This is a genomic window from Vibrio sp. 10N.261.52.C11 (assembly GCF_041471405.1).
Lineage (GTDB): Bacteria > Pseudomonadota > Gammaproteobacteria > Enterobacterales > Vibrionaceae > Vibrio > Vibrio crassostreae_C.
The window spans coordinates 57672-115342 of record NZ_JBFROI010000033.1 but is presented as its reverse complement, the minus strand read 5'-3'; the positions used below and the strand labels follow the sequence as shown (position 1 = coordinate 115342).

The window sequence follows — 57671 nt, the reverse complement described above, 5'->3', positions numbered from 1 at the left end:
TTGAAGAAGGAATGTCCGAAAAAATAACCGTTAGTTCTGACAATGAAGAAGTCGACCAATTAGCGCTAGTTATCAAAATGGTTGAAGCAGGTCTAGGATGGGCACTTCTACCAAAAACGTTCGCTCATTCTGAATTTTCGCATTACGACATCGAACCTATACAATCGTCTGAAATGGAACAAGGATTTAAATTTGGCTTTGCACTATGGTGCCCTCATTCTAAACAAATTAGCGAAGTTAAGTCATCAGTATTATCAGTTATCAAAGAAAACGTAGAGCGATTGCTAAAGCGAGATTAATGAACCAATAACACAGTTTACTTGTTCACAGAGGCTCATTTATATGAGCCTTTTTCGTATTTGTCATCTTTAGAATGATTTGATTTTGTAGGGCTAGATCCTCCATATGAGAGTAGGGCAATACCACAGTTTGACCTATTCTAACCTTGTCGATTAAGGACCCCTTTATTGGCAATAAGTGTTTAATTTCTATGTTTATTGCAAGGAAGCAAACTTTCGGCCGGGTTTTATTACCCGGCCTTTTTTATTGAGGCCAATCTTATGAATCGCTGCGGCGGCTTTGCTCTTTTTTCTTACTCTTTGCTTACGATAACACCTTCCTTTGCATCGTTTTATGATCCTGTTGATAATCAATTTGATATGGGACATCACATTGCAGAAAATGCAACGGGGTTTTTACCTATACCTATACTAATTACCGAGCCAGCGGTTGGTTATGGTGGTGGTGTTGCTGGGTTGTTTTTACACGAGGGCGAAGAAGAAAAACGAATCCGTAAAGAAGCAGCGTTAAAGGCTATTGATGGTGGTGCGCAACTTGTCCCATCTGCGATGAGTGTTGTTGGTGCTTTAGGAACAGAAAATGAAACCTGGTTTGTTTTTGGTGGCCACAGACGTTCATGGATGAATGATTCAATTCGTTATACCGGTGGCGGTGGCTTTGGTGTTGCGAATTTGGATTTGTACACATCAATCAACTGGGGCCCCATAGATCATGACCTTAGAATAGGCACGTCAACTTCGGTAGCCGTACTTTCACAAAAGGTGCAGTTCCGGATTGGGCATACGCCTTGGATGTTGGGAATAAAGCAGTTATTAGCTAAGTCTGAGATTGAATTTGATAACATGGTTTTAGACCGAATTTTGGGTAACGAATCGGTTACTTCTGGTTTAGGGTTGGAGGCTGAATATGACACAAGAGATAATTTATTTTATCCAACCAAAGGTTACAAATTGTCTGCAGATTACATGGTGTACGACGATGCGATTGGCAGTGATTACAATTACCGAAATTTGAACATAGATGGCGAAGCCTATATCCCAATTACCAATAAATGGACGTTAGGCTTGGCTGCAAATTATCAAAGCTTCGAACAGCAAGACCTGTTTGTAGCACCCACAGCGAAACCGTACGTGTCGTTACGCGGGGTGTCATCTTATCGGTACCAAGGAGATGAGATTGAAACAATTCAAGGCCAATTGACGTATAGCATCACTCATCGTTGGAAGGTGTCTGGGTTTTACGGTTCAGGGGTTGCAAAGCAAGATAACGGCATAAGCCACGACAGTACCGTCAATGCCGGAGGTGTCGGCTTTCGATACCAAATCGCGAGACGTTACGGTTTGCACCTTGGGATGGATTATGCGCAAAGCCATGAAGAACGCGCTATCTACTTTAACGTAGGCAGTGGTTTCTAGAACAACGGAATAGGTTAAATTTTTCCAAGAAAAAAGGCGCTAATTAGCGCCTTTTCGTTTTCTATCACTTTCTTACAGTAAGATTACTTCTTACGGCAGAACTCAGCGATTACGTACATTGATTGACCGCCGTTTGTTTTACCAGAAACAAGCTTAGGATCGTCACCAACGCTGATGCCACGAATAACAGTACCTTGCTTAATCACTTGGTTAGTACCTTTGATTGGCAGGTCTTTGATTACTGTTACGTCGTCACCTTTCTTAAGTTCAACGCCATTCACATCAAGAGGCTTGTCATCAGCAGACATGCCGATTTGTGCCCAAACTGATGTTTCTTCTTCAAGGTACATCATGTCTAGCGCGTCCTGAGCCCAGCTTTCTGTGTTCAGACGAGTAAGTTGACGCCATGCCGTTACTTGAACTGGCGCTTCCTGGCTCCACATGCTGTCAGTCAGACAACGCCAGTGGTTGATATCTTTAGGATCGTCAATCTCACCAAGACATTTGTCACATACCATGATGCCGTGATCCACTGTTACGTGGCTGTGTGGCGGCACTGCGTATGCAGTAAGAGAAGAATCAGAACCACATAGTTCACATTTAGATTGGCAGCGTTCTAGCATAGTAGCTTCAGAAGACATAATGGACTCACATTTATTAGGTATTAAATTACGGGGTTATTATCCACTTTATTTACAATAAAGAAAGAGGTCGTACGGTATTCTGTCTTGATTAATTTTAGCTGAGATCAACCATTTGTGTTTTAAAGTTTTATGCAAACGGTTAACTAGGGAAATTGTTCGAACGACAGATACAAAAATGCCAGCGGTTAGGCTGGCATTTGGTTTAGTGAAAAGCTTAAGTCTTAGTTATTCCAATAAAGCATCCGGTGCTGCTGCATCAAGGCTATCCGATTCTAAGAAATCAGCTACTTGAGCTCTCATTGATAGGGTATGAGTGGCATCAGAAAGGTCTGCTTGCGGTCCGATGATCGTTGAGTGTTTAGCTATTTCGTTATATTGAACAAACACACGATTCCCAGTTGAAGGGCTAGCTTTTGTTGAGTCAGTCAATCCTAACGTCGAATCTAACCCTTCAGAGCCAACAAATGAAGCCGTATATGATAACGGTGCACCATTATCATCATTGCCATTGTTTGGTACCGTTTCATCATTTTGCGACTGGATCAACAACGTTGGATAGCTAGAGCTAATTGATGACTGGTCCTCAGTGTTTGCTATTGAATGTGGATCGACCGTGTCAATAAGGGTTTGAGCGGCGACTTTAAATGCAACTAATTCAGTTTCAATTGCTGCGGCACTAGTTGGATTTTCCTTAGCAAAAGCGGTATAGCAATCGCCATCTTCAATGTCAGCCGCAGTACAAGCTGAAGCCACTGAATCCCGATACGTTGCATTTAACTGTTTAGCTAGATTGTGTTTAATTTCGGGGCCAAAGGTTTCCGATGCGAAGAGTAATTCAGCAATGTGCCCACCTGAATTAGCATATACCGCCGAGCTAAATTTATGTGTACCAGCAATTTCAGATGTAGCTACTGACGTAAATCCAGTAATACCGCCCAATGAGTGGCCCATAAATTTAACGGTTGTGTCTTTTACATCAACTCCGGCTAATGGTGTACCAGTAAAGTCATTCCCCACTTTTTCAAGTGCCATACGAAGACCTATTACATCAAGTGCACTTTGACGGATGTTGTCACGCGCAACGGGCAAAGCGCTTAGATTCAAGTAGTACAGAGCATTATCGTTAGTTGAAATAGCACCTCCGGCAAGTGAACGAGACCCATGAATAGGGTGGTCAATTGCAATGACAGCAAGACCTTCAGCCGTTAAGTTTGCCGCAAACGCATACGCATTCTCTTTTACAGAGGTAATACCGTGTTGGTAGATTACAACCCCGGTTATTGGGTCAGTCACAGGAGTAAACAAAAGCACATCAACAGCTTCAAGTGATTTAATTTGTGGTATTGGTGAATACTGAGTGACAATGCGATCACTATCTAGAGCTGTTCCACTTGCGTCCTTTGTGAGTGTTTTTCCCATTAAAGTCGTGACATCAGCTGCGCTAAGGTTTGTTGGGTCTAATCCTAATTTAACCAACTCTCCACCAACGAAAGAACTTGTAGAGTTATCCGTTAGTGCGCTTTTTATAACCGCTAAACTGTCCAATGCTGATGCAAATGGCGTTGTAGAGAACTTAGTTGGATCGGTTTCCAAGAAATATGGGAGTTGAACAGTACCTTTAGTCACGTTTACCGACGTAGTGCTGATACCAGCGTTAGAGTAAAGGAGATTTATCCCTCCAATCAAAGTGGCATTTTCTGTTGCATCGTCATCGGCAAGATATTTTTTAAAGTCAGCATCTGCAGCGATTGCTGTAGCAAATGGTGTTGTTGATGAGGAATCTAAACTAAGATTGTAAGCGTTTGTCAGATCGATATTATTTGGGTTTGCGCTGCCATTCCAATAAGTCGAAAGTGGGGCCCCAGCATCAATCATTCCGCCAATCAACGATGCTGTAGAGGCAAGAACATCACCAACAGAAGTTGTAGTAAACCAAGCTGAATACACAATCTTTTCCGCATCAATACCAACAGCGGCAGCTATAGCTTCTTGACCTTTAATTAAAGTTTGCGCACTAGCTAAGTCACCGGTTGAATAAGTTTTAGTGGCTGTTTTGAGAGCCGCATAGCTTTGCGATGTACCTACTGGGTTACCATTTACATCTGTAACGTCATCAGTAACAACAAGCAAATATTCAGACTTCTCATCAAAAGGAGTATTAGGTGTAATTGCTAGGTTTGAGCCTACTTTGTAAACTTTGTATTCAGAGCTAGCAACAGGTGTTGGTACTTGAGCCGCTGTGGATGTGTCTGTTAGCTTTTTAGAAAGCTTCAACAATGTCACTCCGGAAGTAACAACTCCAGGAGTATCACCAAAACCGTCGCCTTCAAACTCGATGTAAATTGGCATGCTGGTCGAAAAACCATCGGCATAATTTAATGCTGCTTTTGGGTTAGAAATGCTATCGTCGCCACCTGTTGGGATCGCTAACGTGCCATCTGTAGAGTCAAATAATAGGTTATTGCTTAAAGGAACTGATGCATTACTACCTTGCAAGAGCATTTTTTGAGTTGTCGCTCTTGCCAAAGACGTTTCTAGATAGGCTTCAAGTTGTTGGTTACTTGTTACCGAACTTTCGGTGTTGTCGCCACAACCTGCTAGCAGGATCGCTGAACATAGTAGAGAGATCTTAAAGTTACGTTTCATGATACGATCCTGATTTAGTTAAAAGTGTAGTTAAGCTGAACTGAAGAAAGGTAAGCGGTACCTTCTGCTTCGAAAGTCCTTTCTTGCTGAGCGCCATTTGTCTCAGTGAACTCACCGTCATCACTTACAACAAGTGCGAATCCTGCATCGACAGTCATATTTTCGCTCCAAACATAAGTGAAGCCAGCGCTATACCACATACGATCACTATCAGGAATGCTTAAAGTTGCTTCACCAGCTTGTTCGTCATAAGCGTAACCAGCTCTTAATGTCCACTTACTGTTTAGTTGGTACGTTGCGCCTAGTGAATATCGATTGTTGTCTTCATATTTTTCAGGTTTGTAGAAGCACTGACCTGCTACACCGTTGTCAGTACAATCTGGACTTGTTGCTTTTAACTCCTTAAAAGTACTCCAATCAGTTTGTTGCCAACCGTAGTGAATTGCCCATTGTTCGTTAAGTTGGTGAAATGCTGAAAGCTCCAGAATAGAAGGAAGCTCGATTTGAAGACGACCATCAACCTTGGGAGATGTTGCTCTACCTGAATCGTAGCTGGTAAATTCACCGTCATCGAAATCAAGATCAACAGAAGAGCGGTAAGCGATACTAAAGCGATTGTTTTCGTTCAGCTCATACATCGCGCCAACATTCCAACCATAGGCAAATGTTTCACCGGTCATGCCTATAAGTTTGTCAGATGGATTTCCACCAACAAAGTTAGCGAGCTCGCCTTTATGGCGAGTAAGTTCAGCTTCCGCGTACACAAGGTTTAAACCTGCACCAACGCTAAATGATTCATTCACGCGATACGCAATATTTGGATTTAGATTTACAGATAAGAGCGACGTATCACCAGCCATATCACCTGCCGAGATGTCATCAGGGTAATCCGTAGCAACACCATAATTGGTGAACATACCGATACCCCAAGCCCATTTTTCGTTGATTGGGCTGATGTAATATGCGGCTGGCACGACTTGTAATGGAGCAACATCTTTTGAATGCTCGTTAGCGTCAACGTCGTAAACGTTAACCTCTGGATCAACGATAGAAACCGCGCCTGAAAATTGGGCTGTATCAAATAGGGTCATTGCGGCGGGGTTTCTCGCTAGTACACTCGCGTTATCGGCTACAGCGCCTTCACCTGAGAATGCGCGACCAAGACCTGAGGCAGAATGCTCAGCAACTTGGAAACCAGCCGCAAGTGAGTTACATGCAAATAGTACTGAAAGTGAAACAAGAGAGCGTTGTATTGTTTTCATCCTTGACCCTCCTAGGGCATCGAATTTCGTTATTATGGTTTGAAAACACACTGAGCATTTTTGGTGTTGAAGCTCTAATGTAAATGGTATGTTAAATTCATGTTTTATATAAAGTCAAAGAAAGAGTTGTTATTTTGTGAGGTTATGTTTTAAAGGGGCGGCACTTTAACATCGATAATATAAGTATAATCAATAATTTATTCGTGGTTGGAGGTGTGACCAGAGTGTTTATGCATCGTTGCGGTATAAATAGTGTTCAATAGCTCAATATGTAACAACTTTGTTTCTGTTTACCACCATTCGCTAAATCGGCATAATATCGACACTCGTTAGAAGTCATTAAATTGGAATTTTAAGTTTGGAATTACTCGCGATAGAGTTTCTTGGAAAACCGCTTCGTTTAGAAGGATCAATGGCAGGGTGGCAACAGTTGTATTGGGATAACACTTTGGTATCTCAATTAGATGCGACCACAGACCAAGAAGACGCCCGAAAACACGAATTTACACTACGCGCTGGCGAAGAAACGTTGCAGTGTCACGTTGAATCGACCGTTCAGTGGCAACCGTTTGAGATGACGTATAAAGCGTCGGTGAATGGGCAAACCATTACCGAAGGCAATCGAAACACCAAAGATATTGAACAACAAACTCCTGTTGTCGCTCCTAAACCAGAGAAGCGTTTTAGCTTAATTGGGTTGGTGTCGCTTGGTATGAAAGCGCTTAAAAGCGCCAAGCTAATCAAGGTCGTACTTGCTTCTGCGAGTTTAGCGGCCTATTCATGGTTGTTTTCAATTCAGTTCGCTTTGGCCTTAATCGCCTGTTTAATGTTCCATGAGTACGGTCATATTAGAGCGATGAAATACTTCGGCATGAAAACCAAAGGGATCTATTTGATACCATTTCTTGGTGGCTTGGCGTTATCCGATGAAAAGATTAATACGCGTTGGCAAGATGTGGTTATCTCAATCATGGGGCCATTGTTCGGCCTGATATTGTCGTTAGTATTTATGGTGCTGTATTGGGCGACTGGCGAAATGTTCTTTGCCGGCCTTGCAGTATTTAATGCTCTATTAAACCTGTTCAATCTATTGCCGATTTTGCCTCTCGATGGCGGACATGTTCTTAAAAGTATCAGTTTCTCGATGAACAGTGTGCTTGGCATTGTACTTTGTGTCGCGGCTGCCGTTGCTGGTGTGGTATTGAGTTATCAGTTGAATTTAACCCTGTTTGGTTTCTTATTGATCATGGGCAGTGTTGAAATACTGTTTGAATGGAAAGGACGTCATCACAGTCACTTGTTACCGTTAGACAAATACGGGCAAGTCGTGTCGTTCGTTTGGTATGTAGGTTTAGTGAGCAGTTTGATTGGTGTTATCTGGTATTTTGCATCTACTGGTGATCAGCTATTAAGCCTACCATTACAAATTCTTGGTACTTAACGAGTGAGTTTCTGTTGTTGGAATTATCCAGCTGCTTAGTGCACTTGAACTGTTAGCAAGCAAGAAACTGAAAATGCCCTAACCAATATGGATAGGGCATTTTTGTATTTACACCAGCTAGGCGATTCTTACTTAGATTACGCTTTGCAATTTGGTCTTGGTGAACCTGATTGAGGAAGCGTTTTTATCGTTGCTTGTAGATCTTTAATACGCGTACTGTGGGAAGGGTGCGTAGAAAGCAACTCTGGCGGTTGATTACCCCCTGATGCTTTCGCCATGTTTTGCCACAAGTTGACACTTTGGTTTGGATCGAAACCTGCTTGAGCCATATACTCTAAACCAACAACATCGGCTTCAGACTCTTGAGTTCGCCCATACGGTAGAATAACGCCATATTGAACGCCTAACCCTAACGCGGCCATCGTCATACCTTGATACTGTTTGTATTCTGATGCACCTAACGCAACGTTAGTAATAGATAAGCCCGTATTAGCGATTTGAGACTGAGAAAGGCGCTCATTACTGTGGTCCGCTAAAACGTGTGCCACTTCGTGACCGATAACCGTCGCGAGTTGGTCTTGATTGACTGCAACCTTGAGTAACCCTGTGTATACACCGATTTTTCCGCCAGGTAGGGCGAATGCGTTCACTTGATCACTATCAAACACAACAACTTCCCATTCACTAAAACCTTGTTTAGGAATATATTGAGTGATGCTGTTCGCTACGCACTGTACATAAGCGTTAGTTTTGGCATCTTTGCTGATGGGTTGTTCTTTTTTCATTTGTTCAAAAGACTGTGCTCCAAGCTGAGACATGTCTTTATCTGAAAAAAGCAGCAATTGGTTTCTGCCTGTCGGAGAAGCGCTACACGCGGTTAGGCCTGTAAGTGTGAGAAGCGAGGCAAACTTCATCCATGACGTCATACAATATCCTCTGTGTATTCGGTTTTTATGCATGTTAACATCAACTTGCGTAATAGCTAAGGGCTGTAAGATAACTAACAGCGGTAATATAGAAAAAAGCTATGCACGCGATAACAAGATCAATAATTAAGGAACCTATATGAGTATTTGGAAAAAGCCCGTTGACCTAGATACCTTCAACGCGACCTCAAAAAATACCTTAATTGAACACCTCAACATTGTTTACACCGAAGTAAATGACAATTCTTTGGTAGCAACCATGCCGGTTTGTCACTTTACGCACCAACCACTGGGTATGCTTCATGGCGGCGCATCGGTTGTGCTAGCAGAAACGCTTGGCTCATTGGCTGCAAACTTCTGCGTACCAGAAGGCTATTATTGCGTTGGGCTCGATATCAATGCGAACCACGTAAGGTCAATGCGTGAAGGGCATGTCATTGGTACTGCTGAGCCTATTCACTTGGGCGTCTCTACTCAAGTATGGCAGATCAATATCACTGATGATCGTCAACGCTTAGTTTGTACCAGCCGTTTAACCATTGCCGTTAAGAAACATAAGCGATAACAGACTAGGCAGTCGTACGCTGGTTTTGTCTTTAGAAGAAGTAATCAGTACTTAGAACAAGCAATCAGTATTTAAAGAAGTAACCCGAGAAGCCCATGGTCATAACGTTTAAAAGTGGAAAAGTCATCGCAACCGCACATGAATTGGTTGTTCGTTTAGATGGGGAGCATAGAGTCACGCTGCAAGCCCAAGTTGATGCAATTCAATTGATCGGAAAAGGGGCAAATGTTATTTCAGCTAACGGTTCTGAGTGTAAATGGTCGATAAAATTAGACGATGAACAGCAGCTCCGTGAAATCGCTAATGAAATTGGCTGCGATGTAATGTAATCCTTTACGGTAAAGGCACTTAACCCTTAAGATTGAATAACATCTTAGGATGTCGTACTCATAATTCACAATAAAATTGTGTCAGTAATATTGATTTTACGCCATAAAATAGGGAAACTGAATTCAATGTCCTTTGAATAAGTTTTCCTCTTTATGAGCAGCCCAAGACTTCGCGTTCAATTTGAAACCCTGTTTGAATACTTCGATGGTAAAGATTCTGATGTTCAACTCGACGACATCACGGATGTGCTTTGTTGTACCCGTCGTAATGCCCGAATGGTACTCAACAAGCTTGAAGAAGAAGGGTGGGTAGAATGGTTACCTGCAGCAGGTCGAGGAAAGTTATCTCAACTTATCTTTAAACAGAATCGTTGTGATGTCAGCGAGAACTTAGCAAGACGCTACTTGCAGGAAGGAAAAATTGGACAGGCGCTGTCAGTGCTTGATCACAATGCTGCCAAACTCACGCAAGTTATTCAAAACTACTTGGGCGTACAGTATCAAGAAGGCGAACAAGTTATTCGTTTGCCTTATTACCGGCCGCTTTCAATGCTTAACCCAACCAAATCGATGCGTCGTTCAGAGCAACATATCGCTTGTCAGGTATTCAGTGGGTTGACTCGTCTAGATGAGAATGACCAACTTCAACCCGATCTTGCTCATTCATGGCAAAAAATCAGCGATTACCAATGGCGATTCTTCTTGAGACCCGGTGTTCGTTTCCATAACGGGGAACCTCTGTTAACCAATCATGTTGTGGATACACTGCTTGCACTCGAACCTCTCAACATGTTTTCGCATATCAAAGATGTCTCTTCACCTGCAAATTGTGTCGTAGATGTTTTTCTCACACGTCCAGACAAGTATTTTCCGCTTGCGCTAACGGAATCGGTCGCTAAAGTTACTTTACCGATCACTTTACGTGGTGAAGATTACGATATTCGACCGATTGGAACGGGACCTTATCGCATTGAAAAGAACGACGAGAAACAACTCGTGTTAACCGCTTTTAATGGGTACTTTGGTTTCAGACCGTTAATTGATCGCGTTGAAGTTTGGGTGGTGGATGAGGCTTATTCTTCAATGGTTTACCCAAGCCTATCTAAGCCTGTTATGGCCGACCGTGGCGATAGCGATGAAGTAGAACTCGATCCTGGCTGCACGTATTTACTGCTCAATAGAAAGAAAGGTATTGCACAAGATCCCGCATGGGCACAGTTTTTATCTAACGCATTGAATGCGGCGGATCTGTTTGTTCATATTCCAAAAGAGACTGTTATCGATTTGGGCGTGTTACACGCTTATGGGATAAAACCCGGTTGGTATGACATAAAGTTGAAGGTGCCAGTTTGTCCACCAGAAAATTCCAAACCAACGATAAGATTGGCGTATCAATGCCAACATCCAATGTTTCCAACGCTTGCCAAGGCGATTGTCACGATGCTGAAGCAATACAACGTCGATGTTGATCTTTACGGTTACGAAACCGATCCTCCACACGCTGATGATGTCGATATTTGGATTAACCCTATGGGTATCGCTAATAACAGAGACGACGCTTTAGCCGGTTGGCTAATGGACTACAGTTTTCTTGATGAATCTAGCCCGGCAGAAGACTTCGACCAATGGTGTCACATGATTGACCGTTGGCGTTCTGGTGAATTCGAGCAATTCCCAGCACGACAGTTAGGTAAACAACTGGTCCAAAGCAATCAATTGATCCCGATGTTCCATTGCTGGTTAGGCGTTAATAAAGATCAATGTGGTACGTTGCAAAACGCGAAATGTAATGCATTAGGTTGGTTCGACTTTAGCCAAGTTTGGGTGAAGCCTGACGTTGATTGAAATCCAAGAAAACTCAATTAGGACCAAATAACTCATTTAGGAAAAACGATGCAAACTCTGATGGTTACATTTATTACGCTGGTGGCATTTGCTGCGAATTCAGTTTTGTGTCGCTGGGCCTTAATGGATCAAACGATCGATCCTTTGAGCTTTTCGATCGTTCGCATCTTATCTGGTGCGCTTACGCTTCTGATTTTATTAACTTTGTCTTCCCAATCTAAAGCTAGACGTGTGTTAACAAACAACACATCGCTATACACAAGGTTAAAATCACAGTTTCAATTCACGTCAATACTGTCACTGCTCGTGTATATGTTTGGTTTCTCGTTTGCTTACTTAGAGCTCGGCGCAGGTCTTGGTGCTCTGGTGTTGTTTGTCGCAGTGCAATTTACGATGATTGCCGCGCACCTGTTTTCTGGAAACAGAATGTCGCTCATTGAGTGGGGCGGGTGTTTGTTATCTGTGGCAGGGCTTGTTTATTTGTTAATGCCAACGGAATCGACTCAAGCACCCGACTTAGTTTCTATTATCTTGATGTCTCTGGCCGGAATTGGGTGGGGCATTTACACATTGGCAGGAAAGAAATCGTCAAACGCACTGCAATCGACCACCGCTAACTTTGGATTCAGCTCGCTAGTTATCCTTGTGGCATTGAGCTTATTAGTTTTAATACCTAATGCATTAACGCAAGTGTCTATCACTGAGCAAGGTTTGATTTACGCGGTTATATCGGGCTCTGTGGCTTCTGGTATCGGTTATAGTTTGTGGTATTACGTAGTGAAAAAACTGAATACCGTGGTTGCGTCTATTGCACAGCTTTCTGTTCCAGTTATCGCGACACTTGGTGGCGTATTACTGTTATCTGAACCTGTCACTATGCAATTTATAGTCTCATCAACCGTTATACTTCTTGGGATAAGCTTGGTTCTTGTCGCACCTAAACTTAAGAAATAAAGAGTTCAATCATTAACTTCTATGGCTAAACCAAACAAGAAACAACCGACCAAGACGGTTCAGATTTTCTGTGCCAAATGCAAAACGCAGCTTTTTAAGTATCGGAAAGGTGGCAAAGGTGCACTCGTGAAATGTTTTAAGGAGCGTATCGTTGAAGATTTCACGACAAAACCATGTGTGTGCCCTGAATGCGGGATTGAATTTGCGCGAGACACTTTGGTTCGAGGTACGCCAGCCTACAAGTTTGTTGGTGGCAAGGTAACGATGAAATAACCCGTCACGATGAAACGACCAATCATTATAAACGAGAAAATAATGTTGAAACTAAAAATGCCACAGCACAGTTTGTGTGTGGCATTTCAACGTTGCTTTTGATACTCAGAGTAAAGAATTGAGCTCAGTAAGCTCTGACACGCCCTTGAAGCTTAAGAAGTAATAGCGAAACAATTGCGCCCGTCGTATCACACAGCATATCTTTCTGTGCATCCCAAATATCGCCTTGTGAACCAAGGAATGCGATACCTTCATCACCACCTGCAATCTCCGCGTACCACCACTCGATGATTTCATAACCTGCAGCAACACTCATGATCGCAAATAACGCAAAGAAACATGCCAGCACCGGTTGAGCCAGTTTTTTACGAATCAAGTACTCAGCGAGTGGGTAAGCATAAAGGCCAATAGAGAAATGCGCGACACGGTCAAAGTTATTCCGTTCTGAACCTATCATGTTATTGAACCAATCAAATGGCACTTCCGCGAAGGTATATTTTGCGCCTATCGTATGCAAAATCAGCCAGATAAACATCAAAACGTAAGCTGTCTTAGTGAAGGTGAGCTTTGTTGATAACCACCAAATACCCACCAATATCGCGAGCGCTGGGACAATTTCGGCAATCCACACCGCTCTTGAAGAGGGAGCGAACGCTGAAAATAGAAACACAGTCAGATACAGCGTCGTCAATGACAGCAATGGTCGATTTTGAGCAAGTGGCGTGATTGTCATATCAAGATCTCTCGTCGAAGTTTTTAATAGTGTTACACAATAATGAACAGTGTTCAATTGGGTCTTAATCACCAGATTTGTTGAAAAGTGGTGTTATCGCCCAGTATCTAGACAAACGGTTGCTAGAGTTTCACAAAAGTTTGATTTACAACAAAGCGATCCTTAAAATCGCTCTATTACTACATAACAAGAAAGAAAGTCATGAAACTGGAAACTGTCGATTACCTTGCTGACGACGCAGCAGAACAATTTGTTCGCTCTCTACGTGAAACTGGTTTTGGTGTTCTTAAGAACCACCCAATCCCGAAAGAGCTTGTTGAGTCAATTTACGAAAACTGGTACCAATTCTTCATCTCTGAAGAGAAAGAGAACTTCCACTTTAATGTTGAAACACAAGATGGATATTTTCCACCTTCAGTGTCTGAAGTTGCTAAAGGCCACACTGTAAAAGACATCAAAGAGTACTTTCACGTATACCCTTGGGGCCAAATCCCTGAACAGCTGAAAGAACAGATTCTAGATTACTACCAACGTGCGAATGCTTTTGCTCAAGAGCTGCTAGGTTGGGTTGAAGCTCATGCTCCTAAAGAAGTACAAGAGAAATTCTCTATTGCGTTATCAGAAATGATCAACGGCAGTGAACAGACTCTGCTTCGTGTTCTTCACTACCCACCAATGCAAGGTGATGAAGAGCCAGGAGCAATCCGCGCTGCAGCACACGAAGACATCAACTTACTGACGGTTCTTCCTGCTGCAAGCGAGCCGGGCCTTCAAGTTAAAGCTCAAAATGACGAGTGGCTAGATGTTCCATGTGACTTCGGTAACATGATCATCAACATCGGTGACATGCTTCAAGAAGCATCTGGTGGTTACTTCCCATCGACAACTCACCGTGTAATCAACCCATCAGGTGAACGCCAAGAGAAGTCTCGTATCTCTTTGCCTCTATTCCTTCACCCGAAACCAGAAGTAGTGCTATCTGAAAAGTACACAGCAAACGAATACCTAATGGAACGTCTAAGAGAGCTTGGCGTTATCTAGTCAGTTCAATGCTTCGTCCCTAAAATTGGGATAGATGTGAAAGGTCAGCTAAGTCGCTGACCTTTTTTGTATCCGTACCAAAGAATTGCGGCTTTATTACTAACGGTTGTATTCAACGAAATGGTACTCAGTTTTGACGATAAAAGGTGCCTTTAAGCCAAACGTTAGAAAGTTGTTTGTCCTTAAGCTCGACAAATCTTAGAAAATCGCTTTCAATTAAAGAAGATACGCAACGGATGCGAAACAGGTTACTTATAGTATCCACAGTTCTAGAAATCCATTAATTCAGAGAAGCTAACTGAGTCAACTATGTCGAATTATCAAGATGTGAGAGCAAACTTTCATTGCCATATGGAAAACCCATTGCTTTGGCCGATAATGGAAGTGCTTAAGCAAAAGCCAAGCGGATGGAAAGTACACACATTGGCAGCTCATCTGAACGATCTTGGGTTTGTGCCAGTGTTGGATGCTGTGCCTGAGAAAGAGTTGTTTAAAAAGAACTTCCTTATCATGAATGCGCTTTATCAGCTTCAAGAAACCTTACACCCAGATGGTTGGCTCCAAGTCCAAGCGATGGACATCGAATTGATGAATGGTCGTTATCACGGAAGCAGTCACAGCATCGATCATCAAGACCCACTTCGAGAATACTACATTAATTGGGTTAACTATGAAGCGGATGAAGGTGAAGTCAAAAGGCTGTTGAACGAATTTTGGACTCGGTATAGAAAGTATGTGGGTGGTGATGAACTCGATATGGATCGAAGTCGAGCATTGAACCTGTTTGAGTTACCTTTAGGCGCGACACACCATGAAATTAGAAAACGTTGGCGACAACTGGCATTGAGATGGCATCCGGACAGAGACGAAGGCAACACCGCAAAATTTCAGACGCTCTGTGAAGCATGGCATGTATTAAGAAGCTCATAATCGAGAGGCATTTCTAGCTGTCTAATTGCTCAGAACCCTAAAACGGAAAGCCCCACATTGTGAGTGATACAAGTGGGGCTTTGTCGTCATTACGTTATGTTTTGGGTAACTACGTTATGTGCTGTAGCGACTTAAGTTATTGGTGTTAGGAGTGATCTTTGCTCTCGCCACTTTTATGTTCAAAGGCATAGTCGAGTACTTTACGGATATAAGGCGCACCGACTTTTGAACCGCCGTTACCGTGTTCAATGACCACAGTTGCGACATATTCAGGGTGTTCATACGGTGCGAAAGCCGTGTAAAGCGCATGGTCAAGCAAGTGTCTAGCGAGTTTCTTCGAGTTGTAGACCTGGTCTTTCGCAAGATCAAAGACTTGTGCAGTTCCTGATTTACCGCCGCTCGTGTATTCAGTTCCCTTAAATGCACGTCTGCCGCTGCCTCGATTACCGTGGTTTACGAGTCGCATCGCATTGATTGGCACATCCCAAATTCTATCCGGTACTTCGGTGATTGAGGGCATTGGCTCCGGTTCGACAAGTTGTTGTGTACTGAAATCTTCACCATGATCTAAGGTGGCTCTTAAGATATGAGGTGGCATCACCTTACCATGATTAACCAATACTGACGTTGCTTTAGCAAGTTGCATAGGTGTCGATGTCCAATAACCTTGGCCAATACCAATCGGAACTGTGTCACCCTGATACCAAGGGGTGCGATAACGCATCATCTTCCATTCTCGAGTCGGCATGTTGGCGGTACTTTCTTCATAGATATCAATGCCTGTCGGTTCACCAAATCCAAATCGGTTCATCCAACTTGAAATTCGGTCAATACCCAAATCGAAAGCGGTTTGATAGAAGAATGAATCTACCGACTCTTCAATGGCTTGAGTGACATCGACAGGTCCGTGACCCCAACGTTTCCAGTCACGCCACGATTTAGAGTTTCGTTTAGAGCCAGGAATTCTCCAAACGCCATGGTCGTTACGGATGGTATCTTCAGAGATGACATGTTCTTGCAGTCCTGCCACAGCCATAAATGGTTTAACGGTTGAGGCAGGAGGATAAACGCCTAGAGTGGTGCGGTTAACCAACGGGTGAGCCGGATCATTCAATAAACGTTGGTAGTTCTTACTCGAAATGCCGTCGACAAATAGGTTAGGGTCGTAACTCGGGCTTGATGCCATCGCCAACACGCTGTTGTCTTTCGGATCGAGAATAACCGCGCTTCCAGTTCGGTGATCAAGTTGCTCAAAGACGTATTTTTGCAGCTCAAGGTCAATATTTAACACGATATCTTTACCAGCTACTGGCGGCACGTACTCAATGGTTCGGACTATTCGCCCACGGCTGTTTACTTCGACTTCTTGATAACCTTTGGTGCCGTGCAGAATATCTTCGTAATAACGTTCAACACCCAGTTTTCCTATGATTGTTGTAGCTTGATAATTCGCTTCTATCCCTTGTTCTTCAAGCTTTCTGAGATCGCTATCATTGATGTGCGCCACGTAACCAAGAACATGGGTAAGCACCTCACCATTCGGGTAAAAACGCTTTAAGCTGGTATCGATAGATAAGCCGGGGAACTGGTACTGGTGCACGGAGAACTTGGCGATCTCTTCCTCCGTTAAGTTCTCTAGAATAGTCACAGATTTAAAACGGCGGGTGTTGTGATAGCGTTTTTTGAAACGAGCGATCTGCTCTGCATCACGGGGGACATATTTGTCTAGCTTGGTGAGCATTGCATCGACATCATCGGTTTGCTCAGGAATCATGGTTAGATCAAAGACAAGCTTGTTCTCTGCAAGCAACACGCCGTTACGGTCGTAAATAAGTCCACGAGTAGGGGCGATAGGTAATACTTTGATTCTGTTGCCATCGGCACGAGTTTGATAGCTTTTAAAATTTTCAACTTGAAGTCGGTATAGATTGCCGACTAAGACAAGAGTGAACATCAAGATCCCACAAAACGCGACGATTACGCGGTTTTTGAATAGGTTCACTTCGATTTTATGGTCACGCATCTTAACGCGTTTATGATTCATTGAAGCCTCAAGGGTCTGTTACATTTGGTTACACTTGTCGAATCGGGACTTTATCTGAATATCACTAGGGTTTTGTAAAAGCTGTGTCATGTTTTGAGGGATCGACAGCATTAGATGGCGGTAAACAGTGCCTTTAATTTTCTCATTACAAAAGATGATAAGTAATTGATGTAAAGATTGGTTTTATGAATTTATAAAGTTCAAGAGTTTTGACGACACTAGAGGTTAGGTCAAAAGAGGTTAGATAAATTTACGGCCCTCAGAATGAGAGCCGTAGAAGGTTAATTTGCTTATTTAGTGGCTTAGAAGCTTTAGTAAATTAGAAGATTAAAACTTCAAAAACCTAGAAGCACAATAAATCCGATATTTAACGAAATCAGTTCGAAGGCTTGAACTGAGATTTACGCATACGGTTCAGAGCAGCCATCACATCTAACGTTCTTGGTTTCGCTAGGTCACCGTAGTTAGGCATGTTAGCGTGCCATTCGTTTTCTAAAATAGCGTTAAACTCTTTAGCAGGGTTGTTTGACCAACCTGGAGTTTGTGCAAATTGGAACCAAGCCCAACCGATCGCATTCACTTCAGACGGTGATTCTAATTGCTCAAGCGCAGAAAGGTCTGCAAACTCTTTACCAAAACGCAGTGACTCTTTGCCTTTAGCATTAACACGGAATTTACCGTCAGTCAGAATGTTCATCAGTGAAGCACGGTTCAATGAACGCGGTACAAACGTTTCTAAAGCAGTTTCACATTCGTTAGTACGCTGAGTAGGGTGCTGAGCAATCACGTCTTTTGCTTTTTCAGTCACATCTACCGCTTGGTAGTCGTGCATTTGAATCACAGTGTTCGCGACATCTAGGTAATCACCAGAGCCACCCATTACAACAATGGTAGAGATATCCATCTCTTCACGAAGCTGACCAATGCGGTCGACAAGTGGTGTGATTGGCTCATCGCCTTTTGACACTAGCGCTTGCATACGCTCGTCACGAATCATGAAGTTAGTCGCTGACGTATCTTCATCGATAAGTAGAGTTTGAACGCCGGCTTCAATCGATTCTTGTAACCAAGCCGCTTGAGACGTAGAACCTGACGCATCTTGTGTGCTGAAGTCAGATGTGTCTTTCTGCATTGGTAAATGGTTGATGTAGTTTGACAGGTTCAAGCTGTGCACACATCGACCATCTTCAGCGCGGATCTTCATCGTATCAATCGCAGTTACAATGCCTTCGCGACCGTCACCAGGAATATGGTTGTAGATAGAACGTTCAACGGCGTTCAACAGTGTCGATTTACCATGGAAACCACCACCAACGATCAGCGTAATGCCTTTTGGAATGCCTAGGCCGGTCACGTCACCTTGGTTTGGAGTATTTAACGTAACACTCAATGATTCTGGAGCCGCGAAAGGTACCGCGTCTTTCATTGGAAGGTCGCAGTTACCCGCGATACGAGGTAACACACTGCCGTTTGCAACGAAAGCGGCTAGGTTGTTTTCATCCAATTGAGCACGCAGCGCTTCTTGGTCTTCAATCGTTTCACAATGTTTGATCATTGCATCGATGTTTAACTCACGCTCAAGCGTCGCGCGACGAATAAACTTCGGTAAGTAGAAAGTGATGATGTTGTTCGCTTTCTTAGCAAGAATGCTACGACCATCAGCTGGTAAATTAATACGGAAACGAATTTCGATGCCGTGGTCTGTGAATACAACAGCTGTGTTGTCTAATACGGTTTGACCCGTCAGCGCGATAGAAACAGTCGACTCTTGTTTCGCGAACTCAGAGAAGCTACGTGCGATAAAGTCACGAGCGGCTACTTGGTATTCGTAAGATTTTTCTTTCAGCCAATCTAACCCGGTCAAAGACCACGCGCGCGTTGCACGAAAACGAGAAGCTGACGCGTATGGGTCACCTTGGATGTGGTCGATGTGTAATTCAAAATCAGCAAAGTCGTATTGACCTTTAATTTGTTGATATGCACGGTAGTTTTGTTTTTCGAGCTTTTTAAGCTTTGCAGTCAACTGATCCATAACGAGGAATGCCTATATAAGGGGAAAGATAAAAACAGAAAGGCGGCGATTATAAAAATCACCACCTTTAGAGTAAAGAGAAAGTAGGCCTAAATCCAAAACTAACTGCTCTTTTTCGCTTTAAGCGTAACGAGTTGTCCCCAAATAGTTTTGATTGATTAAGCTGTGTTCGAATTCTTGGCTCGGCATTGGTCTTCCGTAAAGGTAACCTTGGCCCACATCGCAGCCTTCGTTAATAATAAATTGCTCCTGAACCTCCGTTTCTATGCCTTCAATCGTCACTTTTAAGTCGAGCTTTTTGGCAATTTGGACAATAGAACGAACAATTTCCGAGTCTTCGTGTGAGTTGAGCATTTGGTCGATAAAGCTCTTATCAATCTTAATGGTGTCGAATGGGAACTTCTTCAGATAACTGAAGGAGGCGTAGCCCGTACCGAAGTCATCTAGTGACAATGTAACGCCAATATCGTGCAAAGATCCCAAGGTATTCTTGGCAACCACTTCATCTGCTATCAGTCCACTCTCCGTAACTTCAAGTTCTAAGAAACGAGGCTCTAAATGATAGGTTTCGAGTAGGTGAACCACTTGTTCCGCAAAGTGTACGTTCTTGAGTTGAATTGCAGACACATTCACAGCCATCTTGAAATCTTCAACGTATTCGGACCACTCTTTGGCTTTTTCAATCGCATTGCGTAAAACAAAGCTGCCCACTTCGAAAATCAAACCGTTTTGTTCAGCCATGTGGATCAGGGTTTCGTTAGAGATATCACCCAAAACAGGATGTCGCCAACGAAGCAAAGCTTCAGCACCGACCCAGCGATGCGTCAACGGGCTAACTTTGGGTTGAAAGTAGAGCATAAGGTCATCATTACGAACGGCTTGAAGCAAATAGCCTTCGATCTTATTAATGTGAGTTTGTTCTTCGGTATGGGATTGAGAGTAGTAAGCGAACTTTTGTCCTGAATCTTTGCAGGCTAACATCGCTTCAGAAGATTTCTGCAGAATGCTTTCCGCGTCATCTTCGTCGTTCGTAATTGCAATCCCAATAAACGCGTGCAAATGCACTTTGTCACTTTCGATGTCGAATTCTGAATGACCAACTTTAACGAGCGTCTGGCAAAGTTCTTCAAGGCGATGGTGTAAATCTTTAACGCTAAACGCCAATACGAGGTCAACCGAAGTAGGGCGTGCAGTTAATACATCGATATCAGAAATACAGTCTATGCGTTTTCGGTATTCAACAAGCACTTGGTCTAACGCGTTATAGCCGTAGCGTGCTTGTATGCGTCTACCGTTGGTAAAACCAATATGAACGACTGCAAATGAGCTGTCTGTCAGCCTTCTCTGTGACAGTAGCTTGTGGTTTAAGCGAGATTCAAATGCGTTTCGGTTTAAAAAGCCGGTGCCGAGGTCGTGATTCTTTTGGAAGTTAATCTTCTGTTCAGCCGCTTTTCGTTTATCAATTTCTTGATTCAACGAGTAATTAAGGCTCGCGAGATCTTTAGTGCGATTGTAAACGCGGTTTTTTAGGTCGCGATTCATTTGGGTAAGCTTGGCGTGTTGGAATAGGGTTTTAAGCTGAGATTCAATCGAAGTCCGAAAGCTCTCTAACAGTTTGATATAAGTAGGGGTGTAGTGATTCTCTTTCGAGTCCAAGATACAAATGGTGCCAAACAGTTCACCGTTAGGCCAAAGTAATGGAATACCACAATAGGAGACTAAGCCGAGTTTGATGTCTGGGTTGTTGTCCCACTTAGGATCGGCAAGCGCGTTAGGCACAAGAAGCTGTCGTTGAGTTTCCATCACTGTTTCGCAGTACAGCCCATTCCCCAGCGTTTCAGAATCACCTTTGTTGTATGGGTTGTTCTCGCTACGACTGGTTGAAAAAACTTCAATGTAATTGGCGTGAACACGCATGATTAGTGCTGCGGGCACTTGAGTAATTTGAGCTAAGAGGTCGACAATATTCTGCCAACCGTGCTCCATATCGTCTGGGATATCTAAATCGAGAGTTTTTATTTTCTTCATATGACTCCGAGTCAATTATGCTAAATGCATCAACACATCCTGTGTTAATTATGATGAACCAAAGAAAACTGTGAATCTTACGTTAACTAAGTATAAGAAATGTTGCACAAAAAAACCTCGGCAATTTTGCAGAGGTTTTCAAATGTGAATACGGGTCTCAGTAATGAGATAAATTTCGATTAGGGCTTTAATTTTATAAAGTCTTCGCTATTCAGTTTCTTACTGTAATCTACTGATGGCTGCGCGAACCCGTTGAGCTGCAAGAACTCGTCTTTGAACCCTTGGTAATCACCTAAAGTTTGGAAGTTGTTTTCATCCATCTTTTCTAGTAGTTCAGTTACGTGCGCTTGGGTTTCTGGGTCTAATTCCCAATCATCCATACGGATCAATCGCTCACCATCAAGTGGTACTTTGGATTGACCATAAAGTTTACTGCCAAACAGACGCTGCATTTGTTGGATACAACCTTCGTGGGTCTCTTTCTCTTTCATCACCTTATACAAAGCAAGTAAGTAAGGGCTTAATCCAGGGATGAAAACGCTCGCTTTAGTGACTAGGGCTTTACATACCGCCGCGTAAGCGTTGCCATCAAAGTTAGCTAACTCTAGATTAAGAGCGTGGCTGGTTTGGTGAAGGTCGATCTTAGCGCGTCCCAATGTACCGTCTAAATAGATAGGATGTGTGACTTCTGGACCCACATAAGAAAACGCGATTGTCTTACAACCCGGAGCAATAGATTCTGCGTTGATGAGCTCATCTATCCATTGTTCCCAATCTTCGCCTCCCATCACTTTGAGTGTGCTTTCGGCTTCTTCTTCCGTCGCGGCTTCAAGCGTGTTGGTGACCCAGTTGTCGTGTTCCAGAGAAATGGTTGCGCCAGTTACGCTTTCACCAATAGGTTTGATGGCAGAGCGCCAAAACTCATCGGAATCTGGTTTAGGACGAACGCCTGCAGCTAAGCTATAGATAATCAGATCCACTTCACCTTCGAAGTAGGTTTCAATGGCTTCGACAACTTGTGAGCGTGTTTCTTGCGAAAATGCGTCGCCAACGATGTTGATAGCAGTGCGTTGCTCTCGTTCGGCTTCTTTTTTGAAGTAGATGTTGTTGTACCAACCAGCACTACCTAGGGATTTTTCGTTTGGACCGCGCTCGAATGAGACGCCGATAGTGTCAGCTTTTGCGCCGCCAAAGGTAAGGGCAATACGAGCGGCAAGGCCAAAGCCTGAGGAAGCGCCGATAATCAGTACTCGTTTAGGGCCATCTTTGATTTGCGGCGCACTCTTAACAAACTTGATTTGTTGCTTTACGGCTTCTTGACAGCCAAGAGGGTGAGCGCTTTTGGCTACCACACCCTTGATAACAGGTTCGATCAGCATAAATAACCTTACAGTTAACGGTGATATGCACTCAGGCTAACGTAAAGCTGTGTAAAATTTATTGAGCTAGACCATTAAAACTTAAAGATACTGATATAATTCTTCGGCGACGAATTCAGCAATCCAAGGTTGAGCTTCTGGTTTTGGATGCAGTCCATCGTTCATCATCCACTCAGGTTTGAGGATGATATGCTCTAGGAAAAACGGCAAAAGTGGCACGTTTTGTTGTTCAGCAAGCGCTGCAAAAACGTATTCAAACTGCTGGTTGTAACGCTTTCCGTAATTTGGTGGGATTTTAATCTGCATCATTATAGGTTTGGCGCCCGCAGCTTTTATCTGCTCAATGATCTGCTCAAGATTTGCAGACATCAGCTTAGGTGGGAAACCACGAAGTCCATCATTCGCACCAAGTTCGATAAGAACGGTGTCTGGAGCATGTTCTTCAAGCAATTGTGGTAGGCGGGCTAAACCATTGCCCGTTGTATCACCAGAAATACTCCCGTTAACCACGGTTACCGTTTTGTCATGCTTTGCTAACGCGTCTGGTAACAGGCTTGGCCAACTCTGTTTGATGTCCATGTTGTAACCAGCACTCAGGCTATCACCAAGGACCAGTAACTTAGAATCTAAGCGGGTATCTTGAGCCAAAGAAGCGGTTGAAAATAAAATAAAGAATAAAAAGGAAATTAGTCGAGTCATGCATACATCCATCATTAAAGCAGAAGCTGTTTCGAAGACAGTGTCTACTAATCAAGAACATTTAACAATCCTAGAGCACGTCGATATCGATATTCGTGAAGGCGAAACTGTCGCGATTGTCGGCACGTCTGGCGCGGGTAAATCGACCTTAATGACGCTGCTTGCTGGTCTTGATGTACCAACGAAAGGCGAAATCAGTTTATTAGGACAGCCACTTTCACAGCTTGATGACGAGGCAAGAGCGAAGATCCGCAGTGAATCGGTAGGGTTTGTATTTCAAAGCTTCTTGTTAATTCCAAGTCTTTCAGCGCTACAAAATGTCACGTTACCTTGTTTGTTAAAGGGAGAAGACGAAGACATCGAACGCGCGACTGCTCTGCTTGAATCAGTAGGCTTGAAAGACAGGCTTGATCACTTACCGTCGCAGCTATCTGGTGGTGAACAACAAAGGGTCGCGTTGGCGCGCGCATTTATGATTAAGCCAAAAATTCTTTTTGCCGATGAACCCACAGGCAACCTAGACCAACAAACGGCAGCCAAAATTGTTGAGTTGTTGTTTGAATTGAACTCATCCCACGGCACAACTTTAGTTTTGGTGACACACGATCCTAAGCTTGCACAACGTTGCCAAAGAACACTCAAGATGCATGTCGGTCAGATAGAGGAAGTCTAAATTGAATTCATCAAACGGACTGAATAAACGCCTGTTTTCATGGAGTATCGAAGAGATTCGACACGGCCAGTTGTGGCCAGTTTCAATCGCTTTAACGCTTATTATTGCTTGTGTATTTGCATTGTCGGCGTTGGCCGAACGTATGGAGCAGGTAATTGTTAAACAGGGCAAAGATGCGCTTACTGCTGATAGCGTGTTTATCTCAGCAAACCCAATTCCGCAATCCTTGTTAGACCTCACTCAAGTTGAACAATTAGAAAGATCTCAGTTGACTCGTTTTTCAACCATGGCATTCAGTGATAACTCAATGCAGTTAGTGACGGTAAAAGCAGTTGAAAGTAATTACCCATTACGCGGTGAAATGATCTTAGAGGGCGCTGATAAAGCATCAAGTAACCATGTTGAGCCGGGTGAACTTTGGCTAGACGAGCGTATATTTGCACAGTTAGAGGTTGAAATTGGTGACAATGTCACTATTGGTGATGCCGATTTAGCGATAACTGGACGAATCACTCAAGAACCAGGCTTAAGCTTTAACCCATTCCAACAAATGCCAGCTGTGCTGATTCATACAAGTGATATCGATGCCACGGGAGCGATTCAACCGGGCAGTCGTGTTAGTTTTAGGCTGTTTCTCAACGGTGATGATACAAAACTGCAAGCCGCGCAAGACAGCGTAGAATTAACACCAAGCGATCGCTGGCGTACTCAAGATTCTGCGAGCCGTACTAACGACATGTTCGAAAGCACGACTCAATATCTTTCGTTAACCGTTGCTATTGTTGTGATCATGGCTGCGACCACTTTGGTACTCACTTGCCAACATTATGTTGCGAGTCGCCGTAAAACCATCGCGATGCTTAAGAGTTTGGGTGCAAGCAAGCAGTGGATCGTTAAATGGTTGTCTGTACAGGTATCTTTATTAGTGGTTATCGGTGCAGTACTGGGAATAACTATCGGTATCGGCTTAGAGTTTTTGCTTCGTATACCTCTGGGTGACTTATTACCAACGCCACTTCCTAGCTATGGTATTGAACCTGCAATCTTGGCGATTTTATCAAGCATCTTAATTGGTGTTCCTGCTCTTGGTATCCCGTTAATTGGCTTGGTCAATACCTCGGCAATCAGCGTTATCCAATCAAGTCACCAGTCCAATGAAAGCTACAAGAAATATTTGTTGTTACTGGTACCGATTATTCCAATGATGCTGATGTATGGCGACAATCTATTGGTATGGATAGTTCTAGCGGGTATCGCTTGCCTGTTCTTAGTACTTGCGGTCGTTAGTACGCTTGTTCTGCGTTTGGTTGGCAAGTTACCGACATCTACGTCTATGCGTTTAGCATTGAGCAGAATTAATCGCACACCTTTAGCAACGGGGATTCAATTTGGCTCTTTAGCGCTTTCACTGATGTTGCTGTCTATCATCTGGTTGGTAAGAAGTGATTTACTGTCAGATTGGCAGCAAACCTTACCCGAGAACGCACCAAATGCGTTTGCACTTAACATTGCAAGCTATGAAAAAGACAGTTATCTCGAGACGATTGATGCAAACGAAGTAGAGCGTACTCAAGCGTTTCCAATTATCCGAGGACGACTGACGACGATAAACGGTGTCGAAGCATCGGAATACAGTGATACCTCTGGAGAAACAGACGCACTAAGCCGTGAGATCAACTTCACTTGGGGAGATAGCTTACCTAAGTACAATGAAGTATTAGAAGGCAGCTGGACACAAGAGCATGGCGTATCTGTAGAATCGGATGTCGCGGAGCAACTGGATCTAAAGATTGGCGATGAGCTGTCATTCACAATCAACAGCCAGAATGTTTCTGCCAAGGTGAATAGCATCCGCAAAGTCGAGTGGCGAGAAATGAAGCCGAACTTCTACTTCATTTTTACTCCAGATGTCTTGAGTTCAATCCCTTCTACTTGGCTAGTGAGCTTCAGATTAGAAGAACAACACAATCAGATGCTCAACGAACTCTCTCGAAATCATCCAACCGTGAGTTTGATGGATATTCGTAAGATGGGTAGCAAGATCCAAGAGTTGCTTAAGCAGATTGTTTGGTCGATTACCGTACTTGCGGCGTTAGGTGTGGTGGCGGGGCTGTTGCTTATCTTCACTCTATTGCGATTGAGCTTATCTCAAAGACAACAAGAGATACGCTTGTATCGAACATTAGGCGCGAGTAAGAAGCGAATTCTCAATACTATTTGGTGTGAGTACGGTTTAATGGCGTTAGTCGCAGGCTCAATTGCAGCCCTTGGTTCTGAGCTCAGCGTGGCAGGAGTGATGAACTTTGGTTTTGAGTTACAACCTTCACTTCACCCGATGTTGTGGATAGCGCTACCGGTGCTAACGTTCATCACATTAGCCGCGGTAGTGAATAGCTTAATCAAACGTTTGTTGGCACCAGTAAACAAGGATTTTGGCTAGTCGTTAGCGAGATCTAGCCAAGCGCTTAAAACGGCCTAAAAGTGAGATTATTTATACTTAGTCATGCACTATTTATAATACGTCGCTTTAGACCGTTTTTTATTTAACCAACCGGTAGCATAAGTAAAAAATATCGCACCTTAGATTCCACTGTTTTTAGCATTTTTTAAAACTAATTACCCAATAATGCCGATTTAATGAACAGCGGTTAGTCCCTGTAAACAAAGGGTTTGCGCAACTTAGCAAGAACGTTATCAACAGTTATCCACAAAAACGGTGGATAACTTTAGGGATAAGTTAACCGCTATGTTTTAAGAGTACTGAGGCAGCCTTTATGTGGCGTCACTTAGGACAAATTTGACTGTTAGAATAACCTTTAAAACCCTATCTGGAGTTATTGAGTCAAGAGATTATTTATGTTTTTTACATAGATATTAAATCCCGCCTATCTAAGACCTTGATAAAAATGTGTTTTAATTCATCGCAGAACAAAAGTAGAATAGAGGCAGTTAATCTTATTCTACAGAACACGATGAACCACAACAAAACGGATACAAATCAACCTTCTATTGCCATTGTTGGTGGTGGTATTGCCGGAACAACGAGCGCGATTCACTTTAGTGAGTTGGGTTTTAAGGTCACTATCTTAGAAAAAGGGCCGAGTTTGGTTAATGGTCCACCAATTTGCCACCTGCACGCTGGCGGCAATTTGTATCGAGATATTTCTGTAGAGCAGTGTCTTCAGTTGCTCACGCAGTCAATTGATACCGTCCGCTTATTTCCTCATACGATCAATATTCGTCCGACAATCATCGCCGTTCCGCACAGTGATGGTGGAGAGCCGTTGGATCTGCTTCCTCGTCTCAAGATAATCAAAAGCGCTTATGCCGATCTTGTTAAACAAGATAAAAGCAACCAAGTGCTCGGTGATCCGGAAGAGTATTATAAGCTGTACAGCAAAGAAGATTTATTAGCACTTTCTGCGAAAACACAGCCTCTGAAACCAACATCGCTTGATGATTGGTGTATTCCTTTCGCCAAGCATACGGATTTAGAGACCCTAAAGTATCCTGTTGCGATGGTCCAAGAGTATGGCTGGAGCGTATTCCGACTTTCTGCGACCGCTCAACTCTCTTTGGGGCAACAAGCTAACTGTACTGTGTTAACCAACAGCCGATTACATTCTGTTGAGTCGACAGGTCAAGGTTGGTCTTTGACTTATACCGATGCCGAAAACCAAAGCTGCCAACTAACGACCGATTACTTGATTAATGCGAGTGGGTTTGAAACGGGTATCGTAGATGACTTTGTTGGCTCTAAGCAGCAAAGACTTGTTGAGTTTAAAGCTGCATACGTTACAGAGTGGCCATATTCGCAAGAATGTAAGGAAGAGTGGCCAGAAGTTATCTTCCATGGCCCGAGAGGCACACCGCAAGGCATGGCGCAATTAACGCCGTATGCTGATGGTGTGTTCCAACTTCACGGCATGACAGAAGGGATTACTCTGTTTGAGGGTGGGCTTGTTTCATCGTCAACAGACTCGTCACAGCCACAGTTGCCTTCGAAGCTGCTTAAGAAAATCGTATCGGGTTGGAGTGAAGATCAGCTTGAATTAAGAACTCGCGCGGCAATAACGCATATGTCTCAGTTCATCCCAAGTTTCAGTTCTGCATTGGTCGGTGGTAAACCTTTGTTTGGTGCACAACAGATTCCGGGAACCGATCCAAGCTTAAGAGCTTCAGACGTTTCATTCTGTGGGGATCGCTATGCTCGACTTGAAGTAGTAAAAGCTTCTTCAACATTAGAAGCGGCACAAAAGGTCGCTGAGCAATGGTTTGATGTATCAGAGGCGGCATCTATTGAAGACACACACTCAGTGACAATGTCACTTAATCTAAATGATATTGAAAACAGAGCGATAGATTTGACACAAGAACGTGGATACCCAGAAGCGCTTGCCAAGGTGTCAGGTCAAGATCACGCTTAATAGCCTATAATTAGTCTATCATCATCGACTGCGTTTAATTTCTTCAATTCGGCTTACTGTAATAGGTAAGCCGAATCTTCATTTCAACATCTGCTTAGATACCGAACCTCATCTAAATGACATCTTCCTAGTTGATTATTCTCAGCTACATAGCATTTAGCACATAACACATCGCAAAAACTAATAGCCGAAAAACTGAGCCCATTGGCACCAAACATCTTGTAAGCCCAAGCGATCGCCCTTGCTGAACGATATCGCATGTCCAGGTTTTGCTTGCGCCAAGCGTGGTAAATCGATTCTGGCGACACATCCTATCTTCGGATAACCACCTATGGTCTGTCTATCATTAAGCAGCACGATAGGCTGTCCATCTTGTGGAATTTGAATCGCACCTAGGGCAATGCCTTCTGACAATAGCGAAATGTCAGGCGAGTCTACGGGCTCGCCACTGAGTCGATAACCCATCCGATTAGAGTTTTGGTCAACGTGATACTGCGCGTTATACAAAATCTCTCTTGCTGACTCGGAGAATAGCTCGCTTTGATAGCCTTCAATCACTCGTAGGTTCACGGGTAGATTGTAATCAGGCGTGTATCGGAAGGTAACACTCAACGCTTTAAATGGATGAGAGAGTTGGTGTTGGGTAAAAGCGATTTGTCGCCCTTGCTGGCATGGCTCGCCATCTTGCGTTAATCCACCAATCTTTTCACGAGTGACTGTAGAGCAGCTATCAAGAGTTGATGGAACATCGAAACCGCCCTTAATGGCTAAATACGCCCTTAGACCATTTTTAGGCAAACCAAATGAGAGAACTTGCCCCTTAAAAGCTTGAAAAGTGCTCCAGTTAGCCTGTGGTTTACCATCGAGTTTCGCTTGTAAATCACCCCCGCATAGTGCCATCTCGCAATCAAAATCGATTCTCAACGCACATTGCCCAAGCGTGATTTCCAACGCCGCTTGGTTGACTGGGTTGCCCAATAGATGGTTAGCCCAACTATAAGAGTAGTCATCAACCGGTCCACCTTGCGTTAATCCAAGATGAGCAACACCAAATCGCCCAAAGTCTTGAATCAAACTCAACGGGCCGGGCTTAATCACTGTCAGTGTTGGTTTAGTTTTTGTCTTAGCCATTTACGATGCCTCCACCCAACTCTACAAATTCTTTTTTTGAAATCGCTATGAAACGGACGGTATCACCAACATTAAGCAGAGACAGTGGTCTTTGCGTGATATCGGCGTTCTTCAACTTGCTATGATCGAACAACGGAAGTGGGCAATTGCCAATAATATTCCAACCGCCCGGTGAATCCGAAGGGTACACAGCTGTTTTCGTATCCGCGATGGCGATACTGCCTTTGGGCACAATTAAGCGGGGTGTGGAGTGACGGGGCAAGGCAAGCTCATTAACCACATCCGACATAAAGGCAAAGCCAGGCGTAAACCCAATCGCACTGACGCTGTATGTCTGTGAGGTGTGATGTTGAATTATCTGGTCGAGCGACAGGCCTTTGTTTTGATATCGGTCTAAATCGAGCGCCGTTTCTGGTGAGTAATAGGCAGGAAGCTCAATCGTATCGCGAGTTTTACTAACACTAGAAAAGGACGACAGAGCATGACTCAACAAATTATTGAGCTGTTCAATGAGCTGCTGTTCTGATATTTGATAAGGGAGGTAATCGACCAATATTGTTTGGTAAGCCGGTGTCACATTCATCAACACCGATGCTAAGTTTTGGCGAATGGCATCGGAAAAGTGAGCTATGTATTGCGCATATTCGGCGCTAGATTGATTATTTGAAGGCGATAGCGTCAAGGTCACCAAAACGCTGCATTCCGCGACTGGCGCTATATTGAATTCAATCTGATTCGTCGTCATTTCGTTTCCATACGTTTGTTATCTTGCCTTTTTTAGCTTACTTGGCGTGTCTCACTTCCGTGTCCAAGCCAATACAAGTCAATTAGATCTCACGAGCGATTAGACCATGCGTTATACCAATCACACGCTTCATACTAATTAAAAGCGTTGAGGTCTTGTCTGATTTTTCTAATTAATGCGATGGATTGAGGGTTATCACCATGAACACAGATAGTATCGGCTTCAATAGGCAGTCTTTCGCCCTCTAAAGTCGTAACCGAGCCATAGTTAATGATTTGCATAACTTGGTTATAGATATCGTCTTGATTGACGTAAACCGAGCCTTTTTGAGTACGTGGCGCTAATTGTCCGTTATTTAAATAAGCACGGTCGGCAAACGCTTCAAACAAGAGAGGCAAGTCATGGTCGTCAGCAATATCCAAATACTGTTGATTGTCTGATGAAGAGAGAATCATCAACGGGATGTTAAACTCAGCGACGGCTTGGGCTACCGCATTGAACACATCAATGTTTGCCATCATATCGTTATAAAGAGCGCCATGAGGTTTCACATAGCCAACAGTGGTATGGTGATAGCGGCAAAGGGCTTGTAATGCACCGACTTGATAACAAACCAGCTCACTGATTTCGTCCATGGTGTGTGGAATAGAACGGCGACCAAAACCAACGAGATCTTGATAACCGGGATGAGCACCAATTTGGGTGTGATAGTGCTGCGCCAGTTTTATCGTCTTGGACATAACGTGCGGATCAGACGCGTGGAAGCCACAAGCGATGTTTGCCATATCGACCCATTCCATGACCGACTCGTCATCGCCCATCTTCCAATTGCCGAAACTTTCTCCCATGTCGCAATTAAGCAAAATCTTCGTTGTCACGTGGTGCTAATCCTTTACGTTGAGGTAAGTAATGACGGTCTTATAAATACCATAAATAAACAGTGACCTAACTCAAACTTTCGACACCGTAGATTTACCAGTATGGCATTTCATATATAGTTGAACTATTGATTAAAGGATTAATATCTATCTGTATATTAGGTGAGCACATGATATCCCGCCAGGTTTGCTTAGGACTAGCATTAACGATACCTGTTTTTGTCTCTGCTCAAGAAAACTCTCTAGACCAGCTCATGTCGATGAGCCTTGAAGAGTTGTCTATGTTAGATGTCGAAATGGAAACGGCTTCGAAAGTGACACAAAAACTTACCGAGATTTGTGTCAACCAAGAGTCTGTATATGTGAGGATCTCTCATGAATTCTAAATGGCTTAAGCACCGCATTAAGCTCGGCTTATCTAAACTAGGCTTAGCGGCTTTAACGATGCTTATTGTGCCGTTGAACACCTCAGCTGCTAGCTTCAAACCTTATGAAGTGAAAGCGGTGTACCTTTTTAGAATTGCGAATTTTATACGTTGGAATGATGAAAGCTCAATGAACGCTGTGAACTTTTGTGTGATTGGCGATGAAAAGGTAAGCCAAGTGCTAACGTCAATTACCGAGGGGAAATCTATTCGTTCGCTCGCTATCCGAGTTCAACAGTCGATTACTTCTAAGTGTGATATTACGTATTTGTCTGACCGTAAAAATGACCAATTTCTTAGTCAAGAGCACTCGCCACATACTGTGACAATCAGTGATATCCCTAACTTTACGGACTTAGGTGGAATCATTGAACTCACGCACATCGATAATAAGCTCAAACCTAAGATCAATCTAGAGAACGCAAGGCGCGGTGACTACGTCATTGGCTCGAACCTGTTACGAATCGCTATAGTGGAGGGCCAATAATGTTGTCTTTCATTAATAACATATCGATTAAAAACAAGCTGATATTACCCATTATCATCTTCATCGCAGTCACTTTTGTAACGATCCAATCGGTAAATTACACTGTCACGTTTGAGAGAGAGAAAGAGAGTCTTATTCAGCGTGTTAAAGTGCTAGCACAAGGTGTTGCTTATAACTTGCAAGCCGCGATTTTATTTGAAGACAAGTCATCGGCTCAGGAAATATTGTCAGCTTTCGTCGCAGATAAAGATATTGTTAGAGTGAAGCTCTATGACATCAACGAACAGCTTTTTGCCAGCTATCAGGTGAGCAACACTCTGGTTCCAAGGCCAAACGCAGAAGAATTAGACGATATCGCCGATCATCAATTTGCCATCTCTGAGCATTTCATCTTCTTGCTCGTTCCAGTGACACTGGATGGCGCAGTGATCGCGAACTTGAGAGTAACAATATCGAAAGAGACGTTTAATTCGATCTTAACGAATATTTTCAAGGTTGCGGTCGTCTACCTGTTGTTTCTGGTGATGTTAGGCGGAGTAGTGGTCAAATTGGTGCAACGCTTGATTATCGAACCGATGTTTGACCTCAATGAGGCGATGCAAGCCTTTGTTGAGCGTCGTTCGAAGCAGCCTAAATTAGTCGTAACGAACCGCGATGAAATCGGCGATCTGGTTCGAGCTTTCAATACCATGTTAGAAAGGCTTCAACATCGCGATAACCAAATCAATTTTACGTTAGACAAGTTACAAGAAGAAAAATCATTCGCAAATGAGGTCATTGAAACCGTTCAGCACTCTTTGTTGGTGGTGGATGAAAAAGGGCTCATTCTTCATGCGAACGCAGCTACTCGGGATATTTTTAAATGCTCGGAAGCCTTTCTTGAGAATTTGTTGATCCAAGAGTTGATCGCGACCAAGCAAACGGGTTACTTACAAGATGTTATTGATGCCAATATTGAACTTAATGACGAATTGCTGGAAACCACCGATCTCTTTCAATCAAAACGCTGGCTCCGTGTGAGCAGTCGTTCTTTGACAAAACATTGTCGTATTCTTTATGCAATCCAAGATGTCACCGACATAGAAACGGCCATGAGTCGCCAACGTATTGCTGCGGGTGTTTTCGAAAACAGTAAAGACGGCTTGATCGTGCTCAACTCATCCAATGTGATAACCATGGTTAACCCGGCGATCACACAACTTCTCGGTTATCACTCTGATCTGCTGGTGGGCAAAACACCATTTGAAGTATTTTCGTGGCAGCAATTTTCATCATTGATGCCGACAATTCGCAGTTCGTTAGACAACTATGGTCAATGGCAAGGCGAAGTGTGGGAGAAAAGCGCGTCCGGCACGTTAGTTCCAATGTTTGTCAAAGTGAATCGAATTGCCTCAGACAACGAGAAAGACGAGTTTGATATGGTATTAACGCTGTCTGATTTATCCAACGTTAAAGAGATGGAAAGACTCGAACACTTGGCTCATCACGATGCATTAACCGGGTTAGCGAATAGAGCGCAGCTGTATAAGGTTATGGATGATGTTGTCACGTCGAGCCACTATTCAAATCAGCATTTTGCGGTTATTTACTTGGATTTGGATGGCTTCAAAGAAGTGAATGACAACTATGGTCACGATGCGGGTGACGAAATCCTTAAAGAAGTGTCAAACCGGTTATTATCTCAGGTAAGAGCGGGGGATTTGGTTGCACGTTTGTCGGGTGATGAATTTGTTCTTATTATTAAACAGACAAACAAAGTCTTATTAGCGAAGTTAGCCGAGCGATTGTTGGATCTGATCGGGCAAGAAGTGAATTATAAACAGCGTTCACTTCATGTTGGGGCGAGCTTAGGTATCAATTTAGTTGATGGCTCAGAGCGTGATATTGACGTGATTCTAAAGGTTGCTGATGAGGCTATGTACCAAGCGAAACGCAAAGGAAAAGGTCAGTTTGTGTTCGCTCGTGAGGGTAAATAGGCACCGGTGTTTGTGAGCTCACCCTAAGTTGTTGTATCATAAGTGATAGGTTGAATATTTTTAATTAAAAGGTCTGCTAAGCATGAATGTTTTAGTTACAGGTGGCATGGGTTACATTGGTAGCCATACAAGTATCCAGATGATCAACGCAGGTATGACACCTGTACTTTTTGATAGCTTGTACAACAGCAAACCAAGCGTTCTAGAGCGCATCGAAAAAGTCTCGGGCGTTCGTCCCAACTTCATTGAAGGTGACGTTCGTGATAAAGCGCTTTTGACTGAAACTATGAAGCAACACAACATCGAAGCGGTTATCCATTTTGCTGGTCTGAAAGCCGTCGGAGAGTCTGTGGAAAAGCCTCTTGAATACTACGACAACAACGTAAACGGCACTTTAGTTCTTGTTGATGCAATGCGTGATGCGGGTGTAAAAACCTTGGTATTTAGCTCTTCAGCAACGGTATACGGTGATCCTGCAAGTGTGCCAATTACTGAAGACTTCCCAACAAGCGCTACCAACCCATATGGTCGTAGTAAACTAATGGTTGAAGAGTGTTTAACCGATTTCCAAAAAGCCAATCCTGATTGGAGCATTACACTGCTGCGTTACTTTAACCCTGTAGGTTCACATCCAAGTGGTGAGCTAGGTGAAGACCCGCAAGGTATCCCAAATAACCTAATGCCATTTGTCTCTCAAGTAGCAGTGGGCCGCCGTGAATTCCTATCTGTATTTGGTAGCGATTATCCAACAAAAGACGGGACTGGCGTTCGCGATTACATCCACGTAATGGATCTGTCTGATGGCCACATCGCAGCGCTTGAGAAAGTAGGGTGCAAAGACGGTCTTCATATCTACAACCTTGGTACGGGTAACGGTTCAAGTGTGTTAGACATGGTTAAAGCATTCGAACAAGCAAGCGGTAAAGAGATCCCTTACAAGCTAGTTGAACGCCGTCCTGGTGACATCGCAGAGTGTTGGGCAGATCCAGCTAAAGCTCAGAAAGAACTGGGCTGGAATGCAAGCCGCACATTGGCTGAAATGACCGAAGATACATGGCGCTGGCAGTCAACAAACCCGAATGGATTCCCTGGTTAACCTAGTGGTTTCGTGAATGATTCAAAAATTAAAAGATGCTTTCGGGCATCTTTTTTGATCTTAATCGAATAAAAAGTAAATTAGTGGTTAAAAAGTATCATTCTGTATCCGCTGTGTTATTATGCTCGCGAATTATATGTTTAATGTTAATTTTCTTTGGAGTTAATCATGGAACTAGGCCTAATCATCACTTTCATCGTTGCTGCTGCAGTAATGGTTAAAAAAGAGATGGCAGAGAAGTAATTTCACTTATTACCTTTTTTATACAATTTTTTAGTGAAATAAATTAAAAGCCAGCAATTAAGCTGGCTTTTTAGTTTCTGCTGTATCAGATTCTGTCGTTAAGTTTTCTAACGAGTTAGAATTCGTATTTAGCTGAAATACCGTAGTTTCTTTCCGCTTGAGTGTTCTCTTTGTAAAGTTCATCATCACCGCGAATATCATTCCAACGGTAGTACTCTTCGTTAGTTAAGTTGAACACACCACCACGAATCGTCAGATCCTTCATTGGTTTGTAGTAAGCTGTTAAATCAACAACTGTTGCGCTTGGAAGCTCAGCCTGGCCTGCGTTACCGCCACTTTCGTCATCGAAGTTGATGTCTGAACCAGATTTGTCAGCTGTGTAGTTTAACTTAACGCTAGTACCCCAATTTTGGTTTGGCGCATCATAGTTAAGACCTAACACCGCATTCCAAGGGTTAACACTATTTAGTGCATTTCCGTTTCCGTCCTCACCCTCTGTGTATGAAGCTACGAAGTGAGTTGAAATACCCTTAGGCGCACCAACCAAGACATCCCAAAGTAACGTGTTCGAGAATTCAATCCCCTTTATCGTTGCCGAATCCAAGTTAACGTTAGAATAGTGCGTTGTTCCACCAACCTTTTTCGTAACCACTGTCTCGATAAAGTCATCGTAGTCACTGTAGTAGGCCGCGATTTCAGATGATGAAGCTTGAGTGTTGTGACGATAGCCTAGCTCGTATGAAATACTGGTTTCTGATTTAAGATCTGGATTTGGATCATTTACGTACCCATGTCCAGGGTTATCATATGTATAGTAAAGTTCATCAAAAGAAGGGGCTCTAAAGCCTTGGCTAATTTGGCCAAAAATAGTGCCTGTATCTGTAAGTTTGTATGTTGAACCTAAACGACCAGTTACCGCAGAATCTGAGAAATCACTCAACGTCTCAGTGGTGTTGTTACCAGGATCAGTTGAGAAATAGTCAAAGCGTACACCAGGGGTAACAATAAGTTTGTCATTCACTAAGCTAATTTCGTCTTGAATAAACAAGCCAAATTTTTGCTCCTTAGCATCTGGAGTATATACATAAAGTTGGTTATCAGTAGCAGGATCAGAGTTATACTCCATATTGGTGTTGCTGATGTCACTATGTGTATAAGTTGCACCATACACTAGGTAATGGTTGTTAATTTCTTTATCTAGCTGAGTCTCGATTTCAAGCTTATCTTCAGTGTACTCGTAGTCTTTTGTTTGTAAGTTGTCGTTGTTAGCTGGTACCCAAGGTGGCATACCTGGGCCTGCAGGTTTAAAGCGCTTAGTTACACCATTCTCTTCTTTAGAAATGTACGATACTTTACTCGTTACAGTATCGGCAATTGTGCCATCAGCGAACCAAATGTGCTTAATAGCGAATCGATTTTGCGTTGTGTCATCAGCACCTGTATAGCTATCGTAGCTTGAGTGGTAGATGTCAGAGTCTGAAGTATCTTTGATTAGCTCAGCTAAAAACTCGATACGATGACTTTCGTTTAACTGATATTGCAACTTAACCAAAAGATTATCTGCTGAAGTATCTTGACCTTCTACAGCGTAGTTCTCTAAGTCGTTAGGGTTACGGAAGTTTTGCAACTCTTCACCATCTCGACGAGTGTAGGCTACCAATGTTTCTAGGTCATCGAATCGATTAGCTAATGCAACGTGCTCACTGAAAGAGTTATCTTCTGAAGAGTAAGACAGTTTCGCTTGACCGCCAAAGTCTTCTCCATCTTTTAAGAAATCAGAAGGGTCTTTAGTTTCAAAGGCGACAACACCACCAATAGCGTCGCTTCCGTGTAAACTTGAAGCCGCACCTTTGATAATTTCGACACTTTTCAGCATATCGGGATCGATTGAAATACCGCTAGAGTTAATAAATGCGTAAGGGCCACCATCAAATGAACCTGGTTGCGATGAGCCATCCACTAAAATCTTTACGCGCTTACCTTCCATGCCACGAATGTTGATGGTTTGTGCACCTTGTCGAGAGCTCGAGTTCATCGTTACACCTGGAGTGTATTCGAAGATTTCGTTAACATTTTTTGCCATGTTCTCTTCGATTTGCTCATCGGAGATGACTGCAACAGAAGCCGCTGTATTGATAAGTGTTTGATTCGTGCGCGTCGAGGATACAACAACCTCATCAAATAGGGCATAATCTTCAGCAAAGGCTGACGTTGATGAAAGCGCTAAAACGATTGAAGCAGAGAGTAGGGATTGCTTATACATCTGATAGTTACCTTAGTTCCATAGTATTATCTTGATTTGCGAAGATGATATTGGATCTAAATGATAATTACTATTATTTGCATTTAATTAATTTTCAACTTTATCAACTAATTCATAATTAATGCTCTTAATCACTTGTATTAAAAAGACTTATTCAGTTCCATTCATTTTGTGAATGCTTCTGTTTTTGTGATGTAAATCTCAATTTATAGTAGGAAAGCTATGCATAGCCCAATAACACTTGAAGCATTACACATACTAGATGCTATCGATCGTCGTGGAAGTTTCGCCGCAGCAGCGAATGAAATGGACCGAGCGCCATCATCATTGAGTTACCAAATTCAGAAGTTGGAGCAAGATCTAGACATCATGATTTTTGATCGGTCTGGGCATCGTGCAAATTTCACGGAAGCGGGGCAGTTAATACTAGAACAAGGCAGGATAATTCTTGGTGCGACTGAACAACTCGTTAACGATGCGAGTATTCTTGCTAATGGTTGGGAGCTAGATCTAACTATCGCCTTTGATGGTATTATTCCGATTAGTAATTTTTTCTCACTGGTTGATGAACTAGGTAAAATCAGTAAAACACGCGTTCGTTTACAAGAAGAAATCTTAGCTGGATGTTGGGAATCTCTGGCCGATGGCCGAGCTGACTTACTTGTGTGCCCAAAGCTTGATACGATTCCAAACGACATTAAAAGTGACGTAATAGGTAAAATAGAAATGGTTTGGGTGGCAGCATCAAACCATTATGTTCACAAACGTTCTGGTGAGTTCGACCAGAAGGCCAGAGAAAGTTACAGGGTTATTGTAATTGCCGATACAGCACGCGATCAACCCGCACTAAGTATTAATATATTAGAAAAACAACCACGCTTAACCGTAACGAGTTTCCCAGCAAAAGTAGAAGCTCTAACAACAGGGTTAGGCATAGGCACTTTACCGAGTGTTATCGCGGAACCACTGATTGAATCTGGTGTGCTTCAGCGAATTGTAGGAACGGAACCCCAAGCTATTGATATCGTCATGGCTTGGCGACGCAATAAAATGGGCGACGCCAAATCATGGTGTATTCAGCACCTTAAAAAGACATGGTCACTCAAGTAACGGCAACACCATATCCGCAGTACCGTCTTCAAAACTAATATCTAGCTCAAACCCCAACTTTTGAGCTAGTGTTAGCATGCCTCTGTTCGTTGGCATCGTCATCCCAGACATTTGCTTGGTCTGCTTTGCTCGGCAGTAGTCGATAACCTTAGTCAGAAGAATTCGACCTAATCCGACACCTTTCAGATCAGACCTAATTAATATCGCAAACTCTGCATCTGTGTTTTCTGGGTTAATTAGCGCTCTTGATACACCGATAATAGCCGGAACACCTTGTTCTTTGCGAACAACCACAAAAGCAATTTCTCTGTCGAAATCAATCTGAGTAAAATTAGCCAATGCCTCATGATTGAATTCACCCACATCACTAAAAAAACGCTTATAAAGATCTTCTTTCGATACTCTATTAATGAAGTCTGCGTGAAGTGGTTCATCTTCAGGGAGAATAGGGCGTAACAGCACCTCTGTGCCATCCTTGAGTTGAATGTTTTCTTCGAGCTCTACAGGATAAGGACGTATTGCCAACCGTTCTTGAGGATCACCTTCATAAGCTTTCAAGATAATATCTGCGTCTAATATTGTGAACTTGTCTCCATTGGCTAGTACTGGATGGATATCCAAATCATGTATTTCAGGGCAATCAACCACCATTTGAGATATACGAACCAGCAGTTCTGAGAGTCCCTCTATATCAATCGGATTAGGAAGCTTTTGCAGACGAATTTTGCCACTTTTTATTGCTCGAATGATTAGGTAACGAGCCAGTGTCATATTAAGTGGTGGAAATGCAGCTGCCGCATCAATCGATTCATCCCACTCTGAACCTCCTTGACCAAGTAAAATAATAGGACCAAAAGTCTCATCGGTCGTGACCTTTACACGTAGTTCTTGCCCGCCCGCGAGTTTCGCCATTCCTTGAATTAACAAGCCGTGGATGTTTGCTGTAGGGAAGGATAATTGAGAACGATCGAGAATTGCCTGAGCCGCATTGGCAACTTCACTGCTGTTTCGCAAATTGAGCATCACGCCTTGTACGTCTGACTTATGTGCAATATCCGGCGAACGTAATTTTACTGCGACGGGATAACCGATCGTTTCAGCGATGTGTACCGCTTCACTTGGGTCAGAAGCGATCCAAGTTGGTAACACATCGAGGTTGAAGCTCTTGAAAAACTGACTGTTTTGGTGAGTATCAAGGCTAACTGTATCTTTATCCAGTAGTTTTCTTTCTATCCAACCTTTCGCATCTGCTAGATCTTCAATGTGTACTTTTTCTGCAGTGGTCGGCGTTTCCATTAACTGACGTTGGTTACGTCTGTACTCGACTAAGTGCATGAATGCGACCACAGAGCTTTCAGGGGTCCGATAAGTTGGGAAACCCGCTTCGGTAAACAGCTTTCGTGCGGGCCTTGCTGTTAGCTCACCAGACCAATTCGTCAGGATGTTAAAGCGCTTGTGGCGAGGGTGCTTCTTAATCGCTTCAATAATTCGTTCTGCCGTTTTAGCGGAATGTGCGACCGCTGAAGGGCTGTGCATGATAAGAATCGCGTCTGCTTCATCGCCATCGAGTAAGATGTTTATAGTGTCGATATAACGTTGATCACCAGCGTCGCCGACAATATCGATAGGATTGCTATGAGACCAACTCGATGGTAAAACCTTGTTCAACTTATCAAGTGTCTCTTCTGAAAACTCTGCGAGCTTACCACCGCGGTCAAATAGGGTGTCCACAGCCATAATCGCAGGGCCGCCACCATTAGTAACAATAGCCAAGCGCTCGCCTCGCAATGGTACTGAATGAGTCAGTGTTTCTACCGCAGCAAACAGTTCATGTAAGTTCTTAACTCGTAGCATGCCGCTGCGTCGGATTGCGGAATCATAAATAATATCTAATGTGTCGGCACCGCCAGTGTGAGCCATTGCTGCGGCTCTGCCTTTCGCCGTTCGACCGCCTTTCAACACCAAAATTCGTCGGTTACGCGAAGCCGCACGCGCTGCAGAAATAAAGCGCCTCGCATCAGTAATGCTGTCTACATAAAGCAATATCGCTTCGGTGTGAGAGTCGGTACTGAGATAATCCAATAACTCCGAGAATTCGATATCGCTACCATTGCCTATAGAGATAAACGCCGAAAAACCGATCTCTTTGTCATTAGCCCAATCGAGAATAGTGGTACACACAGCTGCCGACTGAGAAACAAAGGCGATCTTACCGGGTAATGCTGTCACTGGAGAGAATGAGGCGTTCAAATTTAACCAAGGAACAATCACCCCCAAACTATTGGAACCCAACACTCGAATGTTGTGCTTTTTGGCAATCGCTAGGCATCGTTCATCATACGTCTCACCATTATCGCTTTCTTGCTGCATGTCTGAAGAAAGCACAATGACAGAGGCTATACCTTTCTCAGCCAGTTCTTCAAAAATAGCGACATTACGGGTCGCATTGGTACACAAGATTGCGAGGTCAGGAACAATCGGTAACGACAAAATGTTCTTGTAAGAAAGCACACCGGCCACTGAATCATATTTCGGCGTAACCGGCATCACCGCACCTTTAAAATCCCCATGCAACAAATTGTTCATAACAATATATCCTGCGCGTGTTTCTCGTTGAGAAGCACCAACAACAGCGATTGAACGGGGTTTAAGTAGGGGATCAAGATGATTCATAGACATATCCTAGCAATGCACGTAAGTTCATCGTAACTTACTTTGCACTCACAGGTTGATGGCAAATTCACCGAATTCAGATGAATAAGCAAACACTGCATAAAGTTTGTGAAATAGGTCACCCACTAATGGTGTATAATCCCAAAGTTAACTTGATTCTAAACCGACGTATCGGCATGATTTATAGTAATTATTATTAAGGATATAGAGCTTTCCATGAAAAAATTTGCAATTGTGACTTTGCCACTGCTCTTGGCTGCGTGTGTATCTGACGACTACGTTACCAATGTCACCTCAGATAGTTATCAAGAAGAGTACAAAACGGCAAAAGTTGAAGCTCCAGTTGTATCTCAATCTGAGCAAACAAGCGTTGTTGAAGAAAATGTTGTCAACGTTATCAGAACCGAACCTGTTGAACAGAAAGTCGCTCAAACGACTCAAGCTAAGCCAGTTGCAGTAGTGACAGGCCCAACCAAGAAACAACAAGACATGAACCAACGTTTTGGTTACACAGTTCAAGTTGTTGCTGTTGGCAGCCAAAGTAAAGTCGATTCTTTCGTGAAAATGCTACCTACGACTTCTCAACCAGTTTGGGAAAACTACAAAATGGTTAACGGCACTAAGTGGTTCACGGTACTTTATGGTGACTACGCAACACGCTTAGAAGCTAAAAAGGCAATCTCAACACTGCCGAACACTTTCCAAAACTTGAAGCCGTTCGTTAAGAGCATTGATGACATCAAGAACTCTGAATACCCAACGCTTAACAAGTTGAACTAAGTTTTGATTCATAAAGAAGGGGCAAATGCTCCTTCTTTTGTTTTAAGACTCGCTGTTTTGTTTAATAGTTAATCGCTCGATCTTTCGAACGCAATTTTAACAATCAAAACACTGTACCTATCTCGACTTTTGTTTATCATTGAAGTCAGTACTCCTAGTTTCAAGGACCGAATTTACCCATGAACACCACAAACATCCTTCTACTTTGCGGCGGTGGATCTTCAGAGCATGAAGTATCTTTAGTTTCAGCCAATTACCTTTTTGAACAACTTAATAGCGTTGCAGATTTTAACGTTGTAAGAGTTGAAATTAAGAACGAAGGCTGGTGTCTTGATTCAGGTGAATTGGTTTATCTTGATATTAACGACCAAACCTTACGCGGTGACAATTTAGCATCTAAAGTCGATTTCATTGTGCCGTGCATACACGGTTTCCCAGGTGAAACAGGTGACATTCAATCACTGTTTGAAATGGCTAAAATTCCGTACTTAGGCTGTGGCTCTGAAGCGAGCAACAACAGCTTTAACAAAATCACGTCAAAGCTTTGGTACGACGCACTTGGTATTCCAAACACGCCGTACCTGTTCTTATCAGACAACAATGATCAAGCTCACTCACAAGCAACTCAAGCATTTGAAAAGTGGGGTAAAGTGTTTGTGAAAGCGGCTCGTCAAGGTTCTTCTGTAGGTTGTTACCAAGTTAACCAAGTAGAAGATTTAAGCGAGGCTATCAACAAGGCGTTCACTTTCTCGGACCAAGTATTGGTTGAGAAATCAGTGGTGCCTAGAGAGCTAGAAATTGCTGCTTATGAAATCGATGGCGAGCTACACATCAGCAAGCCGGGTGAGGTGATTGCACCGAATGGCGCATTTTACTCTTACGAAGAGAAGTACAGTGCAGACAGCCACTCGATCACTGAAGTTGAAGCAAGTAATTTAACTGACGAACAGCGTGAATTGATTGCAGACAGCGCACGAAAAGTCTTCACCCAGATGAAGCTTCGTCACTTGTCTCGTATCGACTTCTTTTTAACGCAAGACAACGAGATCTACCTGAACGAAGTCAACACCTTCCCAGGTATGACGCCAATCTCCATGTTCCCTAAAATGGTTGAACATGACGGCCACAAATTCAGCCAGTTCTTAGAAAACTGCGTGAGAACAAGCCTTTCTTAGGTTTCTAACTCGTTTTCGTTCACTTAGAGCTGAACCAACAAGTGCCTTGAGCTTTCGCCAAGGCGCTTTTTGTTTTTAACGCTAACCGTTTTTACAAATATCGTTTTAACCATAACTTATATCAAAATAGTAATATCCAAGTAATCTGCGACCCGTCATTGCCAAGGTATTAACGCCTTAAACTTCATCTTCTCACTATCAGCCGTTCCCGTGAAACCGACATATTGAGCTGGCATTGCCGGGCTAAGCCAACGACCAAAGTCCTGAATCTCTCTCACCTTAAGACCTTGTTTCGACAACTCTTGTGCAGCACCAACACGAATCGAATTTCCAGAGAAATGGTGATTTTCTGGCAGTTGAAGTAAGTCGCTAGCTCTTCTCAATATCCTATAGATGGACGAATCATCTAAAGGCTGCAAACCAATATTCTCATGCTTGTCTATCGCACGAAATACTGGCAAGTCATCTTGTATACCAGTAAACGAAAGCCAACGTTGAAGTGCAACACTGGCTATTTGTGACAACTGATAAGCCGAATCTTTGACTGTTACTTGGTAATGATCTTCAACGTACTCAACATCACTCATCGATAACAACTTAAGCTCTGAGCGCTTTAAAGCACACTCGAACATCACGTTATAAATAGCAATGTCTCTGATCTCTTTCAGGTTTGCTTTCTCATGGGAGAGTAACGTATTCAAATCAGTGAGATGCACAGATGTCATAGCATTGGTTTGTTTAGCGTCACCGGCCATTTGAGATTGTAAGTGGAGTAGGGTAAAGCGAACTTGCCTGTGCTTGATCGGGTTAGCAAAGCTCAACACAGTATGTAACATGCTAAGCGTTGCAGTGTAACGTTTTAGCGATGCGTATTTTCTATCGTTAGACTCCGTTTCAAGAAAACGACGAACAGCGGTTATAGATGCGGGAAGTGTGTTAATACGATGTTTGGTACAGAACGCATGATAGCGATTCCAATCACTGTAAATGCCCAACAGTGAATTGCGAGAGTATTGAAATCCTGTCAACTCATCTATAATTTCTATTGTCGCGTTGCTGTTTAATTTTTCAACAAATGAATTAATTATCACAGAGTCAGTTAAAATAGGGACTTTTTTTCTCAAATTACCATACCTCGACAGGTGTTTTTACCATATTATGCTTGATATCATTATTAGTATACTTATGATTAATGCAGTGAAAACAGAAAGATGATTAATAGATATGGCTAATTCAATTTACCGAAGCGTCCATCTTCAATCGATAGATGCTAACAACACAGTTTGGCGTGCTAAGTTAAAAAACAACGTTATTCAGGGCAACCTAGCTGCCGTGAAAAAGAGTATTGATTGGTGGATTGATACCGCATCTATTATTGATCCAAAAGAATTCATGTCATTAAATAAGTCGAGAGGAACTGGTGGCTCGACTGAAAACTTCAACGGCTACCAAATCAAGAATGACACCGGTGAGCCTAATGCGTGGTATTGCATGTTTAACGGTCGCTTAATCAAAGGCGGCAAGGTTGCAATCCAACGCCATATAGAAGCTTACTTACTCGCAAAACAAAAAGCAGAGCAACAAAAGAAGTAAATTATGAGCCTAGTATATTCAACAGAAACAGGTCGCATTAAGCCTGAAGAAGAGAAAGTCCAACGTCCTAAAGGCGATGGTATCGTTCGAATCCAAAAAGAAACCAAAGGCCGTAAAGGCAAAGGCGTTTCTGTCGTAACTGGCTTAGACCTAGATGACGCACCATTAAAACTAATGGCAGCAGAACTCAAGAAAGTTTGCGGCTGCGGTGGCTCAGTAAAAGATGGCAACATCGAAATTCAAGGTGACGCGCGCGACAAGATCAAAGCGCACCTTGAAAAGAAAGGCTACAAAGTTAAATTTGCTGGCGGTTAATCTCTAACTAATACCAGGGTTAAAATCGAAGATTATTATCACTGGTTATTAGGTATTTTATGGTAAATAGCCAGTTTGGTTAAATACACAGTATAAATTAGAGAATATCGGCACAATACAAAGGCAGGGCATCACACAAAGATACCTGCCTTATAAATACCAAACACCATTTAACATAACGTACATAATACGCAGTTAATAATACGTGTAGTTAATTCTAAAGGTAGTATTCTCATCTTTTGTCCTTAAAATCCTTGTTCCAACTGACTCTCACGCTTCTTGCGCCGTTCAGAGTTTTCTTATCGCATTTGAAATCTAATAATTATATGTACGGCCAGCGTCTACACAATTCAATCTTCATTCAGCAAATCTAATTGACGAGAAACTTTGTCCATCTGATTTAACTTATCTTGCCACTTCTCTGTTTGCACTAACGAACCGCCGCGTTGTGTGTGATTCTTGTGAGCATTGCTGTTGTTTCTTTTTCAGATTTCACACACGCGACCAATGTTTTTTATCAACTGCACATTCTGAGCTTTCGTTCAAATCCATCAGCTAATAAAGTTCGTCTGTCTTACGTAGATTCGCACACACATTTTTCAAACCTTCTTAACGATTCTCTCTAGAGTTAGTACTTTGTGTTCAGTTTGCATAGATTCATTACACTTATTGCTGGTACACAACACCGATACTTGGGAGATCCATAATCACGGTTTGCCCTGAAATTACGTTCAATTGGACTTAGGTAGCTTTGGTAATAAACCTAAGAGTTACTTTAAACCCATTGCGCTTAGTTTTTCTTTACTTGTTTTCTCTAACTGATATGCCTGCTTTGAAGTCGCAATGGTGTTACCGCCTGAGATTAGAAAGCTTATAATGTTTATCGACACATGTAATCAATAAGTAAAGTGACACTGTAGCTAGCTGTACAGGTAAAGCTTGGTCCTATGGAACACAAAATAAAGAACCCAAATAATAACTGTATATTTACACAGTTAAATTATTATCCCCTTAAAAACGTTACCTTTCGTATAAATACCGAACAAAAACAACGCTATTTAGGCATATATCTGTCGCTGGGCGCGTATTTTTGCCTAGCAATCACGCTAGTGTCGTTGATCTCTTTTAATACGCTCATGGATAAGAACTACATCATCACACCTGACAGATAGCCTACGCGCGTAAATACGGACAGAGACCACGATGGTGGCACCGTAGGCTCATTACATAAGTCAGAAGATGGAATTAAGTTACAGCGTGACTTTGAACAAACCTATAGCTTACCCTTCTGTGAAATTGAGTACGTTAAGAGATCGACCCAAAATAAAGGGCTCGATCTCTCAACGTTCGATTCGGTCACCATCAATATAGAATATGAAGGTCAAGAGGAGCCAAGGTTTCGATTCTACATACGTAACCACGACGACAACTACTGCGCTCAAAGCGACCCTATTTCTAACAAGTTCTATCGCTTAGACTTATCATTCCCCAATAGAAAACACATCGATTTAGCATTCTCAAATTGATACGCGCCGCATTTCTACACAACACCTTACGCCTCGTAAGCTTTTTAAATACTTATTCTGTAAAGCACATATGTGGCAACGAAGCTTGCTCTAAGCGGTGGTAAGCCATTCGCGATATCGGTTTTGAACATTACCGCTGTGGATTGTTTCACTCTGTTCTTAGATAAAATCCTCATTTGTCTGCTTCTGATCATTCATGGATTCTCATCCGTTCAAAATACAAGTCACAACGTCACTAGCCGTAAAAACACTATATATTTAGCCATTTAGACATGGTGACACAAATACTGACACCTAAAGTGGCGATTGTTTTACTTTCAGATCTTGCTGTAATTTAATTACAACTCAAAACCGAGGAATGCCTGAAAAGTGGATTACTCCGACATAACTTGCTGAATATACGGTATTTAATGGTTTTGGGTAGATCGGAATTTAGGGTAACTAAAGAGTTCGGATGTACGAGATAATATACTAGAGGGTAACATATTTAGTTATAGTGCACTAAGGTAATAAAAAAGAAGGGCTGATGCCCTACTCTTCTTTATTACTCATTTCTTCACGAATTTGCTCAGCAACGATTTTGATAGCTTGTGCTGTGCTGATGCCCTGAGTCATCATTTCTTGAATTCGTTCAACAGCTTTCTGTTGTTCTTCGTGAGAAAGGGTTGGTAAGTCGTTTAGCATGCTCTGCTCCTTTATTTAGGAGCAGAACTATATAAGGACTGTTAGTAACTAGCAAGGAAATTGATGGATGCACCCATTGCATTTTCATTCGTGTAGTTAGCACTTAGATCTAGCTGAAACAAGTTCAATGGCGAGATACCAACACCAGCTGTCACTGTTCCTTCTGAATCAGAGTAAGCCAGGTTCTTGTAATACCCTCCCCTTAGCTTAAGCTGACGTAACAGGTCGACTTCAGTACCAACACGAATCATCTGTTCGTTGTCTTCGAACGAAGTAAACTTCTCTGCTTCATTCAAATCATAATCAACACTCAACGTAAAGTAATCAGAAACGATCCCCGCACCAACAGTGTAGACAGGCCCCAGGTTATAAGAATGACTCGATGTTACTGTTCTTGTAGCCCCTGTGCTGCTTGTTAGCTGTTGGCTAACGGATTTAGTTTCAATCTCACGGTCTATAATATTCGTTGCAGAAAAACCCACTCTAAATGGGCCGTAAAACCAAAGCGCACCTGCATCAATATTAAATGTAGTTTCCGCGGTGTCGTTTTCTCGAACATCACTTAGATCGTAGTTTTGTGCCGAGGCAATGTAGTTATACGTATAGATTCTTTGGAGTTTTGGAGAAATACCAAACGACAAATGTTGTCCCATGAACGTTTGATATTTTGCTAATGATATACCAGCTTCCATAATGCCAATAGAAACAGCTTTAACAGCAGTTAACTCAGCATTAACCAAGTCACTATTAGTAGCGTCACTAGATGTATCAGGGGTTACAAATGATTCAGTGTATGCTTTTGCAAATACGTTTGCTGCAATATACTGATTTGGTAGAGCGAATGCTACAACACCACCTAAATCAACATTCAGGCTATCACCATTAAGAGCATCTAGATCAGAACCAGCCACAGTACCTGACTCAATGCTGTCAACTAAATTATCGATATCATCAACTAAGTTATTAGGGTCATTATAATTACCGCCAAAACTTGGCGTGATCATTCCCATGTCATCATTACGACGATAAATCGCAACAAGTGCTGGGTTATAGAATGGAGCAGTTAGGAAGTTTGCTGAAACAACACCAACACCACCCATCGCATCACCACGCGCTTCAATGGCGTAGTTTGCTGCTGAAAGAGGAAGACTGGCGAATGCAATTGATGCTGCGAGTAGTTTTGTGGTTTTTTTCATGCCGTTTATCTTTGTTAGATCCCTTACATAGTTAACGGCTCAATTCTAAATTACTTTAACTCTTCTTCGCTAGAAATATCATAAGTTTTACTGATAGTTTGTGCTTGTTCTATCGCTATGTCACCTTGCCAGCGTGAATGCACCATTGAAACCGCCAAAACGTAGCGATCATTGGGAAGTTCTTCGCCAGTTAGGTTCATTGGATAATCAGATTCATAGCTCTTGCCCCACACCTGCTCATAGTGTTCATCGATGTAATCGTACAAACCAATTTCGAGCTTAGGAAGCGGACAATAAGGGTTCAGCAGTTCTTTTTTATCGATGCGCCACGTGTCTTTTGATGCCCAACGAACTTGCTGACGAAAAGCAACGTCACCAAGAATAATCCAAGTACTCCATGAATTACCGCCATCGCCTTTCACACTTAAACGATACAGGCCTGACTCAAGTTGAGATGCTAAATTGTAACGCTTGCGGTATAGGCTCACCGATGCGTTGTTTACGACTTCACTGTCTTTGGTTAGCTCACTGTCCGATGAAACAATCTTATCGACCCATTTCTCGAAGGTAATATCTTGAATGTTGTTTTCGGATTCAACATCAATCGATACGCGAAAAGTATCTCGGCCAGGGCTTTGAATGATGTGTCTTTTAACGACGACTGAACTGATCCAATCTGGGAGTGTTTTTCTGGTGAGGGTTTTACCACAATCTTTGTTCAATGCTTGATCGAACAGCTCATTGAGGTGATCTTCTCGTGATTGAGAAGAGTTGATTTGCCAAACTTCCACTAGTGAATCAAACATCTGAGGTAAGTCATTATCCAACAGGTGTTTATGAACTTGAGTTAGAGTATCGCTACTCTTAAACCAATCTGCAGCTTGCGCGGTATTCACCACGCAAGACAACATTAATAGTGGAAGTAAGGCTTTTTTCATTACGCTTTCATCTTGTAACCAACGCCACGCAGCGTTTCGATTTCTAGACCCGGCAGTTTCTGTCTTAGTTGCAGAACGTGCGTGTCTACGGTACGTGTTGTTGGGAAATGGTTGTAACCCCATACATGGTCAAGCAGCTCATCACGAGTGAATACACGGCCAAGGTTGCTTGCCAAAAATAGCAGTAGGTCGAACTCAGTACGCGTTAACGTGACTTCCAGTTCATTGAAAAACACTTCACGTGTCGCTTTATCGATAACCAGATTTTGAGCCATCACTTTTGATGCGTCTTGATCTTCAGAATCAGGCAGGCGTAACTGCGCGCGAATTCGAGCAAACAATTCAGCTTCAGCGAAAGGCTTAGTTAGATAGTCGTTTGCACCTGAGTCTAGGCCCGCAACTTTGTCTTTTACTGTGACGAGAGCCGTTAGCAAAATAACTGGGATGTCTTTCTTTTTCTTCCAACCTGGAAGTGAATCTACTGAGTCACCATCAGGAAGTTGACGGTCTAGAATCACTAGGTCCGCTTGTTCCCAGTAGCCTTCAACTTCAGAGATCAGTTCTGCATGCAAACATTCATATCCAGCTTGCTCAAGGCTAACTAATAAACCGTCAGCTAAATTTTTATCATCTTCAACGAGAAGCAATGTCTGTTTCACAAGGTATCTCCAAAATAAATGTTGTTGGGGGGCCGATAAGCGTCATGTGACCGCCCATTTTTCCGACCATAGATTCCACTATCGTCAGACCTAAACCGAGTCCACTCTTACTTACGAATGGCTTTCTTAGTTGCCCCCAATCTTTGCGGGACAAGTCTCCATTATCTATAACTTTGAATGTCAGCTTCTTGTCAGAAGTATTCAGTTCTAGTATCACTGGTGCGACACCGTATTTCACGGCGTTTCTGATCAGGTTGTCGATGCACGTTCCTAACCAATATACGTTTATTTTTGCAGCAATATCTTTGTTTACACGGAGTTCAATACCCGGTGCAAATTCTTCTTCAACTTTGTATTGAAGCCACTCTTCAACGCTTGGTACCCACTCTGTTGCGAGCGGTTGGTTGTCTGATTGCAAATAGTCTTTACTTGCTTCTGCCAACTGTCTTAAACGGCGTGTATCTTCACACAGCCTACGAAACTCATCATATACTGATTCTGGTAAGTGTTCGAACTCGCGTCTGAACCCTTCAACCGTCAATGACAAACTTGCAATCGGCGTTCTTAATTCGTGCGTTAGGATTTGAAGCACCAGCATGCGGCTCTTCATCTCTTGTTTCTTACTGTTCCAACGGTAAACCGCCCAACCTAAGACAAGCATGATGTTGGCAATAACCAAGATAAACATGGCGACTTGCAGAAGCTCTGAATGATCTTCTATTTCCCAACACACATTACCACGCTGGACAAAACAGCTTTTACCTTCTGAAGACAAGCTAAACGATAACCCAGCAAGCGTGGCATTTTCGTTCCAGACTGATTTTTTATACAGGTAATATCTGTAGCCGCGTTTTACCCACATCTCATCAAGCTCAACAAACATACTCGCACCCGCTAACAGCGCGGTGATTGCTTCGCTATCCATTTGTTGCAAGCGAGACAGTAGTTCATCGTGTTCGGTGTTTGGTCGCTCTTGAATATGCATAAAGCGCTTCAGAGAGTCGAATTTTTCTGGGTACTTCTCAACGTATCGTGCCGCATAAGAACCGCCGCCAGGGTGAATCAAACCACTACGGCTAAACCAACGGTCAGAAAGCTTGGTGCCTTTACACATTGCACGAGTAAAAACTAAAGGCTCAGTAATCAAAGGGCTTAACGGCAGTTTACCACTACAGGTTTTTGATAACTGGTACAAGCGCTGAATGTCTTTTAACGGGTACTCTGCTGTTTGTGGCAGCATAGAAGACGGCATGATCAAACGTGTTGGATAATCAGCCTGTAGCACTCGAATATCGTAAGATTCGATTGCCGTTTCATGATCAAAGAGTTTGGTGAAATTATCGATACGCTCAGGTAAAGAGTCAGCAAATGCGTTTGCAGACACAGACAACGTAGCGATAAGAAGAGTAAATGTTCTTTTGATGATCACAAACCAACGCAAATTCATATAGATCAACCAAATATATACCATTCGCTATCAAAGATAAATTTTTAACCGCATGAAAAACATTGAGAATGGCGAGCTACAGAGATAAAGGCCAATATATTACGGCCACATTGTACATACGTACTAGTAGGCTGATTGGCAAGCCAAACCTCAATTGCGACAAGTTTTGCATCAGGCTTCGTCAACTTCGTATCAACTGAGATCACACATAGAGTCGCTTTCGTAAGATAAAAAAAGGAGCTCAAATGAGCTCCTTATCGAGTTGTTACATATTGTTTAGAGGTGATCTCTATAGATGTTCTAAGATACTTAGACAACTCTTTTTAGCGTCGCCAAACAGCATCTGCGTGTTCTCTTTGAAGAACAGTGGGTTTTGCACACCGGCGTAACCTGTGTTCATCGAACGCTTGAATACGATAACATTCTGAGCGTTCCAAACTTCAAGTACTGGCATACCAGCAATTGGGCTGTTTGGATCTTCAAGTGCTGCAGGGTTTACGGTGTCATTCGCACCAATTACCAATACAGTATCTGTCTCATCGAAGTCATCGTTGATTTCGTCCATTTCTAGAACGATATCGTAAGGCACTTTCGCTTCAGCAAGCAGTACGTTCATGTGACCCGGTAACCTACCAGCAACTGGGTGGATACCAAATCGAACATTAATGCCCTGCGCTCGTAGCTTCTCAGTGATTTCATGCACTGGGTATTGTGCTTGAGCTACTGCCATGCCGTATCCAGGAGTGATGATTACTGACTTAGAGTTTTTCAGCATATCAGCCACATCTTCAGCTGATGTTTCGCGGTGTTCACCTTGCTCTTCATCGCCATCAGACACAACCACTTCTTGGCCGAATCCACCAGCAATAACACTGATGAAAGAGCGGTTCATCGCCTTACACATAATGTAAGACAGAATCGCACCCGACGAACCAACCAATGCACCAGTTACGATAAGCAGATCGTTTGCAAGCATGAAACCTGCCGCTGCTGCTGCCCAACCAGAGTACGAGTTAAGCATAGAGACAACTACTGGCATATCTGCGCCGCCAATCGATGCCACTAAGTGGTAACCGAATGCGAATGCGATAAGCGTCATCACCATTAGCGCGAACATGCTGCCGTCCGCTTTAACGAACATGATCATCAGTAGTGTAGAAACTACGATAGCCGCTAGATTCCACTTGTGCTTATGAGGGATGTTCAATGCAGACGAAGAGATTACGCCGCGAAGCTTACCAAACGCAACAATAGAACCCGTGAACGTCACCGCACCGATAAACACGCCAACGAACACTTCCACTAGGTGGATCACGTGCTCTGCATGAATATCTGCAGGGTTGATAGAAACAGTAGCAGGTGGATCGATGTAGCTGTTATAACCTACAAGTACTGCCGCCATACCTACGAAGCTGTGCAGAATTGCAACCAGCTCTGGCATTTCAGTCATTTCTACTTTTCTTGCGTAGTGGATACCAATACCACCACCGATCACCATAGCAATGATGATCCATACAATACCTGCAGAGTGAGGACCAAAGATCGTCGCGATCAACGCAATTGCCATACCCGTGATACCGTAATAGTTACCTGCACGCGCAGATTCCTGTTTCGATAACCCAGCCAAGCTCATAATAAAAAATACAGCAGCAACAATATAAGCTGCTTGTACTAATCCTTCAGACATCTGTTACTCCTTAGTCTTTACGGAACATTTCAAGCATACGTTTGGTCACGGTAAAGCCACCAAAGATATTGATACTTGCAATTAATACGGCAATAAATGATAAGAACGTGACGACGCCACTTCCTTGTCCGATCTGTAACAGTGCACCTACTACAATGATGCCTGAAATCGCGTTAGTCACGGACATCAAAGGCGTATGCAGAGAATGGCTTACATTCCAAACTACGTAATAACCCACCACACAAGCGAGAACAAAAACGGTAAAGTGAGATAAGAACGCAGCTGGAGCAACCGAAGCTACCCAAGCGAATGCACCAACAGCTACCGCCATACCCGCCACTTTCTTAATTGGAGAAACAGGTTCTTCAACTTTAGGCTCTGGTTTGGCCGCTTTTGGCTTAGCTTGTTGTGGTTGAGCTGAAACTTGAATTGGTGGAGCTGGCCAAGTGACCTCGCCCTCTTTAACCACAGTAACACCACGCAGAACAACATCTTCAAAGTCGATTTTGATGTTGCCATCTTTCTCTTTGCAAAGCAGTTTCAGAAGGTTAACTAGGTTCGTTGCATACAGTTGAGATGATTGAGTCGGCAGTCGACCAACCATATCAGTGTAACCAACCACCTTCACGCCATTAGCCGTTGTAATGACTTGATCCGCAACCGTGTATTCACAGTTACCGCCATTGGCCGCCGCAAGGTCTACAATCACACTACCTGCACTCATGCTGTCTACCATCTCTTTGGTAATCAGCTTCGGAGCCGGGCGACCTGGAATCAGCGCCGTAGTAATGATGATATCAACGTCTTTTGCTTGAGCTGCATAAAGCTCTTCCGCTTTCTTATTGAATGCTTCAGACATCTCTTTTGCGTAGCCGTCACCAGCACTGGTGTCTTCCTTGAAATCCACTTCCAAGAATTCAGCGCCCATCGACTCAACTTGTTCTTTAACTTCAGGACGAACATCGAATGAACGAACGATCGCACCTAAGCTACCCGCAGCGCCGATTGCCGCTAGTCCAGCAACACCAGCACCTGCAACCAGTACTTTTGCTGGTGGAACTTTACCCGCAGCCGTAATCTGGCCCGTGAAGAATCGACCAAACTCATGCGCCGCTTCAACAACAGCACGATAACCCGCGATGTTTGCCATAGAACTCAATGCATCTAACGCCTGAGCTCTTGAAATTCGTGGTACAGAATCCATCGCCATCACGTTGATGTTACGACTGGACAATTGTTCCATTAACTCTGGATTTTGAGCAGGCCAAATAAAGCTGACCAATGTTGCGCCATCTTTAAGAAGATCGATTTCATTTTTAGACTCGTCAACGATCGGAGCGTTAACTTTAAAGATAATATCGGATTTCCAAGCTTCATCTGCGGTGACAACTTTTGCTCCAGCTTGTTCATAAGCTGCATCTTCAAAACTTGCTAACGCACCTGCTTGTGATTCAACACAAACTTCAAATCCTAATTTTAGAAGCTGTTCTACCGATTTCGGCGAAGCAGCGACTCGCGTTTCACCTGCGAGCGTTTCTCTTGGTACACCAATTTGCATAGCTATTCCTTGACTATTGGCACGAATGACTTATTCGTTTGTATCTAACGACAACTAATACTTCAAGCGTTTTGTTCAAAGAACAGGAAAAGTTATTACTTATAACGATTTGGACGGAATTTGAGCGCTTCATTCGGATAAATGACGACCGTCTCGAACCAAGAGGTCAAACCACTTGCAAATAATCCTTTTAATAACAACTCACTAGCTGTTCTTTATCCATAAAACTAAAAAGAGCTTTCAGCATATACACTGAAAGCTCTCTAAATTATGACCAACATCAATTCTAACCCTAATTGGTTAGCTAAATATATTGTCGCCCATTTGGTCGATGAACATCTGCGATTTTTTGAGCATCAATTCATCGGCATCTTGTTTGTTTGAAACAACATCTGAACGAATAAAACGGTGAGTTTTGATTTCACCATCGAATTCTTTCTCGATTCGCCCAGCAACACGGTATTGACCAGATTCTGCAATGGCATCTTGATAGATATTGAAACCCTTATATTCGACTGGCTCAATCTCTACTTTTTGTTCGGTTTTTTCTTTGCCACCAAATAATCTAGAAAAGAATCCCACGTTTTTTTACTCCTTAAATGACCGTATTCACCCTAAACTATCATGACTGTTTACGGTTCAACAACGGCTTTTCATACCATTGCAATTCTACGTCATCGTCAAAATTGTGTTGACTAAATATAACAGGCACATTGTCGTCACGTTCACGTCTTCGATCGTCAATAATCATACTTTCTGCATTTTTGACCGCGATCTCACTATTGCGTTTATAGAGCACCAATTTGTCTTCTGGCAATGCTGACAGAAAATCGATATCAAAACGAATATAGATAGGTTTTAGCTGGCCCAAAGCCAAGCACGCGAGATCGGCCAACTGTTCGTTGGTATAACTAGACACATATTCCTCGGTAGCCAATACATGACCGACCAGAGTTTCCATATAGTTATGTACATCAACACTAATTTGCATACCACACCTCCATTTGTAGCGGTTTTTCTAGTCGCAGTCGTTTCTAAAGTCACTTGAAACCATGCAATTCCTAATAGCTTTCTATAACTCAGTTATAGGTTTTACTGTCCATAGTTGAAACTTAGGTATTATTTAATCTTACTCTGACTTCATTACAGATCTTCGTCGCTTAATGAAAAGGTCACTCAATGATAACTGATCATCAAGCCCTTTAAGTGACAGCGCCAACGTAAGAGCAGCAGAGCAGATTTTGTTAAGTATCTATAACGACTAATTAATTTCTCATATATACTGTGTAGTTCGTTCTAAGGTTAATAGCAACTCAAAATACATATAAAAATGATTGCACCAATAGCGACCTATGACTATGTTTTTGCTCTAATTTAGGTAAAAAGCTTGGCAATCGCTTGTTTAACCGTATCCTACGCATAGTATTAAATAATAAGATCATCAATATAGTTAGGCTCACCACATAAATGGCATCATCTTTTGTAACGTCGAGCATGTTTCGATTTTGCTTCCCTTTAGTCCTGTTAACAATTTTGCTCGTTGGTATGGACAACGTCATTCTCGTGACGGACTCAAATTTAGGGTTTGCTAGCAACCTCCCTTACATTTTATTGAGCGTTGCGGTTCTGCTATGCCATACGTTCAGACAAGGTCGAATGGCGATGGTATCGGTGACCATGCTTGTCGCTTATCTGATCATCCAAGTTCGCTTACAAACGCCTCTCAATACTGGCACAACGCTATTAGAGCTCTCGTTACTTGCGGCATTAGTACCTGTCACTTGCTTACTTGTTTATGCCTTCCCTGATAACGGCGTAAACTCAAAGTCGATGCTGCTCTACGCCATCGTTCTTGTTCTGTTTATGGTGTGGGCACAATTGATCGTCTCTCACTTCCATGCCGGCGGTTTTGAATCATGGAGTGATGGTCTTCTATTTATTGTCAGAGACTTCTCCAAACTGCCTTTTGTTTTAGTGCTGTATAGCCTTTGCTTGCTTGGCCTTACTGCCATTCTCGTGTTGGTGTATAACCGCTCTATCGATGTTGTGGTTTATAGCGCTATCCTGCTTTCTTCTTGTACGTTCATCTTCTTCGATATTCAGTACATCTCGAGCACCATGTTCTCGCTGTCAGGCACGTTGATCATCGTCTATGTGATGTCTGCTAGTCATGATATGGCCTTTAATGACCAACTGACTAACATTCCAGGTCGACACGCCTTAGAAGTCGATATGAAGCACTTGGGGCGTAAGTATTCGATGGCGATGGTCGATATCGATCACTTTAAGCAATTCAACGACACCTACGGACATGACATTGGGGACGATGTGTTAAAACTGGTGGCACGCATTCTGAGAGAAACCACAGGCGGCGCTAAAGCTTATCGCTATGGTGGTGAAGAGTTCACGATTATCTTCAAAGGCAAACATTCGGAACAAGTTAAAGAGCACCTTCAAGCTCTGATTTCCGAGGTTCAAAACTACGACATGACGATTCGCA

Annotated in this window: 48 protein-coding genes and 1 pseudogene (2 of these 49 cut by a window edge); 24 read left to right on the top strand and 25 right to left on the bottom strand. The window is 42.9% G+C overall.

Annotation, left to right across the window (positions count from 1 at the left end; all coding sequences use genetic code 11):
- Together AB4323_RS13790 and AB4323_RS13785 are read left to right on the top strand one after the other, a co-directional pair.
- Positions 1-299 carry the 3' end of a LysR family transcriptional regulator gene (locus AB4323_RS13790; RefSeq protein WP_016767437.1) on the top strand. The gene continues 607 nt to the left of window position 1, outside the view, so the window shows 299 of its 906 coding nt (coding positions 608-906); its start codon lies off the left edge, out of view; the stop codon is at positions 297-299.
- Between the two features lie 261 nt (positions 300-560).
- Positions 561-1715: a BamA/TamA family outer membrane protein gene (locus AB4323_RS13785; RefSeq protein WP_372152725.1), complete on the top strand. Its 1155-nt coding sequence runs from the start codon at positions 561-563 to the stop codon at positions 1713-1715.
- 83 nt (positions 1716-1798) lie between these two features.
- Here the strand turns inward: AB4323_RS13785 and AB4323_RS13780 are convergent, their stop codons facing one another.
- The 3 genes from AB4323_RS13780 to AB4323_RS13770 form a co-directional block, all read right to left on the bottom strand.
- Positions 1799-2356, bottom strand: a complete 558-nt coding sequence (locus AB4323_RS13780; RefSeq protein WP_017060062.1) for a PhnA domain-containing protein — start codon at positions 2354-2356, stop codon at positions 1799-1801.
- 228 nt (positions 2357-2584) lie between these two features.
- Positions 2585-5005, bottom strand: a complete 2421-nt coding sequence (locus AB4323_RS13775; protein ID WP_372128969.1) for a VolA/Pla-1 family phospholipase — start codon at positions 5003-5005, stop codon at positions 2585-2587.
- A gap of 14 nt (positions 5006-5019) precedes the next feature.
- Positions 5020-6267 (bottom strand): porin, encoded by a 1248-nt coding sequence (locus tag AB4323_RS13770; protein ID WP_050654485.1) that lies wholly within the window; start codon positions 6265-6267, stop codon positions 5020-5022.
- A 358-nt stretch (positions 6268-6625) separates the two neighbouring features.
- Between AB4323_RS13770 and AB4323_RS13765 the strand changes: the two genes are divergently transcribed.
- Positions 6626-7708, top strand: a complete 1083-nt coding sequence (locus AB4323_RS13765) for a site-2 protease family protein (RefSeq protein ID WP_017060065.1) — start codon at positions 6626-6628, stop codon at positions 7706-7708.
- Positions 7709-7845: 137 nt separating this feature from the next.
- Here AB4323_RS13765 and AB4323_RS13760 read toward each other — a convergent pair whose 3' ends face one another.
- A complete protein-coding gene (locus AB4323_RS13760; protein ID WP_248641440.1) occupies positions 7846-8634 on the bottom strand; it encodes a M48 family metallopeptidase in 789 nt (262 codons plus the stop codon).
- 139 nt (positions 8635-8773) lie between these two features.
- On the opposite strand from AB4323_RS13760, the gene AB4323_RS13755 reads away from it, so the two are divergent.
- From AB4323_RS13755 to AB4323_RS13735, 5 genes are all read left to right on the top strand, one after another.
- Positions 8774-9199 (top strand): hotdog fold thioesterase, encoded by a 426-nt coding sequence (locus AB4323_RS13755; protein ID WP_017060067.1) that lies wholly within the window; start codon positions 8774-8776, stop codon positions 9197-9199.
- 95 nt (positions 9200-9294) lie between these two features.
- Positions 9295-9528, top strand: coding sequence for a DUF3389 domain-containing protein (locus AB4323_RS13750; RefSeq protein WP_017064605.1), 234 nt, complete (start codon positions 9295-9297; stop codon positions 9526-9528).
- Between the two features lie 153 nt (positions 9529-9681).
- A complete protein-coding gene (locus AB4323_RS13745) occupies positions 9682-11373 on the top strand; it encodes an SgrR family transcriptional regulator (protein ID WP_372152723.1) in 1692 nt (563 codons plus the stop codon).
- A gap of 48 nt (positions 11374-11421) precedes the next feature.
- Positions 11422-12327 (top strand): DMT family transporter, encoded by a 906-nt coding sequence (locus AB4323_RS13740; RefSeq protein ID WP_102398369.1) that lies wholly within the window; start codon positions 11422-11424, stop codon positions 12325-12327.
- A gap of 21 nt (positions 12328-12348) precedes the next feature.
- A complete protein-coding gene (locus AB4323_RS13735; protein ID WP_017060071.1) occupies positions 12349-12600 on the top strand; it encodes a hypothetical protein in 252 nt (83 codons plus the stop codon).
- A 124-nt stretch (positions 12601-12724) separates the two neighbouring features.
- Here AB4323_RS13735 and AB4323_RS13730 read toward each other — a convergent pair whose 3' ends face one another.
- Positions 12725-13333, bottom strand: coding sequence for a DUF2238 domain-containing protein (locus AB4323_RS13730; RefSeq protein ID WP_017067299.1), 609 nt, complete (start codon positions 13331-13333; stop codon positions 12725-12727).
- Positions 13334-13534: 201 nt separating this feature from the next.
- Here AB4323_RS13730 and AB4323_RS13725 point away from each other — a divergent pair, with 201 nt between their 5' ends.
- Both AB4323_RS13725 and AB4323_RS13720 read left to right on the top strand, forming a co-directional pair.
- A complete protein-coding gene (locus tag AB4323_RS13725; protein ID WP_017060073.1) occupies positions 13535-14374 on the top strand; it encodes an isopenicillin N synthase family oxygenase in 840 nt (279 codons plus the stop codon).
- A 309-nt stretch (positions 14375-14683) separates the two neighbouring features.
- Positions 14684-15304 (top strand): DNA-J related domain-containing protein, encoded by a 621-nt coding sequence (locus tag AB4323_RS13720; RefSeq protein WP_029235236.1) that lies wholly within the window; start codon positions 14684-14686, stop codon positions 15302-15304.
- A gap of 145 nt (positions 15305-15449) precedes the next feature.
- Here AB4323_RS13720 and mrdA read toward each other — a convergent pair whose 3' ends face one another.
- The 5 genes from mrdA to AB4323_RS13695 all read right to left on the bottom strand — a co-directional run bounded on the left by mrdA (position 15450) and on the right by AB4323_RS13695 (position 23486).
- Complete coding sequence (mrdA, locus tag AB4323_RS13715) at positions 15450-17348, bottom strand: penicillin-binding protein 2 (RefSeq protein ID WP_017060075.1); 1899 nt, start codon at positions 17346-17348, stop codon at positions 15450-15452.
- 376 nt (positions 17349-17724) lie between these two features.
- Complete coding sequence (locus AB4323_RS13710; protein WP_017060076.1) at positions 17725-19380, bottom strand: ABC-ATPase domain-containing protein; 1656 nt, start codon at positions 19378-19380, stop codon at positions 17725-17727.
- Positions 19381-19500: 120 nt separating this feature from the next.
- Positions 19501-21408 (bottom strand): GGDEF and EAL domain-containing protein, encoded by a 1908-nt coding sequence (locus AB4323_RS13705; RefSeq protein ID WP_017060077.1) that lies wholly within the window; start codon positions 21406-21408, stop codon positions 19501-19503.
- A 179-nt stretch (positions 21409-21587) separates the two neighbouring features.
- Positions 21588-22787 (bottom strand): enoyl-ACP reductase FabV, encoded by a 1200-nt coding sequence (fabV, locus tag AB4323_RS13700; protein WP_372152722.1) that lies wholly within the window; start codon positions 22785-22787, stop codon positions 21588-21590.
- An 81-nt stretch (positions 22788-22868) separates the two neighbouring features.
- The gene (locus tag AB4323_RS13695) at positions 22869-23486 is read right to left on the bottom strand and encodes an arylesterase (protein ID WP_372152720.1); all 618 of its coding nucleotides are present in this window, start codon (positions 23484-23486) and stop codon (positions 22869-22871) included.
- Between AB4323_RS13695 and AB4323_RS13690 the strand changes: the two genes are divergently transcribed.
- From AB4323_RS13690 to AB4323_RS13680, 3 genes are all read left to right on the top strand, one after another.
- Positions 23485-24159 (top strand): ABC transporter ATP-binding protein, encoded by a 675-nt coding sequence (locus AB4323_RS13690; RefSeq protein ID WP_004730959.1) that lies wholly within the window; start codon positions 23485-23487, stop codon positions 24157-24159. The two genes, AB4323_RS13695 and AB4323_RS13690, sit on opposite strands and share 2 nt — an antisense overlap.
- Before the next feature lies 1 nt (position 24160).
- Positions 24161-26599, top strand: a complete 2439-nt coding sequence (locus tag AB4323_RS13685) for an ABC transporter permease (protein ID WP_372152718.1) — start codon at positions 24161-24163, stop codon at positions 26597-26599.
- A gap of 532 nt (positions 26600-27131) precedes the next feature.
- The gene (locus AB4323_RS13680) at positions 27132-28586 is read left to right on the top strand and encodes an FAD-dependent oxidoreductase (protein WP_102333626.1); all 1455 of its coding nucleotides are present in this window, start codon (positions 27132-27134) and stop codon (positions 28584-28586) included.
- Positions 28587-28766: 180 nt separating this feature from the next.
- Here the strand turns inward: AB4323_RS13680 and AB4323_RS13675 are convergent, their stop codons facing one another.
- From AB4323_RS13675 to AB4323_RS13665, 3 genes are all read right to left on the bottom strand, one after another.
- Entirely contained in the window at positions 28767-29717 is a 951-nt protein-coding gene (locus AB4323_RS13675) for a biotin-dependent carboxyltransferase family protein (protein ID WP_372152717.1), read from the bottom strand.
- A complete protein-coding gene (locus tag AB4323_RS13670) occupies positions 29710-30462 on the bottom strand; it encodes an allophanate hydrolase subunit 1 (RefSeq protein WP_372152716.1) in 753 nt (250 codons plus the stop codon). Before AB4323_RS13670 ends, AB4323_RS13675 begins: the two co-directional genes overlap by 8 nt.
- Positions 30463-30596: 134 nt before the next feature.
- Positions 30597-31340 (bottom strand): 5-oxoprolinase subunit PxpA, encoded by a 744-nt coding sequence (locus AB4323_RS13665; protein ID WP_017060084.1) that lies wholly within the window; start codon positions 31338-31340, stop codon positions 30597-30599.
- Positions 31341-31510: 170 nt separating this feature from the next.
- Here AB4323_RS13665 and AB4323_RS13660 point away from each other — a divergent pair, with 170 nt between their 5' ends.
- The 4 genes from AB4323_RS13660 to galE all read left to right on the top strand — a co-directional run bounded on the left by AB4323_RS13660 (position 31511) and on the right by galE (position 35324).
- Positions 31511-31726, top strand: a complete 216-nt coding sequence (locus tag AB4323_RS13660) for a hypothetical protein (RefSeq protein ID WP_102394477.1) — start codon at positions 31511-31513, stop codon at positions 31724-31726.
- Entirely contained in the window at positions 31716-32252 is a 537-nt protein-coding gene (locus AB4323_RS13655) for a YfiR family protein (RefSeq protein WP_017060086.1), read from the top strand. Before AB4323_RS13660 ends, AB4323_RS13655 begins: the two co-directional genes overlap by 11 nt.
- A complete protein-coding gene (locus AB4323_RS13650) occupies positions 32252-34228 on the top strand; it encodes a diguanylate cyclase domain-containing protein (protein ID WP_372152715.1) in 1977 nt (658 codons plus the stop codon). Before AB4323_RS13655 ends, AB4323_RS13650 begins: the two co-directional genes overlap by 1 nt.
- A gap of 82 nt (positions 34229-34310) precedes the next feature.
- Positions 34311-35324: a UDP-glucose 4-epimerase GalE gene (galE, locus tag AB4323_RS13645; RefSeq protein WP_017060088.1), complete on the top strand. Its 1014-nt coding sequence runs from the start codon at positions 34311-34313 to the stop codon at positions 35322-35324.
- Positions 35325-35682: 358 nt separating this feature from the next.
- Here the strand turns inward: galE and AB4323_RS13640 are convergent, their stop codons facing one another.
- Positions 35683-37830 (bottom strand): TonB-dependent hemoglobin/transferrin/lactoferrin family receptor, encoded by a 2148-nt coding sequence (locus tag AB4323_RS13640; protein ID WP_010429656.1) that lies wholly within the window; start codon positions 37828-37830, stop codon positions 35683-35685.
- 222 nt (positions 37831-38052) lie between these two features.
- Here AB4323_RS13640 and AB4323_RS13635 point away from each other — a divergent pair, with 222 nt between their 5' ends.
- Positions 38053-38940: a LysR family transcriptional regulator gene (locus AB4323_RS13635; protein WP_372152713.1), complete on the top strand. Its 888-nt coding sequence runs from the start codon at positions 38053-38055 to the stop codon at positions 38938-38940.
- Here the strand turns inward: AB4323_RS13635 and AB4323_RS13630 are convergent.
- The gene (locus tag AB4323_RS13630) at positions 38929-41613 is read right to left on the bottom strand and encodes a GNAT family N-acetyltransferase (protein WP_372152711.1); all 2685 of its coding nucleotides are present in this window, start codon (positions 41611-41613) and stop codon (positions 38929-38931) included. The genes AB4323_RS13635 and AB4323_RS13630 overlap by 12 nt on opposite strands.
- Positions 41614-41829: 216 nt before the next feature.
- On the opposite strand from AB4323_RS13630, the gene AB4323_RS13625 reads away from it, so the two are divergent.
- Together AB4323_RS13625 and AB4323_RS13620 are read left to right on the top strand one after the other, a co-directional pair.
- Positions 41830-42393, top strand: a complete 564-nt coding sequence (locus AB4323_RS13625; protein ID WP_017069919.1) for an SPOR domain-containing protein — start codon at positions 41830-41832, stop codon at positions 42391-42393.
- A gap of 179 nt (positions 42394-42572) precedes the next feature.
- Positions 42573-43568 carry a D-alanine--D-alanine ligase gene (locus tag AB4323_RS13620; protein ID WP_248367461.1) on the top strand — a complete coding sequence of 332 codons (996 nt, stop codon included), beginning with the start codon at positions 42573-42575 and terminating at the stop codon, positions 43566-43568.
- A gap of 155 nt (positions 43569-43723) precedes the next feature.
- Here the strand turns inward: AB4323_RS13620 and AB4323_RS13615 are convergent, their stop codons facing one another.
- Positions 43724-44692, bottom strand: a complete 969-nt coding sequence (locus tag AB4323_RS13615) for a tyrosine-type recombinase/integrase (RefSeq protein WP_017060094.1) — start codon at positions 44690-44692, stop codon at positions 43724-43726.
- Between the two features lie 100 nt (positions 44693-44792).
- Here AB4323_RS13615 and AB4323_RS13610 point away from each other — a divergent pair, with 100 nt between their 5' ends.
- The 3 genes and pseudogenes from AB4323_RS13610 to AB4323_RS13600 all read left to right on the top strand — a co-directional run.
- Positions 44793-45161, top strand: a complete 369-nt coding sequence (locus tag AB4323_RS13610; protein WP_017060095.1) for a DUF3319 domain-containing protein — start codon at positions 44793-44795, stop codon at positions 45159-45161.
- Between the two features lie 3 nt (positions 45162-45164).
- The gene (yciH, locus tag AB4323_RS13605; RefSeq protein ID WP_008221404.1) at positions 45165-45476 is read left to right on the top strand and encodes a stress response translation initiation inhibitor YciH; all 312 of its coding nucleotides are present in this window, start codon (positions 45165-45167) and stop codon (positions 45474-45476) included.
- Positions 45477-46507: 1031 nt separating this feature from the next.
- Positions 46508-46999: pseudogene (locus tag AB4323_RS13600) on the top strand (GGDEF domain-containing protein); the annotation flags it as partial.
- A gap of 534 nt (positions 47000-47533) precedes the next feature.
- Here the strand turns inward: AB4323_RS13600 and AB4323_RS13595 are convergent.
- The 9 genes from AB4323_RS13595 to AB4323_RS13555 all read right to left on the bottom strand — a co-directional run bounded on the left by AB4323_RS13595 (position 47534) and on the right by AB4323_RS13555 (position 56162).
- Complete coding sequence (locus AB4323_RS13595) at positions 47534-47686, bottom strand: YoaH family protein (RefSeq protein ID WP_004731009.1); 153 nt, start codon at positions 47684-47686, stop codon at positions 47534-47536.
- Between the two features lie 41 nt (positions 47687-47727).
- Complete coding sequence (locus AB4323_RS13590) at positions 47728-48882, bottom strand: conjugal transfer protein TraF (protein WP_372152710.1); 1155 nt, start codon at positions 48880-48882, stop codon at positions 47728-47730.
- A 50-nt stretch (positions 48883-48932) separates the two neighbouring features.
- A complete protein-coding gene (locus AB4323_RS13585; RefSeq protein ID WP_065584952.1) occupies positions 48933-49820 on the bottom strand; it encodes a DUF2861 family protein in 888 nt (295 codons plus the stop codon).
- The gene (gene vxrB, locus AB4323_RS13580) at positions 49820-50479 is read right to left on the bottom strand and encodes a response regulator transcription factor VxrB (protein ID WP_019351050.1); all 660 of its coding nucleotides are present in this window, start codon (positions 50477-50479) and stop codon (positions 49820-49822) included. The genes AB4323_RS13585 and vxrB overlap by 1 nt, the downstream gene beginning before the upstream one ends.
- Positions 50454-51926 (bottom strand): sensor histidine kinase VxrA, encoded by a 1473-nt coding sequence (vxrA, locus tag AB4323_RS13575; RefSeq protein WP_065584951.1) that lies wholly within the window; start codon positions 51924-51926, stop codon positions 50454-50456. The genes vxrB and vxrA overlap by 26 nt, the downstream gene beginning before the upstream one ends.
- A 289-nt stretch (positions 51927-52215) precedes the next feature.
- Positions 52216-53613 (bottom strand): Re/Si-specific NAD(P)(+) transhydrogenase subunit beta, encoded by a 1398-nt coding sequence (gene pntB / locus AB4323_RS13570; protein WP_017069087.1) that lies wholly within the window; start codon positions 53611-53613, stop codon positions 52216-52218.
- 10 nt (positions 53614-53623) lie between these two features.
- The gene (gene pntA / locus AB4323_RS13565; RefSeq protein ID WP_136974587.1) at positions 53624-55171 is read right to left on the bottom strand and encodes a Re/Si-specific NAD(P)(+) transhydrogenase subunit alpha; all 1548 of its coding nucleotides are present in this window, start codon (positions 55169-55171) and stop codon (positions 53624-53626) included.
- A gap of 300 nt (positions 55172-55471) precedes the next feature.
- The gene (locus AB4323_RS13560) at positions 55472-55753 is read right to left on the bottom strand and encodes an HlyU family transcriptional regulator (protein ID WP_004731023.1); all 282 of its coding nucleotides are present in this window, start codon (positions 55751-55753) and stop codon (positions 55472-55474) included.
- 40 nt (positions 55754-55793) lie between these two features.
- On the bottom strand, positions 55794-56162 hold the full coding sequence (locus AB4323_RS13555; RefSeq protein WP_017060104.1) for a late competence development ComFB family protein: 369 nt from the start codon (positions 56160-56162) through the stop codon (positions 55794-55796).
- Positions 56163-56638: 476 nt separating this feature from the next.
- Between AB4323_RS13555 and AB4323_RS13550 the strand changes: the two genes are divergently transcribed.
- Positions 56639-57671, top strand: the 5' portion of a protein-coding gene (locus AB4323_RS13550) for a GGDEF domain-containing protein (RefSeq protein WP_065584948.1). Its footprint extends 209 nt past the window's final position; 1033 of the gene's 1242 nt are visible here — the first part of the coding sequence; the start codon lies at positions 56639-56641; its stop codon lies beyond the right edge, outside the window.

Coding starts and splice junctions, on each gene's coding strand:
- AB4323_RS13785 (WP_372152725.1), top strand. CDS start 561: ATGAATCGCTGCGGCGGCTTTGCTCTTTTTTCTTACTCTTTGCTTACG.
- AB4323_RS13780 (WP_017060062.1), bottom strand. CDS start 2,356: ATGTCTTCTGAAGCTACTATGCTAGAACGCTGCCAATCTAAATGTGAA.
- AB4323_RS13775 (WP_372128969.1), bottom strand. CDS start 5,005: ATGAAACGTAACTTTAAGATCTCTCTACTATGTTCAGCGATCCTGCTA.
- AB4323_RS13770 (WP_050654485.1), bottom strand. CDS start 6,267: ATGAAAACAATACAACGCTCTCTTGTTTCACTTTCAGTACTATTTGCA.
- AB4323_RS13760 (WP_248641440.1), bottom strand. CDS start 8,634: ATGACGTCATGGATGAAGTTTGCCTCGCTTCTCACACTTACAGGCCTA.
- AB4323_RS13755 (WP_017060067.1), top strand. CDS start 8,774: ATGAGTATTTGGAAAAAGCCCGTTGACCTAGATACCTTCAACGCGACC.
- AB4323_RS13750 (WP_017064605.1), top strand. CDS start 9,295: ATGGTCATAACGTTTAAAAGTGGAAAAGTCATCGCAACCGCACATGAA.
- AB4323_RS13745 (WP_372152723.1), top strand. CDS start 9,682: ATGAGCAGCCCAAGACTTCGCGTTCAATTTGAAACCCTGTTTGAATAC.
- AB4323_RS13740 (WP_102398369.1), top strand. CDS start 11,422: ATGCAAACTCTGATGGTTACATTTATTACGCTGGTGGCATTTGCTGCG.
- AB4323_RS13735 (WP_017060071.1), top strand. CDS start 12,349: ATGGCTAAACCAAACAAGAAACAACCGACCAAGACGGTTCAGATTTTC.
- AB4323_RS13730 (WP_017067299.1), bottom strand. CDS start 13,333: ATGACAATCACGCCACTTGCTCAAAATCGACCATTGCTGTCATTGACG.
- AB4323_RS13725 (WP_017060073.1), top strand. CDS start 13,535: ATGAAACTGGAAACTGTCGATTACCTTGCTGACGACGCAGCAGAACAA.
- AB4323_RS13720 (WP_029235236.1), top strand. CDS start 14,684: ATGTCGAATTATCAAGATGTGAGAGCAAACTTTCATTGCCATATGGAA.
- mrdA (WP_017060075.1), bottom strand. CDS start 17,348: ATGAATCATAAACGCGTTAAGATGCGTGACCATAAAATCGAAGTGAAC.
- AB4323_RS13710 (WP_017060076.1), bottom strand. CDS start 19,380: ATGGATCAGTTGACTGCAAAGCTTAAAAAGCTCGAAAAACAAAACTAC.
- AB4323_RS13705 (WP_017060077.1), bottom strand. CDS start 21,408: ATGAAGAAAATAAAAACTCTCGATTTAGATATCCCAGACGATATGGAG.
- fabV (WP_372152722.1), bottom strand. CDS start 22,787: ATGCTGATCGAACCTGTTATCAAGGGTGTGGTAGCCAAAAGCGCTCAC.
- AB4323_RS13690 (WP_004730959.1), top strand. CDS start 23,485: ATGCATACATCCATCATTAAAGCAGAAGCTGTTTCGAAGACAGTGTCT.
- AB4323_RS13695 (WP_372152720.1), bottom strand. CDS start 23,486: ATGACTCGACTAATTTCCTTTTTATTCTTTATTTTATTTTCAACCGCT.
- AB4323_RS13680 (WP_102333626.1), top strand. CDS start 27,132: ATGAACCACAACAAAACGGATACAAATCAACCTTCTATTGCCATTGTT.
- AB4323_RS13675 (WP_372152717.1), bottom strand. CDS start 29,717: ATGGCTAAGACAAAAACTAAACCAACACTGACAGTGATTAAGCCCGGC.
- AB4323_RS13670 (WP_372152716.1), bottom strand. CDS start 30,462: ATGACGACGAATCAGATTGAATTCAATATAGCGCCAGTCGCGGAATGC.
- AB4323_RS13660 (WP_102394477.1), top strand. CDS start 31,511: ATGATATCCCGCCAGGTTTGCTTAGGACTAGCATTAACGATACCTGTT.
- AB4323_RS13655 (WP_017060086.1), top strand. CDS start 31,716: ATGAATTCTAAATGGCTTAAGCACCGCATTAAGCTCGGCTTATCTAAA.
- AB4323_RS13650 (WP_372152715.1), top strand. CDS start 32,252: ATGTTGTCTTTCATTAATAACATATCGATTAAAAACAAGCTGATATTA.
- galE (WP_017060088.1), top strand. CDS start 34,311: ATGAATGTTTTAGTTACAGGTGGCATGGGTTACATTGGTAGCCATACA.
- AB4323_RS13640 (WP_010429656.1), bottom strand. CDS start 37,830: ATGTATAAGCAATCCCTACTCTCTGCTTCAATCGTTTTAGCGCTTTCA.
- AB4323_RS13635 (WP_372152713.1), top strand. CDS start 38,053: ATGCATAGCCCAATAACACTTGAAGCATTACACATACTAGATGCTATC.
- AB4323_RS13630 (WP_372152711.1), bottom strand. CDS start 41,613: ATGAATCATCTTGATCCCCTACTTAAACCCCGTTCAATCGCTGTTGTT.
- AB4323_RS13625 (WP_017069919.1), top strand. CDS start 41,830: ATGAAAAAATTTGCAATTGTGACTTTGCCACTGCTCTTGGCTGCGTGT.
- AB4323_RS13620 (WP_248367461.1), top strand. CDS start 42,573: ATGAACACCACAAACATCCTTCTACTTTGCGGCGGTGGATCTTCAGAG.
- AB4323_RS13610 (WP_017060095.1), top strand. CDS start 44,793: ATGGCTAATTCAATTTACCGAAGCGTCCATCTTCAATCGATAGATGCT.
- yciH (WP_008221404.1), top strand. CDS start 45,165: ATGAGCCTAGTATATTCAACAGAAACAGGTCGCATTAAGCCTGAAGAA.
- AB4323_RS13595 (WP_004731009.1), bottom strand. CDS start 47,686: ATGCTAAACGACTTACCAACCCTTTCTCACGAAGAACAACAGAAAGCT.
- AB4323_RS13590 (WP_372152710.1), bottom strand. CDS start 48,882: ATGAAAAAAACCACAAAACTACTCGCAGCATCAATTGCATTCGCCAGT.
- AB4323_RS13585 (WP_065584952.1), bottom strand. CDS start 49,820: ATGAAAAAAGCCTTACTTCCACTATTAATGTTGTCTTGCGTGGTGAAT.
- vxrA (WP_065584951.1), bottom strand. CDS start 51,926: ATGAATTTGCGTTGGTTTGTGATCATCAAAAGAACATTTACTCTTCTT.
- pntB (WP_017069087.1), bottom strand. CDS start 53,613: ATGTCTGAAGGATTAGTACAAGCAGCTTATATTGTTGCTGCTGTATTT.
- pntA (WP_136974587.1), bottom strand. CDS start 55,171: ATGCAAATTGGTGTACCAAGAGAAACGCTCGCAGGTGAAACGCGAGTC.
- AB4323_RS13555 (WP_017060104.1), bottom strand. CDS start 56,162: ATGCAAATTAGTGTTGATGTACATAACTATATGGAAACTCTGGTCGGT.